The sequence below is a fragment of the Pseudomonas graminis genome (genome assembly GCF_004364335.1).
GTDB classification, from domain to species: domain Bacteria; phylum Pseudomonadota; class Gammaproteobacteria; order Pseudomonadales; family Pseudomonadaceae; genus Aquipseudomonas; species Aquipseudomonas graminis_D.
In genome coordinates this window covers 210,620-268,290 of record NZ_SOCR01000006.1, presented here as the reverse complement: position 1 = coordinate 268,290, position 57,671 = coordinate 210,620, and the positions used below count along the sequence as shown (strand labels likewise).

Annotated in this window: 48 protein-coding genes, 2 tRNA genes and 1 riboswitch (2 of these 51 running past the window's edge); of the genes, 32 read left to right on the top strand and 18 right to left on the bottom strand. The window is 60.7% G+C overall.

The window, feature by feature from the left end; all coding sequences use genetic code 11:
- The 4 genes from EC919_RS13395 to EC919_RS13380 all read right to left on the bottom strand — a co-directional run.
- Positions 1–667, bottom strand: partial view of a metal ABC transporter ATPase gene (locus tag EC919_RS13395; protein WP_133774596.1) — the 5' portion only. The gene continues 299 nt to the left of window position 1, outside the view; only the first 667 of its 966 coding nucleotides appear in the window; its start codon is at positions 665–667; its stop codon lies beyond the left edge, outside the window.
- 36 nt (positions 668–703) lie between these two features.
- A complete protein-coding gene (locus EC919_RS13390) occupies positions 704–1,513 on the bottom strand; it encodes an aldo/keto reductase (protein ID WP_133774594.1) in 810 nt (269 codons plus the stop codon).
- Positions 1,510–2,685 carry an NAD(P)/FAD-dependent oxidoreductase gene (locus EC919_RS13385; RefSeq protein ID WP_133774592.1) on the bottom strand — a complete coding sequence of 392 codons (1,176 nt, stop codon included), beginning with the start codon at positions 2,683–2,685 and terminating at the stop codon, positions 1,510–1,512. Before EC919_RS13385 ends, EC919_RS13390 begins: the two co-directional genes overlap by 4 nt.
- A gap of 63 nt (positions 2,686–2,748) precedes the next feature.
- Positions 2,749–3,081: a DMT family transporter gene (locus EC919_RS13380; RefSeq protein WP_133774590.1), complete on the bottom strand. Its 333-nt coding sequence runs from the start codon at positions 3,079–3,081 to the stop codon at positions 2,749–2,751.
- 163 nt (positions 3,082–3,244) lie between these two features.
- Between EC919_RS13380 and waaA the strand changes: the two genes are divergently transcribed.
- On the top strand, positions 3,245–4,519 hold the full coding sequence (gene waaA, locus EC919_RS13375; protein WP_133774587.1) for a lipid IV(A) 3-deoxy-D-manno-octulosonic acid transferase: 1,275 nt from the start codon (positions 3,245–3,247) through the stop codon (positions 4,517–4,519).
- A gap of 452 nt (positions 4,520–4,971) precedes the next feature.
- Here the strand turns inward: waaA and EC919_RS13365 are convergent, their stop codons facing one another.
- Positions 4,972–6,411: a TolC family outer membrane protein gene (locus EC919_RS13365; protein WP_133774583.1), complete on the bottom strand. Its 1,440-nt coding sequence runs from the start codon at positions 6,409–6,411 to the stop codon at positions 4,972–4,974.
- A gap of 182 nt (positions 6,412–6,593) precedes the next feature.
- Positions 6,594–6,698: riboswitch (TPP riboswitch) on the top strand.
- A 170-nt stretch (positions 6,699–6,868) separates the two neighbouring features.
- Here EC919_RS13365 and thiC point away from each other — a divergent pair.
- Positions 6,869–8,785: a phosphomethylpyrimidine synthase ThiC gene (gene thiC, locus EC919_RS13360; RefSeq protein WP_133774582.1), complete on the top strand. Its 1,917-nt coding sequence runs from the start codon at positions 6,869–6,871 to the stop codon at positions 8,783–8,785.
- A gap of 114 nt (positions 8,786–8,899) precedes the next feature.
- Positions 8,900–10,192 (top strand): putative hydroxymethylpyrimidine transporter CytX, encoded by a 1,293-nt coding sequence (cytX, locus tag EC919_RS13355; protein ID WP_133774580.1) that lies wholly within the window; start codon positions 8,900–8,902, stop codon positions 10,190–10,192.
- Positions 10,193–10,245: 53 nt separating this feature from the next.
- Here cytX and EC919_RS13350 read toward each other — a convergent pair whose 3' ends face one another.
- The 4 genes from EC919_RS13350 to EC919_RS13335 form a co-directional block, all read right to left on the bottom strand.
- Positions 10,246–10,872 carry a GAD-like domain-containing protein gene (locus EC919_RS13350; RefSeq protein WP_133774578.1) on the bottom strand — a complete coding sequence of 209 codons (627 nt, stop codon included), beginning with the start codon at positions 10,870–10,872 and terminating at the stop codon, positions 10,246–10,248.
- 73 nt (positions 10,873–10,945) lie between these two features.
- Entirely contained in the window at positions 10,946–11,572 is a 627-nt protein-coding gene (locus EC919_RS13345; RefSeq protein WP_133774577.1) for a GAD-like domain-containing protein, read from the bottom strand.
- 8 nt (positions 11,573–11,580) lie between these two features.
- Positions 11,581–12,939: a DUF6861 domain-containing protein gene (locus EC919_RS13340; RefSeq protein ID WP_133774575.1), complete on the bottom strand. Its 1,359-nt coding sequence runs from the start codon at positions 12,937–12,939 to the stop codon at positions 11,581–11,583.
- A 249-nt stretch (positions 12,940–13,188) separates the two neighbouring features.
- Entirely contained in the window at positions 13,189–13,935 is a 747-nt protein-coding gene (locus tag EC919_RS13335) for an RsiV family protein (RefSeq protein WP_133774573.1), read from the bottom strand.
- A gap of 218 nt (positions 13,936–14,153) precedes the next feature.
- On the opposite strand from EC919_RS13335, the gene EC919_RS13330 reads away from it, so the two are divergent.
- The 9 genes from EC919_RS13330 (at position 14,154) to EC919_RS13290 (ending at position 23,575) form a co-directional block, all read left to right on the top strand.
- Entirely contained in the window at positions 14,154–14,771 is a 618-nt protein-coding gene (locus EC919_RS13330) for an NUDIX domain-containing protein (protein ID WP_133774571.1), read from the top strand.
- Positions 14,762–15,214, top strand: coding sequence for a DUF1249 domain-containing protein (locus EC919_RS13325; RefSeq protein WP_065987826.1), 453 nt, complete (start codon positions 14,762–14,764; stop codon positions 15,212–15,214). Before EC919_RS13330 ends, EC919_RS13325 begins: the two co-directional genes overlap by 10 nt.
- Positions 15,215–15,335: 121 nt before the next feature.
- Entirely contained in the window at positions 15,336–16,145 is an 810-nt protein-coding gene (cpdA, locus tag EC919_RS13320) for a 3',5'-cyclic-AMP phosphodiesterase (RefSeq protein ID WP_133774569.1), read from the top strand.
- Positions 16,146–16,288: 143 nt separating this feature from the next.
- The gene (locus EC919_RS13315) at positions 16,289–16,906 is read left to right on the top strand and encodes a YqiA/YcfP family alpha/beta fold hydrolase (RefSeq protein ID WP_133774568.1); all 618 of its coding nucleotides are present in this window, start codon (positions 16,289–16,291) and stop codon (positions 16,904–16,906) included.
- A gap of 103 nt (positions 16,907–17,009) precedes the next feature.
- Positions 17,010–18,914, top strand: coding sequence for a DNA topoisomerase IV subunit B (parE, locus tag EC919_RS13310; protein ID WP_122533837.1), 1,905 nt, complete (start codon positions 17,010–17,012; stop codon positions 18,912–18,914).
- A complete protein-coding gene (locus EC919_RS13305; protein ID WP_166650537.1) occupies positions 18,914–19,891 on the top strand; it encodes an esterase-like activity of phytase family protein in 978 nt (325 codons plus the stop codon). Before parE ends, EC919_RS13305 begins: the two co-directional genes overlap by 1 nt.
- A 35-nt stretch (positions 19,892–19,926) precedes the next feature.
- Complete coding sequence (locus EC919_RS13300; RefSeq protein WP_208294979.1) at positions 19,927–20,409, top strand: retropepsin-like aspartic protease family protein; 483 nt, start codon at positions 19,927–19,929, stop codon at positions 20,407–20,409.
- Positions 20,410–20,419: 10 nt separating this feature from the next.
- Positions 20,420–22,687 (top strand): DNA topoisomerase IV subunit A, encoded by a 2,268-nt coding sequence (gene parC, locus EC919_RS13295; protein WP_133774565.1) that lies wholly within the window; start codon positions 20,420–20,422, stop codon positions 22,685–22,687.
- Positions 22,688–22,867: 180 nt separating this feature from the next.
- Positions 22,868–23,575 (top strand): PqiC family protein, encoded by a 708-nt coding sequence (locus EC919_RS13290; RefSeq protein WP_166650536.1) that lies wholly within the window; start codon positions 22,868–22,870, stop codon positions 23,573–23,575.
- A gap of 54 nt (positions 23,576–23,629) precedes the next feature.
- On the opposite strand, the gene EC919_RS13285 is transcribed toward EC919_RS13290, so the two are convergent.
- Positions 23,630–25,159 (bottom strand): HAMP domain-containing protein, encoded by a 1,530-nt coding sequence (locus tag EC919_RS13285; RefSeq protein ID WP_133774564.1) that lies wholly within the window; start codon positions 25,157–25,159, stop codon positions 23,630–23,632.
- 130 nt (positions 25,160–25,289) lie between these two features.
- Between EC919_RS13285 and serB the strand changes: the two genes are divergently transcribed.
- Positions 25,290–26,507 (top strand): phosphoserine phosphatase SerB, encoded by a 1,218-nt coding sequence (gene serB, locus EC919_RS13280; RefSeq protein ID WP_133774563.1) that lies wholly within the window; start codon positions 25,290–25,292, stop codon positions 26,505–26,507.
- A gap of 43 nt (positions 26,508–26,550) precedes the next feature.
- On the opposite strand, the gene EC919_RS13275 is transcribed toward serB, so the two are convergent.
- The 4 genes from EC919_RS13275 to EC919_RS13260 form a co-directional block, all read right to left on the bottom strand.
- On the bottom strand, positions 26,551–28,335 hold the full coding sequence (locus tag EC919_RS13275) for a molecular chaperone (protein ID WP_133774562.1): 1,785 nt from the start codon (positions 28,333–28,335) through the stop codon (positions 26,551–26,553).
- Positions 28,336–28,619: 284 nt separating this feature from the next.
- Entirely contained in the window at positions 28,620–29,489 is an 870-nt protein-coding gene (gene asd, locus EC919_RS13270) for an archaetidylserine decarboxylase (protein WP_166650544.1), read from the bottom strand.
- A gap of 54 nt (positions 29,490–29,543) precedes the next feature.
- The gene (rhdA, locus tag EC919_RS13265) at positions 29,544–30,359 is read right to left on the bottom strand and encodes a thiosulfate sulfurtransferase (protein ID WP_133774559.1); all 816 of its coding nucleotides are present in this window, start codon (positions 30,357–30,359) and stop codon (positions 29,544–29,546) included.
- Positions 30,360–30,405: 46 nt separating this feature from the next.
- Positions 30,406–31,941: an HDOD domain-containing protein gene (locus EC919_RS13260; protein ID WP_133774557.1), complete on the bottom strand. Its 1,536-nt coding sequence runs from the start codon at positions 31,939–31,941 to the stop codon at positions 30,406–30,408.
- A 211-nt stretch (positions 31,942–32,152) separates the two neighbouring features.
- On the opposite strand from EC919_RS13260, the gene motA reads away from it, so the two are divergent.
- Both motA and motB read left to right on the top strand, forming a co-directional pair.
- Entirely contained in the window at positions 32,153–33,004 is an 852-nt protein-coding gene (gene motA, locus EC919_RS13255; RefSeq protein ID WP_037015764.1) for a flagellar motor stator protein MotA, read from the top strand.
- A 3-nt stretch (positions 33,005–33,007) separates the two neighbouring features.
- Entirely contained in the window at positions 33,008–34,063 is a 1,056-nt protein-coding gene (motB, locus tag EC919_RS13250; RefSeq protein WP_133774555.1) for a flagellar motor protein MotB, read from the top strand.
- Between the two features lie 214 nt (positions 34,064–34,277).
- Here the strand turns inward: motB and rsgA are convergent, their stop codons facing one another.
- A complete protein-coding gene (gene rsgA / locus EC919_RS13245; protein WP_065987812.1) occupies positions 34,278–35,309 on the bottom strand; it encodes a small ribosomal subunit biogenesis GTPase RsgA in 1,032 nt (343 codons plus the stop codon).
- Between the two features lie 113 nt (positions 35,310–35,422).
- Between rsgA and orn the strand changes: the two genes are divergently transcribed.
- Together orn and EC919_RS13235 are read left to right on the top strand one after the other, a co-directional pair.
- Complete coding sequence (gene orn, locus EC919_RS13240; RefSeq protein ID WP_133774553.1) at positions 35,423–35,959, top strand: oligoribonuclease; 537 nt, start codon at positions 35,423–35,425, stop codon at positions 35,957–35,959.
- 117 nt (positions 35,960–36,076) lie between these two features.
- Complete coding sequence (locus EC919_RS13235; protein WP_037015750.1) at positions 36,077–36,688, top strand: trimeric intracellular cation channel family protein; 612 nt, start codon at positions 36,077–36,079, stop codon at positions 36,686–36,688.
- A 99-nt stretch (positions 36,689–36,787) separates the two neighbouring features.
- Here EC919_RS13235 and queG read toward each other — a convergent pair whose 3' ends face one another.
- The gene (queG, locus tag EC919_RS13230) at positions 36,788–37,906 is read right to left on the bottom strand and encodes a tRNA epoxyqueuosine(34) reductase QueG (RefSeq protein ID WP_243842255.1); all 1,119 of its coding nucleotides are present in this window, start codon (positions 37,904–37,906) and stop codon (positions 36,788–36,790) included.
- Positions 37,907–37,968: 62 nt separating this feature from the next.
- On the opposite strand from queG, the gene EC919_RS13225 reads away from it, so the two are divergent.
- The 12 genes from EC919_RS13225 to EC919_RS13170 all read left to right on the top strand — a co-directional run bounded on the left by EC919_RS13225 (position 37,969) and on the right by EC919_RS13170 (position 53,064).
- A complete protein-coding gene (locus EC919_RS13225) occupies positions 37,969–39,465 on the top strand; it encodes an NAD(P)H-hydrate dehydratase (protein ID WP_133774551.1) in 1,497 nt (498 codons plus the stop codon).
- Entirely contained in the window at positions 39,453–39,923 is a 471-nt protein-coding gene (gene tsaE / locus EC919_RS13220; RefSeq protein ID WP_133774549.1) for a tRNA (adenosine(37)-N6)-threonylcarbamoyltransferase complex ATPase subunit type 1 TsaE, read from the top strand. The genes EC919_RS13225 and tsaE overlap by 13 nt, the downstream gene beginning before the upstream one ends.
- A gap of 13 nt (positions 39,924–39,936) precedes the next feature.
- A complete protein-coding gene (locus EC919_RS13215) occupies positions 39,937–41,376 on the top strand; it encodes an N-acetylmuramoyl-L-alanine amidase (protein WP_208294976.1) in 1,440 nt (479 codons plus the stop codon).
- A 26-nt stretch (positions 41,377–41,402) separates the two neighbouring features.
- Positions 41,403–43,358, top strand: a complete 1,956-nt coding sequence (gene mutL, locus EC919_RS13210; RefSeq protein WP_166650543.1) for a DNA mismatch repair endonuclease MutL — start codon at positions 41,403–41,405, stop codon at positions 43,356–43,358.
- Complete coding sequence (miaA, locus tag EC919_RS13205; RefSeq protein WP_133774545.1) at positions 43,358–44,329, top strand: tRNA (adenosine(37)-N6)-dimethylallyltransferase MiaA; 972 nt, start codon at positions 43,358–43,360, stop codon at positions 44,327–44,329. Before mutL ends, miaA begins: the two co-directional genes overlap by 1 nt.
- 104 nt (positions 44,330–44,433) lie before the next feature.
- Positions 44,434–44,694: an RNA chaperone Hfq gene (hfq, locus tag EC919_RS13200; protein ID WP_019691505.1), complete on the top strand. Its 261-nt coding sequence runs from the start codon at positions 44,434–44,436 to the stop codon at positions 44,692–44,694.
- Between the two features lie 12 nt (positions 44,695–44,706).
- On the top strand, positions 44,707–46,008 hold the full coding sequence (gene hflX / locus EC919_RS13195; protein ID WP_133774543.1) for a ribosome rescue GTPase HflX: 1,302 nt from the start codon (positions 44,707–44,709) through the stop codon (positions 46,006–46,008).
- A 96-nt stretch (positions 46,009–46,104) separates the two neighbouring features.
- Positions 46,105–47,286, top strand: coding sequence for an FtsH protease activity modulator HflK (gene hflK, locus EC919_RS13190; RefSeq protein ID WP_133774541.1), 1,182 nt, complete (start codon positions 46,105–46,107; stop codon positions 47,284–47,286).
- The gene (hflC, locus tag EC919_RS13185) at positions 47,286–48,155 is read left to right on the top strand and encodes a protease modulator HflC (RefSeq protein ID WP_122533818.1); all 870 of its coding nucleotides are present in this window, start codon (positions 47,286–47,288) and stop codon (positions 48,153–48,155) included. Before hflK ends, hflC begins: the two co-directional genes overlap by 1 nt.
- A 289-nt stretch (positions 48,156–48,444) precedes the next feature.
- Positions 48,445–49,632 carry an ATP phosphoribosyltransferase regulatory subunit gene (locus tag EC919_RS13180; RefSeq protein WP_133774539.1) on the top strand — a complete coding sequence of 396 codons (1,188 nt, stop codon included), beginning with the start codon at positions 48,445–48,447 and terminating at the stop codon, positions 49,630–49,632.
- Positions 49,633–49,686: 54 nt separating this feature from the next.
- The gene (locus tag EC919_RS13175; RefSeq protein ID WP_133774537.1) at positions 49,687–50,979 is read left to right on the top strand and encodes an adenylosuccinate synthase; all 1,293 of its coding nucleotides are present in this window, start codon (positions 49,687–49,689) and stop codon (positions 50,977–50,979) included.
- Between the two features lie 150 nt (positions 50,980–51,129).
- Positions 51,130–53,064, top strand: coding sequence for a methyl-accepting chemotaxis protein (locus EC919_RS13170; protein ID WP_133774535.1), 1,935 nt, complete (start codon positions 51,130–51,132; stop codon positions 53,062–53,064).
- A 75-nt stretch (positions 53,065–53,139) separates the two neighbouring features.
- On the opposite strand, the gene EC919_RS13165 is transcribed toward EC919_RS13170, so the two are convergent.
- Positions 53,140–53,226: transfer RNA gene (locus EC919_RS13165), tRNA-Leu, on the bottom strand.
- A gap of 192 nt (positions 53,227–53,418) precedes the next feature.
- A tRNA-Leu gene (locus EC919_RS13160) sits at positions 53,419–53,505 on the bottom strand.
- 213 nt (positions 53,506–53,718) lie between these two features.
- Between EC919_RS13160 and rnr the strand changes: the two genes are divergently transcribed.
- The 3 genes from rnr to rpsF form a co-directional block, all read left to right on the top strand.
- Entirely contained in the window at positions 53,719–56,337 is a 2,619-nt protein-coding gene (gene rnr, locus EC919_RS13155) for a ribonuclease R (protein ID WP_133774533.1), read from the top strand.
- Positions 56,334–57,083, top strand: coding sequence for a 23S rRNA (guanosine(2251)-2'-O)-methyltransferase RlmB (gene rlmB / locus EC919_RS13150; protein WP_133774531.1), 750 nt, complete (start codon positions 56,334–56,336; stop codon positions 57,081–57,083). The genes rnr and rlmB overlap by 4 nt, the downstream gene beginning before the upstream one ends.
- Positions 57,084–57,338: 255 nt before the next feature.
- Positions 57,339–57,671: the 5' portion of a 30S ribosomal protein S6 gene (gene rpsF, locus EC919_RS13145; protein WP_065987796.1), read on the top strand. Its footprint extends 90 nt past the window's final position; only the first 333 of its 423 coding nucleotides appear in the window; it begins with the start codon at positions 57,339–57,341; its stop codon lies off the right edge, out of view.

Below are 57,671 nucleotides of genomic sequence, written 5' to 3'. Positions count from 1 at the left end.
GCGCCACCAGCTCGTTGTTCTCCAGGCTCTCATCGACGTGGAAAAGGCTCAGCGGACGAGCCTCTTTCGGCACTTCCAGGCGCATGTCGTAGATCAGTTGCAACGAGGCGGTCGGCAAGTGCACATAAGCGCGGGGTCGCTCGATCAGGGTCAGGCTGCCGCAGCGTACAGGGAGCGCCGCGCCGGAGAGAGGGGTAAGGCGGAAGGGCATTGCCTCTCGGTAATGCAGGGCTGCCGCATAGGGCGCTGGCAGCCAGGTGTCATTGAAGCGCCCACCGAGCCAGCCTTGTGGCGTCTCGATCAGGCATTCCTCGGCGACTTCCTGCACCGCCGTGTGCAACGGCAGGTTGAGCTCGTGGGCGGGAACGTAGCCGGAGATCAGCTTGAGCACCACGTCGCCACGGTCCTGACGTCGCTGGCGAACCAGCACCCAGTAATCGCGGTTCTGCCAGCGCAGGGTCAGGCGCACCGAGACGCCGAGGTTGGCCAGTTCGGTGGAAAACCGTTCGCTGTTTTCTACGTCGATCTTGCGGCGCCGCGCCAGGGTCTGGGTGAAATTCAGCGGCATCCCGATGCTCTGGTAGGTCAGGCTTTCCGGGGTGGCTTCAACAAATAACGGCAGGGTCTTGAAGTTGCTGGGGTTCTTTCGAATCAGGGTTCGCGGCATATCGGCTCCTTCTTGCGTTGGGGTCGGCCGTGCGTCTCAGGGCTGACGACGGATCACGGCAGCGGCGGTTGCCACGTTATGGGCCAGATGCAGCGGGTTGATGGTGCCGACGATAGCACCGGTGACGCCGGGATGTTCAAACAGCAATTCGAAACTGGCATGCACAGGATCGACACCGGGGCTCAGGCAAACGTGCCCGCTGGCCAGCGCTTTTTTGACCAACACCCCTTTGCCGTGTGCAGCAGCGTAGTCGAGGACCGGCTTTTCTCCCTGTTCGTTGAGGTTGTACGTGACCATCGCGACGTCGCCGCCCTGTAAGGCCAGCAACCCGCCCTCGACGGTCTTGCCCGAGAAGCCGAACCCGCGAATCTTGCCCTCGCGCTTGAGGTCCGCCAGCGTCTGGTAGACGCCGCATTCATTGAGCACGTGCAGGTCGTTGCCGTCGGAGTGGACCAGCACCAGATCGATGAAGTCGGTTTCCAGACGCTGCAGGCTGCGCTCCACCGACAGCCGCGTGTGTTCGGCGCTGAAATCGTGCCGTGACTGGCCGGCTTCAAATTCCTCGCCGACCTTGCTGACGATCACCCAGTCCTTGCGCTGCCCGCGCAGCAGCGGGCCGAGGCGTTCTTCGCTGCGACCGTATGCCGGGGCGGTGTCGATCAGGTTGATGCCCAGATCGCGCGCCAGCTTCAGCAGCATCCGCGCCTCGACGTCGTCGGGAATCGTGAAACCATTGGGGTACTTCACGTCCTGATCGCGGCCCAGCTTCACCGTGCCCAGGCCCAGGGGGGAAACATTGATGTCGAGGGTGCCGAGCGGCCGATGCAGATCGTGCAGGGTGTTCATGGCAGCAGTTGATCCCAGACAGGAATGGCGAGGGGCGGCTTGGGGAAGTCGGTGTGTGGCGGCTGCGGGGTCGGGTGAATGTCATCCCGGGACAACGAGGCCAGCACGCGATCGGCGAAGTCGGGGGCCAGCGCCAGCTTGGTGGGCCAGCCGACCAACAAGCGGCCCTGCACGTCGAGGAAGGCGTTGTCGGGTCGCACCAGACCGCTTTGCTGCGGCTCGGCGCGGTCTACGCGCAAGGTGGCGAACTGCGCCTGACTGAGGTCAACCCAGGGCAACAGATTCCCGAGTTCTTTCTTCGCGGCGGCGATCTGCTCGGAAGGGTTGCGGGCGACGCCTTCGGCTTCGGCAATGTCGCCACCCAGGTACCAGACCCACTGGCCGTCGGCCGCCGGATGGGTCGTGACAGTGATTCGTGGTTTCGGCCCCCCACCCAGGCAATGGGCGTATAGCGGTTTGAGCGTCGGGCCTTTGACCAGCACCATGTGCAGCGGCCGGCGTTGCATGGCCGGCTGGCTCACGTTCAGCGCCTTGAGCAGATCAGCCATGCCTTCGCCGGCACTGAGCACCACTCGCTGGGCGTAGATGTCGCGGCCGTCGACGCGCAGTCCGGCCAGTTCGCCGTCGTGGCGCAGTGGCTCGATGTTCTGGCCAGCAAGCAGGCTGTCGCCCGCCAGCTCCGCCAGTTTTTTTACCAGACTGGGAATGTCGATGACCAGCTCGGCCAGGCGATACACCTTGCCTTTGAAGCGCGGATCCTGAAGCGCGGGCGGCAGGTCGCTGCCCTTGACCTGATCAACGCGCCCGCGCACGGCCTTGCTGGCGAAAAAACTGGTGAGATTGCCGGCGATGGTGCCGGGCGACCACAGGTAGTGGGCTTCCGAAAGCAGGCGGACGCCCGACAGGTTCAGCTCGCCTTTACCGGCCAGAGCTTCGCGCCAGCGGCGGGGCATGTCGGCGATCGCTTCGGAGGCGCCGGACAGCGCGCCGTGCAGCGCGTATTTGGCGCCGCCGTGGATGATCCCCTGGGATTTGAGTGTCTGGCCGCCACCCAGGCTGGCTTTTTCCACCACCACCGTCGAAAAGCCCTGATGCCGCAACCGCGCGTTGAGCCAGAGACCGGCAACGCCCGCGCCGACAATCAGGACGTCAGTGGAAATAGCAGATGACATGGGCACCTCAAATGGCGAAACGAATGCCGGCATTATAGGGGAAGGCTGTTTTCCGTAACCCCCTTAATGACCCGCCGTCTTGGAGAACAGCTGGATGACCACGACGCCTGCGACGATCAGACCCATGCCGGCGATGGCAGGCAGATCCAGTTTCTGGCCGTAGATAAACAGTGCGGCGATGCTGACCATGACGATGCCCATGCCCGCCCATACGGCGTAGGCCACGCCAACCGGGATGGTGCGCACCACCAGCGTGAGCATCCAGAACGCAATGGCGTAGCCGACGATCACCAGCAGCAGCGGGATCGGCGTGCTCAGGCCTTTGACGGCTTTCATGGACACGGTGCCGATGACCTCGGCACAGATAGCGATGGCCAGCAGGTAGTACGCAGACATGGTGTCACTCCTTTTCGATGGCCGTCATTAAAGCGGCTTACCCGGTACTGAACAACCGGCGCCTTTCGGGCTGGCAGGGTGGGGGCCGGCGCAATGCGTCGGGCAAGATATGTGCGAAGCTCGATGGAAATCTGACAGCAATTGGCTGATAAACTCCGGGCCCATGAATAGAACCCTCTACAGCATCCTGTTCCACCTCGGCCTCCCATTGATCGCCCTGCGGTTGTGGCTGCGTTCACGCAAGGCGCCGGCCTACGCGCAACGGGTCGGCGAGCGCTTCGCTTTCGGCTTGCCCGCGATGCAGCGCGGGGGAATCTGGGTGCATGCCGTGTCGGTGGGCGAGAGCATCGCCGCCGCGCCGATGATTCGTGCGTTGCTGGCCCGCTATCCGCAACTGCCGATCACCATCACCTGCATGACGCCAACCGGCTCGGAGCGCATTCAGTCGCTGTTCGCCCATGAGCCGCGCGTCCAGCATTGCTATCTGCCCTACGACTTTCCGTGGGCGGCCGGGCGTTTTCTCGATCATATCCAGCCAAAGATCGGCGTGATCATGGAAACCGAGCTGTGGCCCAATCACATTCATCAGTGTGCGAAACGCGGCATTGCAACGGTGCTGGCGAATGCGCGGTTGTCAGAGCGTTCCGCCCGTGGCTACGGACGCTTTGCCCGCCTGACTCGGCCGATGCTCGCCGAGATGAGCCTGATTGCCGTGCAGACCGAAACCGAGGCCCAGCGCTTCCGTGACCTGGGTGCTCGGCCCGAGTGCGTCACCGTGACGGGCTCGATCAAGTTCGACCTGACCATTGATCCGCAATTGCTGGAGCGGGCCGCTCAGCAGCGTGCCCAATGGCAGACCTTGCAGCGTCCGGTCTGGATTGCCGCCAGTACCCATGCGGGCGAAGACGAGGTGGTGCTGGCGTCCCATAGGACGCTGATGCAAGCCCATCCCGACGCGCTGTTGATTCTCGTGCCCCGTCACCCCGAGCGGTTCAACAGCGTGTTTGAGCTGAGCCAGCAGAAGGGATTCGCCAGCGTCCGGCGGTCGACGGCCGAACCTGTGACGCCGGAAACTTCGGTTCTGGTGGGCGACACCATGGGCGAGTTGCTCTTTCTGTACGCACTGGCTGACATCGCCTTTGTCGGCGGCAGCCTGGTGCCCAACGGCGGTCACAACCTGCTGGAGCCTGCGGCGCTCGATAAGCCCGTTCTCAGCGGCCCGCACCTGTTCAACTTCCTCGAAATCGCCGCGATGCTGCGCAGTGCCGGCGCCTTGGAGGAGGTAAGCGATTCGGCTGCATTGGCTGCAACGGTACGTGATTTAATCGACCAGCCCGAGAGAGCCAAGGCGATGGCCAATGCCGGATTGGCCGTGATGAGGGCGAATCAGGGGGCATTGCAGAAGTTGCTGGATGGGATTGGAAGGTTGTTGGGCTGATTGCTTGCCCGCATTCGACGAACCAGCACGATTTTTGGGACGTTGCATGCACTGGCGGCTGGCCTGCATTCGATGAACCAACGCGAATCTGTAGGAGCCGGCTTGCTGGCGAACGCTACGTGTCAGCCACTGACGATGTCGAATGTGCCGACTTCTTCGCCAGCAAGCCGGCTCCTACAGGTCTTGCGCAGGACGCCATTTCCCCTACGGCGCCAGATCTTGTGCATGGTGCCAATCATGCGTTTGAAGCGACCCATTCATTGTAGGAGCGCGCTTGCCCGCGAATGCGATGTTTGGGACGACGCTGCATGCACTGGCGGCTGGCCCTCATTCGACGAACCAACGCTAACCTGTAGGAGCCGGCTTGCTGGCGAACGCGGTGTGCCAGCCTTCCAACCTGCTGAATCTGGCGACGTATTCGTGGGCAAGCGCGCTCCTGCACGTTCTCCCTGTTACCGCACCGTCGGCCGCTCAAAGTTCTTCGCCGCTTCTTTCGCCAGATCCGGGGGCAGGAAGTCTTTGTCGGGGTTGTAATCGGCTTTCAGGAAGCGCGACAGATCCTGCAGATCACCCGGGCTCAGCGTGCCGGCGGCTTGTTTCAGGCGCAGGTTGTCGAGGATGTAGTCGTAGCGGGTGTTGTTGTAATCGCGCACCGATGCATACAGCTGGCGCTGTGCATCGAGCACGTCGACGATGTTGCGCGTGCCGACCTGATAGCCGATTTCCGTGGCTTCCAGCGCGCTCTGGTTGGAGATGATTGACTGTTTGCGCGCCTGCACCTGCTCGACATCGGTGTTTACCGCGCGGTGCAGGTTGCGGGTGTTTTCCACCACCTGGCGGCGCATGCCTTCACGTTGTTGTTCGCTCTGACCAAGCCGGGCATAAGCCTCGCGGACCTGCGAACTGGTCAGCCCGCCGCTGTAGATCGGGATGTTCACTTGCAGGCCGATGGTGCGTTGCTCGACGCTGCCGTGAAAACTCTGGCCGGTGTAGTTGGGGTTGGTGAAGCCCAGCGGATCGTTGTCGCCTTTCTCGTACTGCGCCACCGCATCGACGGTCGGCGCGTGGCCCGCCTTGCGCTGACGCAACGTCTCTTCGGCAGCGCTGACGGCGTAGTTGCTGGCCAGCAGATTCAGGTTCTGTTGCGTCGCGGTGTCGACCCAGGCTTTCGCGTCGTTGGGCGTTGGCGCAAGCACCGGCAGGCTGTGCACGATGCCTTCGATAGAGTTGTAATCACGGTTGGTCAGGGTTGTCAGCGCCTGAAACGCATCGTCCACCTGACGCTTGGCGACGATCCGCGCCGCGCGGGCAGTGTCGTGACTGGCTTGTGCCTGAAGCACATCGGTCTTGTCCGACAGGCCGACATCGAAGCGCTCATTGGCCTGGTCGAGCTGGCGTTTGAACGCCGCTTCCTCTGCCTTGGTCGAGGCCAGATTGTCCTGTGCGCGGAGCACGGCAAAATAGTCTTCGGCGCTTTGCAGAATCAGGTTCTGCTCGGTGGCCGAGAGCTGCAGGATCGCTTGCTCGTTGACGTCCTTTGCGGCCTTGAGCTGGAACCAGCGATCAGCACGGAAAATCGGCTGACTCAAGGTCGCTCGATAGACCGTGCCGCTGCGGCTGATGACGGCGGAGGGTTGGTCAATCGACGTGCGAGTGTCATTGATGTCGGCGCCGCCGGAGATGTTCGGCAGCAGGCCGGCGCGTGCCTGAGGCACGATTTCCTTCTGCGCGTCGTAGCTGGCGCGGGCTGCCGCAAGGTCGGCGTTATTATTGACCGCTTCCTGATACACGCTGACCAACCCGGTCCTGGTTGGCAGCGGCATGTCTGCTGCCCCGGCCATCGCACTCGAAGCACACGACACGGCAATGGCCAGTGAAAGTTTGCGCAGCATAGACATTCCCTAGTAATTCAAGCGGTATGAAGACGGTGACGTTGCGTCCGATCCAGATGGCTTTGGCGACGCGTAGCGAGTGTAGTTCCAGCGCGTAGGGACAACAATCGGGCAAATCAGCCATTTAACGCGCGTTTGAATTCCGCGCTTGGCGTTTGGCCTGCGCCGCGACTAGACTGACGCCGTTCTTGTCGGGGTGCCTTGATATGAGGCTGAGATCGGATAATCCGGATCCCGTTGAACCTGATCAGGTTAGCGCCTGCGTAGGGAACAAGATTTCTCGTCTCCCGGCGAGTCCTCTTGAGTGTCGTCCGGGGTCGTCTTTGTTCATTTTCTGAACAGTCCGCGCCTTTCGATTCTCAGCATCCATGCCGTCCCAGGGTGCATCCGTCCGTGTCCATCAGGCTCAAGCTCCGACAATTCATTCCGCTGCTGGATGATGTCTGGAGAGCCCGTGATGAGTACAACACTAAAAAACGCCAATCTGAGTGAATCCGCCCAAGTCGATTCGGGGTCGGTTCAGCCGTTCACCCGCTCGCAGAAAATCTATGTTCAGGGATTACGTCCGGACATCCGTGTGCCCATGCGCGAGATCAGCCTGGACGTCACGCCGACCGCCTTCTTTGAAACCAAGAGCTCAGGGACAAACGGCGGCGGCGAGATCAATGCGCCGGTCTGCGTGTACGACACATCCGGCCCCTACACCGACCCCAACGTCATCATCGACGTGCGCAAAGGCCTGGCCGACGTGCGTTCGCCGTGGATCGAGTCCCGCGCCGACACCGAACGCCTTTCAGGTCTGACATCGAATTTCGGCCAGCAACGCCTGGCCGATGCCGAGCTGACCCGGCTGCGATTCGCCCACGTGCGCAATCCGCGCAGGGCGAAGGCGGGGGCCAACGTCAGCCAGATGCACTACGCGCGTCAGGGCATCATCACCGCCGAGATGGAATACGTCGCCATCCGCGAGAACATGAAGCTGCAGGAGGCCCGCGCCGCCGGCCTGCTCACCCAGCAGCATCCCGGCCATAGCTTCGGTGCGAGCATTCCGAAAGAGATCACCCCCGAGTTCGTGCGCGAAGAAATCGCCCGCGGTCGCGCGATCATTCCCGCCAACATCAACCACGTTGAGCTCGAACCGATGATCATCGGTCGCAACTTCCTGGTGAAGATCAACGGCAACATCGGCAACAGCGCACTCGGTTCGTCCATCGAAGAGGAAGTGGCGAAACTGACCTGGGGCATTCGCTGGGGCTCGGACACGGTCATGGACCTGTCCACCGGTAAACACATTCATGAAACCCGCGAGTGGATCATCCGCAATTCGCCGGTGCCCATCGGCACCGTGCCGATTTATCAAGCGCTGGAAAAGGTCGGTGGCGCGGCTGAAGACCTGACCTGGGAGCTGTTCCGCGACACGCTGATCGAACAGGCGGAGCAGGGCGTCGACTACTTCACCATCCACGCCGGTGTGTTGCTGCGTTACGTTCCGCTGACCGCCAAGCGCGTGACCGGGATCGTCAGCCGTGGCGGTTCGATCATGGCCAAGTGGTGCCTGGCCCATCACCAGGAAAACTTCCTCTACACCCACTTCGACGACATCTGCGAAATCATGAAGGCCTATGACGTCAGCTTTTCCCTGGGCGACGGCCTACGCCCCGGTTCGATTGCCGATGCCAACGACGAAGCGCAGTTCGGTGAGCTCGAAACCCTCGGCGAGCTGACCAAGATCGCCTGGAAACACGACGTGCAATGCATGATCGAAGGCCCGGGCCACGTGCCGATGCAGTTGATCAAGGAGAACATGGACAAGCAGCTTGAGTGCTGCGACGAGGCGCCGTTCTACACCCTTGGCCCACTGACTACCGACATCGCACCGGGTTATGACCACATCACGTCGGGCATTGGCGCCGCCATGATCGGCTGGTTCGGCTGCGCGATGCTCTGCTACGTCACGCCCAAGGAACACTTGGGATTGCCGAACAAGGACGACGTGAAGACCGGGATCATTACCTACAAGATCGCCGCCCACGCAGCGGACCTCGCGAAAGGACATCCCGGTGCGCAGATTCGTGACAACGCCCTGAGCAAGGCACGGTTTGAATTTCGGTGGGAAGATCAGTTCAACCTCGGGCTGGACCCGGACACCGCCCGCGCCTACCACGACGAGACGCTGCCGAAAGACTCTGCCAAGGTTGCGCATTTTTGCTCCATGTGCGGGCCGAAATTCTGCTCGATGAAAATCACCCAGGAAGTGCGCGAGTACGCCGCCAACCAGAAGATCAGCGCGGTGGACGTGTCGGTGGAGGAGGGCATGCGCGAGCAGGCCGAGCGGTTCAGGAAGGAAGGCAGTCAGCTTTATAAAAAGGTCTAAGCGGCAAGCGGCAAGTCACAAGCTGCAAGGAAAGCAGGCCTGCGTTTGATCTTCTCTTGCGGCTTGCAGCTTGCAGCTTGCAGCTCATAACGGCTCCTCAGCGAGATAACAAAAGTGAACACTCCCGGCACCTACTCACCCGACGCCCCCGTACCCGCTGCCAAGCGGGTGTTTGGTGGGCGCGATCTGTTCTCTCTGTGGTTTTCCCTCGGCATCGGCCTCATGGTCCTGCAGACCGGCGCCTTGCTGGCGCCGGGGCTGGGCATGTCTGGCTCGATGCTGGCGATCCTGCTCGGCACATTGGTCGGCGTATTGCTGCTCGCCGCCGTTGGCGTCATTGGCAGCGACACCGGGCTATCGTCGATGGCGGCGCTCAAGCTCAGCTTGGGCAGCAAAGGCGCGGGCGTTCCGGCGATTCTCAATCTGCTGCAACTGGTGGGCTGGGGCTCGTTCGAAATCATCGTCATGCGCGACGCCGCCAGCCTGCTGGGTGCGGGCGCTTTCTCCGAAGGCAGCCTTTGGGCCAGTCCCATGCTCTGGACAATCGTCTTCGGTGCCCTCGCGACCCTGCTGGCGGTGAGTGGCCCTTTGGCCTTCGTCCGACAAATCCTGCGCAAATGGGGCATCTGGCTGCTCTTGGCGGCGTGCGCCTGGCTGACGTTTAACTTGTTCAGCAAGGCTGATTTGACGGCCTTATGGTCACGAGCGGCAGATGGTTCGATGCCATTTGCCGTCGGCTTCGACATTGCCATCGCCATGCCACTGTCGTGGCTGCCGCTAATTGCTGACTACTCACGGTTTGGCAAGCGTGCCGCCGGCGTGTTCGGCGGCACGGCGCTGGGCTTCTTTATCGGCAATTTCTGGCTGATGAGCCTCGGTGTCGCCTACACGCTGGCCTTTGCCCCGAGTGGTGAGGCCAACGCACTGCTTCTGGCGCTGGCTGGCGCGGGGATGGGTATTCCGCTGCTGCTCATCCTGCTGGACGAATCGGAAAACGCGTTCGCTGACATTCACAGTGCAGCCGTGTCGAGCGGCCTTCTGCTGAAGGCCAAAGTCGAACACCTTTCGCTGGCCATTGGCGTGATCTGCACGCTGATCGCCTGCTTCGCGCCGCTGGCGCAGTACCAGAACTTCCTGCTGATGATCGCTTCCGTGTTCGCGCCGCTGTTCGGCGTCGTGCTGGTGGATCACTTCATCCTGCGCCGCCGTCGTCACGGCGTCGCGATGACGGGCCTGCGCTGGATGACGCTACTGGCGTGGATCGGCGGGATCTTCACCTACCATCTGCTGGCGAACCTGTATCCGGACATCGGCGCGACGCTGCCAGCGCTGGTTGTGGCGGGTGTGTTGCAGTGGGTATTGGCCCGCGGACAGGCACCTGCATTCGAGGCCGATGTACGGCATTAACTCAGCGGGCTGAGCCTGAAGCAAAACAATCAGGCTCAATGCCGGCGGGCGACTCAAAGCGAATCGAGGTCCGGGAATCCCCAGTCTGTCAGCGGTGCGAGTTGGGACAGAAAAGTGAGGTGCTCGATTGTTTTGACCTTCTGCAGATGCTTCAGATCGGCCGGGCCGCCGAGTGCGAGAGCAGGGACGAAACCGTACATTTCATCGGGTTGTAGCGGCCCTAATTTTTTCAGCGCTTGCTGAAAAAGGTCGTCAAGATCATTGGCTTCTCGACTCTGTGCCGCAAAAAATACCTCGATCACTGTATCAAATTCATATTTTCCAACGTTTGGCTTGGTCCTATGGAAGCGTGCGTATGGGATCGTTAAGTTCAGCCAATTCCCCTCTTTCTCATGCCAAAGATAAAGATCGCCGAAAGCACTTCTGGCGATCGTGTGATAGCAGCCGGAATCGGGTATTCCCGAATCATCCAGCCATTCAGCAACCAGTTCCTGGTACTCCGCTGGATTAACGGTCCAGAAAAGTCCTTCGGCGTAGCCACTCCAGCCGTGCGCGCGCCACTGATTCAGGAGTTGCTGAGGAAGTTTCTCAGCGTACTTGTCCAGTGTAGATAAAGGCACCTCTCTTCTGCCCAGCGCAGGGCCCATCTCTTCAAGGAAATATGCGTAGTACTCTTCCATTCGATCTCTCTTTTGTTACTCGTCCGCACCTGCTCGGATTTCTGTCTCACCAAGTAATGCTTCCTGAGGTTAGTCAGAGCGAGTCGAGGTCCGGGAATCCCCAGTCTGTCAGCGGTGCGAGCTGGGACAGGAAAGTGAGGTGCTCGATGGTTTTGACCTTTTGCAGATGCTTCAGATCGGCTGGCCCGCCGAGCGCGAGGGCAGGGACGAAGCCATACATTTCATCGGGTTGTAGCGGGCCTAATGTTTTCAGCGCTCCGTGGAAGAGCCCTTCTAAATCATTATTCTCTGGCTTTTTCGAGGCGAAGAAAGACTGCACGCTTATGTCCGGATTGATAGGAGACGAACTGGTTTTTCGAAGCGAGTAACGTGCATATACGGAGCAGATCGTTAAACGACTGCCCGTTTTTTCTTGCCATAAGTACAGATCGCCAAAGGCGCTTTTTGCGATAACGTGAAATTGATCATGCTGATTTATACCGGAGTCAGCTAGCCAATCCAAAATGAAAACATCGTATTCAGCAGGATTGACTGTCCAGAATATTCCGTCCCCATAACCACTCCAGCCGTATTTTTCCCAATGAGAAATCAACAGGGGCGGAAGTTTGTCTTTGTACTTGTCACACGTAGAGACGGGAACCTCTCTTCTGTGAATAGATGGCCCCATTCTTTTTAAAAAATAAGCAAAGTATTCTTCCATTTGACCTCTTATTTGCATCGCTCTAGCTTTGCGTTGATTTTTATCGTGTATCGATCCGCTGCGTTAACTCTCATCACTGCTTGGTCCAAGCTATCTACTCGCCAACGCCACTGAGACCCGATGCTTGAGTTCACTCCCCGGTCTCCAAAATCCGAGATGACATCCTTTCCCCCTACAAACAAATCCGGATTGTAAAGAGCGGCTAACGTGCGCATCTTGTCGTTGGCTAACCTCTCGGCTTCACTACTGGCTTTGTCAAAGGGCATTCCTTGCGTCAGCAGCTCGTTGAGTAGATCGTCTTCTAGCCTGTCGTTCAGTTGCATCCGTGCCTGCTTCGCCACCCCCGGATCCCTAACCTTCTCCCCAGCCTTGAACGCCTCCCGCCCCCGCAAATACTCATCCACGGTCAAATCATTCAGCCCTCTTTCCTGTCCCACCAGTTGCCTGTCGAACTCGGGAATCTTGCTGTGGTGCAGGTTGCTCGCGTTAAAGCATGGCACCTTGTATTCCGGCATGCCCAGCGGTTTCTTTCCGCCCGGTCGATCGGTTTCACGATGGCTGTCGGACCTAGGCTCCGGTGTGGTCGAGCCACCTGCCCGAGCCCCAGGCGGCTGTAAGTCAGGCCGCGCCTTAAGACCCTCTTCATGCTTGACCATCCACTGCGCCAGCCGCGCGCCTTTTCTGCTGGCGCGCATTTGGCCAGCCAGTAGCGCGATGTCGCCGCGGCCTCGGGTCAGGTACTCAACCACCGCGCCGAGCAGCAGGATTACCACTTCCGTGTGCCCGCGGGCGATGTGGTGTGCCGCTTGATCGACAACCCACGGGTCGTCCTGTGAAATCGGGTTTAGCCCATCGTTGCCTCGGGTCCCGTCCCAAGCGACCTGGATACCGCGCACGTAGTGTTCCAGCAGCGCAGGCAGGCCTTTTACGAAAAACTCCGCGACCGACGCCAGCCCAAGCACCCCGAGAATCCAGCTGCTGGCTTGCAACCCCGCCGCCATGCCAGCAATCGCGCCGGGCCCCGCGCCTACGCCACCTGCCAGAGCGCCCACCCCCGCACCCATCGCGGCGCCGGCCAGGACGCTGCCGACAATGATCATGGCCATGTCGCCGACGACGCCCATCAGATCAAACAGCACTTCGGATATGTCGAGGTCTGCGAATCGCTGTCGCAGTAATGCGCTGGCTTCAAATTCGGCGCGGTAAAAAGCAGTTCTGATGTTGTCGACACGACGCAATACAAGTTCGACCGAAAGCGCGTGTTCATTCAGATAACTTCTGAAGTGACCTTGGCCTCTACTGTTGATTTCATCTCTTAGCCGGTCTTCAATCTCAAACCATGACGGCAGGATATTCCATAAGCGCATCCCGTCTCCCTGACAGTTCCAAAAAGTTCAGTGCGGAACTTAATGATTACGTCGGGATAGCGTCAATAAACAAGAGGTTTAATAACGGCGAGGTCGGAAAATGTATCTGTTTAAAGTATTAGTTTGCGGGTGGGAAAGTGTATGTAGGAAGTGGCGAAGTATAAGAGTTATTTAAATGAGGCGTTTGCAAGAAGGGGCGTTACAAGATAAAGCCGGCGCCTTTTCGAGCGCCGGCCCAGGTTCTACCGATCAGCTCCGGCCAGGAAACAGCTCAGGCTTGACGATGCCGTTCAGCTGCGGGTACGGGATCTTCAGCTCGATGTGGCCCATGGCGTAGGGGGCGATGGTTGTCACCGGGTACTTGAGGATCACCGCACCGTACGTCAGAGCAATGTTGGAAGTTTGCTTGAAAGGCCACATGTTCTGGAACTCGGTGTCCTTGTCCAGCTTGCTGCTGATCAGCCAGGCCTGATGAGCCAGGCGGGCCTTGTCCCAGAATGCAGCTTCCTGCCCCGGGATCAGCATGTCGGCCAGCGTCAGAACACGCTGCTGCTGGCGGGAATAATTGATGAACGCGCGACCCGGATTACCCTGGCCGCTGCCGGAATCAACGTAGCTGGACAGCTCAACGACCACGATTCCGTCATGCTGCTCACGTACTTTGGCCTGCAGGTAGCTGCTGTTGCGAGCCGGGGCGCGGCTCAGGTATTGCTCCTGATAGGCCTTCAGCGTTGGCGGCACCGGACCATCGCTGTCGCTGCGGGTCAGTTGCAGCAGCGTGCGCTGAACGATCTCGTCAAGTTTCGGCGCATCGGGGAAATGCACGGTGTCGATGTTTACCAGCGGGCAATCATCGGTGGTGCAGCCGGGCTTGATCAGCTCGGAGGCGTCGCGCTGAACGGTCAGCGGACTGCGCAGATTGGGTTGGAACAGGCTTTGGCAGGCGCCCAAAATCAGGGCCACGCAGGCCAGTGAAATGATCTTCAGAAAAGACATGTTGATCCTTGGCATCGGCATAAGGGGGCGTCACGTGGAGGCAACGGCAACGTCCTTCGACTGTGGGTGGCGCAATCAGTTCGCCATCGGGCGGATTAGAGTGCTTTCCCCGGCGGTCGTCTACCCCGGTGACCGGTTTTGCGAATTCAAAGGGCTGCATCCCGCACCACAGCGCGTTAGGATGGGCCCGGACACAGTGCTCAAGCAGTGAGAAATCTATGACGGATAGCAACAGATCGACGCCGACGAATTACGAAATCAAACACCGTGAGACCTGCTTCAAAGGGTTTTACCAGCTCGACCGTCTTCAGTTGCGCCACGAATTGTTCGCGGGTGGCATGGGCCCGGAAATCAAGCGTGAGCTGTTCGTTCGCCACGACGCAGTGTGCGTGCTGCCCTACGACGCCAAGCGCGATGAAGTTGTGCTCATCGAGCAGTTCCGCGTCGGCGTTATCGGCAAGCATGAAAACCCCTGGCTGATTGAAATGGTCGCCGGCCTGATCGATAAAAAAGAGGAGCCCGAGGAGGTTGCTCACCGCGAGGCACAAGAGGAAGCTGGGCTGACGTTCAACGCCCTTTGGCCGATCACCAAATACTTTCCATCGCCGGGCGGCAGCAACGAATTCGTGCATCTGTACCTGGGCAAGTGCGACAGCGAGGGGGCAGGTGGGCTGCACGGGCTGGTCGAAGAGGCCGAAGACATCCGGGTGTCGGTCTGGTCATTCGACGACGCGATGCAAGCCGTCAAGGACGGGCGCATCGTCAACGCCGCAACTATTATTGCAATGCAATGGCTGGCGCTCAATCGCGCCGAAGTAAGGGGGCTATGGTCGTGAATCTTCTGCGCGAGCGCTATCGTGTCGACCTCGCCGGGCTGCAAGCCGCCTGCGAGGCGAACTACGCGCGCTTGATGCGTTTGCTGCCCGATATGCGCAATCAACAACGCTCACGCCGTGTCGCCGTAACCCAGGGCGACCAGATGCTGGGCGTGCTGGCGGTCGAGGTCATCCTCGATTGCCCTTACACCACCACGCTGCAAGTCCGTCAGGAACACAGCCTGCCGTGGCTGCCGGTGCCCGTGCTGGAAGTGCAGGTCTACCACGACGCGCGCATGGCCGAAGTCATCGGCGCCGAACATGCACGCCGCTTCCAGGGTATCTATCCCTATCCCAATGCCGACATGCACCAACCCGACGAAAAGGCCCAGCTCAACGTATTTCTGGGCGAATGGCTGAGCCATTGCCTGGCGTGCGGGCATGAGTTTGAGGCAGTGCGCTGAGACGGCGCGACTTATCGGCTGGATTTTCTGCACGCAGATGAGAACCAGCCCCTCTTTCCAGGTTTGCCGCCGCACCAATCTCACACCATAATCCGGCCACATCCGCCCAAGGAGATGGCCATTGTCGAGCGCATCCTCTCATCCCTCATCCGTGTTGGTCGTTCAACTGACCGACAGTCATCTGTTCGCCGAGGCGGACGGCGCGCTCTTGGGCATGCCCACGCGCGCCAGTCTCGATGCGGTGGTCGAACTTGTGCTCGGCGAGCAGCCGGCGATTGATGTGGTGCTGGCCACGGGCGACTTGTCTCAGGACGGCACGGTTGAGTCGTATCAGGCGTTTCGCGACGCGAGCAATCGCCTGAATGCGCCCGCGCGCTGGATTCCGGGGAATCACGACGAGTTGAGGGAGATGGCGATTGCCGCGCAAAACAGCGACTTTCTTGAGCCGGTCGTCGACGTCGGCAACTGGCGGATCACGATGCTTGATTCTGCCGTTTCCGGATCTGTCCCCGGTTATCTGCAAGACGGCCAGCTTCAGTTGCTCGCCCAGGCCTTGAGCGAAGCGCCGGAGCGGCATCATCTGGTGTGTCTGCATCATCACCCGGTGCCCATCGGAGCGGCGTGGATGGAACCCATTGGTTTGCGCAATCCCGAAGCGTTGTTCGCCGTGCTGGAGCGTTTTCCCCAAGTGCGCGCGCTGCTCTGGGGGCATGTGCATCAAGCGTTCGATCAATCCCTGAACGGCGTGCGCCTGATGGCTTCGCCCTCAACCTGCATCCAGTTCGCCCCGAACAGCGTGGACTTCGGCCTCGATGACATTGCGCCCGGCTATCGCTGGCTGCGTCTGCACGATGAAGGCCGGATCGAAACCGGTGTTTCGCGCATCGATCCCGGCCTGTTCGACGTCGACATCAACGGCGCGGGCTATTGAAGGAAACTTCCTCAATGTGCAGCGATTCATCAACAGGCAAGTCTTTGCGCAGTTGACCCTGTAAACTGCGTGGCTTTGCCCGGATGAGTGCCGACAGGCCCGCCCGTCCGGGGTGTATCGATTGCCGTTTGGGAGGCAACTGAGTGAACCAGGATCAATCGACGCTTCTTTATATTCACGGCCTGAACAGCTCGGCCAGGTCGCAGAAAGCCACGCAGCTGACGACGCTGATGGCGCGTCTGGGGTTGAGCGAATATCTGCGCGTGCCCGAACTGCATCATCATCCGCGAAAGGCGCTGGCGCAGTTGGAAGGCGCGATCGAGGAGCTCGGCCGGCCGCTGCTGGTCGGCAGCTCGCTCGGCGGCTACTATGCGACTCACCTGGCTGAGCGCCACGGCCTCAAGGCTGTGCTGATCAACCCGGCGGTCAATCCGCACCAGCTCTTCGATGGTTTTCTCGGCACCCAACAAAACCTTTATACCGGCGAGAGCTGGGAGCTGACGCACGACCACGTGACGGCGCTGGCCGAGCTGGAAGTGCCCGCTCCACAGGATCCGCAGCGGATTCAGGTGTGGCTGCAAACGGGCGACGAGACGCTGGATTACCGCCGTGCCCAGAGCTTTTATCGGGCCTGTGCATTGCGCATCGAAGCGGGCGGCGATCACGGGTTTCAGGGTTTTGCTGCAAAGATGCCAGCGCTGTTGAGCTTTGCCGGGTTCGCACCTGCATTGCTCCAGGGCGTCGATCTGACCGGGCTCTGACCTGAGCCATTGCTGCAATACATATGTAGAACATTCTTGTAAAACATTTTTGTAAGAACAGTAGCACTCCGAAATTTCATGAACGACTTGATGACGAGACCCCATGGCCAATCCCAGCGCTAGCTCTTATAACGCAGACGCCATCGAAGTCCTCTCGGGCCTCGACCCGGTCCGCAAACGGCCGGGCATGTACACCGACACCTCACGCCCCAACCACCTGGCGCAGGAAGTCATCGACAACAGCGTCGATGAAGCGCTGGCAGGCCACGCCCGATCTGTGCAGGTCATTCTGCACGCCGACAACTCGCTGGAAGTGTCGGACGACGGTCGCGGCATGCCCGTGGACATTCATCCGGAAGAGGGCGTGTCGGGCGTCGAGTTGATCCTCACCAAGCTTCACGCCGGCGGCAAATTCTCCAACAAGAACTACCAGTTCTCCGGCGGCCTGCACGGCGTCGGGATCTCCGTGGTCAACGCGCTCTCGACCCAGGTACGGGTGCGGGTCAAGCGCGATGGCAACGAATACGAAATGACCTTTGCCGATGGCTACAAAGCCAGCGAACTGGCCGTGATTGGCACCGTCGGCAAGCGCAATACCGGCACCAGCGTGTACTTCGCGCCGGACCCCAAATACTTCGACACCCCGAAATTCTCCGTCAGCCGCCTCAAGCACGTGCTCAAGGCCAAGGCGGTTCTGTGCCCGGGCCTTTTGGTCAGTTTCGAGGACAAAGGCACCGGCGAGAAGGTCGAGTGGCATTACGAGGACGGTCTGCGCTCGTACCTGCAGGACTCAGTGTCTGACTTTCTGCGTCTGCCGGACGAGCCGTTCTGCGGCGTTTTCGCAGGCAACAAAGAAGCCGTCGACTGGGCACTGTTGTGGTTGCCCGAGGGCGGGGACAGCGTTCAGGAAAGTTACGTCAACCTGATTCCGACCGCCCAGGGCGGCACCCACGTCAATGGGCTCCGTCAGGGCCTGCTGGACGCGATGCGTGACTTCTGCGAATTCCGCAATCTGCTTCCCCGCGGCGTGAAACTGGCACCTGAAGACGTCTGGGAGCGCATCGCTTTCGTGCTGTCGATGAAGATGCAGGAGCCACAATTCTCCGGCCAGACCAAAGAGCGGCTGTCGTCCCGTGAGGCAGCAGCGTTCGTCTCCGGTGTGGTCAAGGATGCTTTCAGTCTGTGGCTCAATGCGCACCCGGAGATGGGCATGCAACTGGCCGAGCTGGCGATCAGCAACGCCGGTCGTCGTCTCAAGGCGAGTAAAAAGGTCGAGCGCAAACGCATCACGTCAGGCCCGGCGCTGCCGGGTAAGCTGGCGGATTGCGCGGGTCAGGACCCGATGCGCTCCGAGCTGTTTCTGGTCGAGGGTGACTCTGCGGGCGGCTCCGCCAAACAGGCCCGGGACAAGGAATTTCAAGCCATCCTGCCGTTGCGCGGGAAGATCCTGAATACCTGGGAAGTCGACGGTGGCGAAGTGCTCGCCAGCCAGGAGGTGCACAACATTGCGGTGGCGATCGGGGTTGATCCGGGCGCTGCGGACATGAGCCAGCTGCGTTACGGCAAAATCTGCATCCTCGCCGACGCCGACTCCGACGGTCTGCACATTGCCACCTTGCTGTGCGCGTTGTTCGTCCAGCATTTCCGCCCGCTGGTGGATGCGGGTCACGTCTATGTCGCCATGCCGCCGCTGTACCGCATCGACCTGGGCAAGGACATTTATTACGCCCTGGACGAAGCCGAACGCGACGGCATTCTCGACCGGCTCGTGGCCGAGAAGAAGCGCGGTAAGCCGCAGGTCACCCGATTTAAAGGTCTGGGTGAGATGAACCCGCCGCAGTTGCGCGAAACCACCATGGACCCGAACACCCGCCGACTGGTGCAGTTGACCCTGGATGACTTCGCAGCCACGTCGGAAATGATGGACATGCTGCTGGCCAAGAAGCGCGCAGGCGACCGCAAGAGCTGGCTCGAATCCAAAGGCAATCTGGCCGAGGTGCTGGTCTGATGCGGGGCTGGTTTGCAGCGCTGTTATTGATCGCCGCGCCCGTTTTCGCCGCGCCGTTGCCCGAGCTCAAGCTGCTGTCGGAGCATCCGGTCGACGACATGATCGGCGGCAACCTGTCCGGGCTCGCGTCCTGCAACGGCGTGCTGTGGACCGTTTCGGATCGGGACGACACCCTGCTTTATAGCCTCGATACCTCGGCAACGGTCTGGAAAGCCAAGGCCCAGACGCTGGACATCCCGCCGATTCCGGACAGCGGTCTTTCTGCGACCCTGCGCGGTATGGCCAAGGCCTCGGCGCTGATTCGTGGCGGTGACCTGGACTTCGAAGGCGTGAGCTGCGACGCGGCGGGCAACCGTTACCTCGTCAGCGAAGCCTATGCTGCCGTACTCAAAGTGCCGGTTGACGGTGCGGCGGTCTGGCTGGAGCTGCCTAAGAAGATCGTCGAGGAAGCGCAGTCGGCCGGGATGCTGCAGCATTTCAACGCCATCTTCGAAGGCATCGCGGTCAATCCGGCAGGCGATCAACTCTGGCTCGCCGCCGAGCGCGACAAGCGCGGCCTGCTGACGGCAAAGCTCGGCAAGGATGGCTGGGCCTGTGACGCCAGCTGCATTCTGCGAGTCGAGTCAGGCAATGATATTTTGCCGCCCGAGCTGGGTGGCAAGCCGGTCTCCAAGGACTTTTCCGACATCTCCCTGTACAAGGGCAAGCTGTTCACCCTTGAGCGCGCGGCGTACCGAATCTGCCGCCGGACGCTGGCGACAGGTCAGCTGGAAACCTGCTGGTCGTTCGCCAAAGAGGCGCTTCAGCCGAACCGGCTGTATGACCAGAAATACGGCCTGACCGAGGCCCTGATCATCGACGAAAAAGGCGCTTGGGTCGGCACGGACAACAATTTCGGTGTCCGCGCCGATGGCGAAAAACGTCCCGTCGTCTGGCGCTTTGCCGCGCCCGAGGGTGGCTGGAGCGGCAAGCCTTGACCCAGGCACCTCCCGGCAGACGCGCCGGGCGGCTGATGATGATCATCGCCTGGGCGGCGGCGCTGTTTCTGGCGACGCGGTTTTTTGGCGAGTGGGAGCAACGTCAGGAAAATCCGAATACCATCGTCGCCTCCGAACATCGAGACGGCTATGTCGAGGTGACACTGGCGAGCAATCGTGACGGGCATTTCGTCATGACCGGGCAGATAAATACCCGTCCCGTACAGTTCATGCTCGACACCGGCGCGACCAATGTCGCCGTGCCGGAGAGCGTTGCGCAGGCCCTACGCCTTGAGCGTGGCGAGCGCGTTCAGGTGAGCACGGCCAACGGACGCACCGACGCGTTCCGGACCACGCTGCAACGGTTGCAGATTGGCGACATCGTCCTGAACAACGTGCGCGCCCTGGTGGTGCCCGGTCTGGATGGTGAACAGGTGCTGCTGGGCATGAGCGCCGTGAAACAACTCGAATTCACACAGCGCGGCGGCACATTGCTGCTGCGCCAGACGACAAAATGATGAGGCCCGCATGAGCGACTCCCTTGACCTCAGCCTGGATGGCGTAGAACGCCGATCGCTGGCTGACTTCACCGAACAGGCCTATCTCAACTATTCCATGTACGTGATCATGGACCGGGCGTTGCCGCACATCGGCGACGGCCTGAAGCCTGTGCAGCGCCGCATCGTCTACGCGATGAGCGAGCTGGGCCTGGACGCCGACGCCAAGCACAAGAAATCGGCGCGTACCGTCGGTGACGTGCTCGGCAAGTTTCACCCCCACGGCGACTCGGCCTGCTACGAAGCCATGGTGCTGATGGCGCAACCCTTCAGCTATCGCTACACACTGGTCGACGGCCAGGGCAACTGGGGTGCACCGGACGATCCCAAGTCATTCGCCGCCATGCGCTACACCGAAGCGCGCCTGTCGCGTTACTCCGAAGTGCTGCTTTCCGAACTGGGGCAGGGCACCGCGGACTGGGTGCCGAACTTCGACGGCACCCTGGACGAGCCCGCAGTTTTGCCGGCGCGCCTGCCGAATATCCTGCTCAACGGTACCACCGGCATCGCCGTGGGCATGGCCACCGACGTACCGCCGCACAACCTGCGCGAAGTCGCGACAGCCTGTGTGCGTTTGCTCGATGAGCCCAAAGCAACGGTCGAACAGCTCTGTGAGCACATCCAGGGCCCGGACTATCCAACCGAAGCGGAAATCATCACGCCCCGCGCCGACCTGCTGAAAATGTACGAAACCGGCAAAGGCTCGGTGCGTATGCGCGCCGTGTACCACATCGAAGACGGCGACATCATCGTCACCGCGCTGCCGCATCAGGTGTCCGGTGCCAAGGTGCTGGAGCAGATCGCGGCGATGATGCAGGCCAAGCCGTCCAAGGCTCCTCAGATCGCTGACCTGCGTGACGAATCCGACCACGAGAACCCGTGCCGGATCGTGATCATCCCGGGCGCCCGCAAGAATTTCGACCACGATGCGCTGATGCAGCATCTATTCGCCAGCACTGAGCTGGAGTCGAGCTACAGGGTCAACATCAACATCATTGGCCTGGACGGCAAGCCGCAGCTGAAAAACCTGCGCGCATTGCTGGTCGAGTGGTTGGAGTTCCGGGTACAGACCGTGCGTCGTCGCCTGCAATTCCGCCTCGACAAGGTCGAGCGTCGCTTGCACCTGTTGGATGGTTTGTTGATCGCTTACCTCAACCTGGATGAAGTGATTCACATCATCCGCACCGAGGAGCACCCGAAAGCCGCGCTGATCGCGCGTTTCGCCCTGAGCGAAATCCAGGCTGACTACATTCTCGACACCCGTTTGCGTCAGTTGGCGCGACTGGAAGAAATGAAGTTGCGTGCCGAACAGGATGAATTGCTCAAGGAACAAGCCAAGCTGCAAGCCCTGTTGAGCAGCGAGGCCAAGCTGAAGAAACTGGTACGTACCGAGCTGATCAAGGATGCCGAAACGTATGGCGACGACCGTCGTTCGCCTATCGTCGAGCGTACCGAAGCCAAAGCCCTGACCGAACACGATCTGCTGCCGAACGAGAAAGTGACGGTCGTCCTGTCGGAAAAAGGCTGGGTTCGCTCCGCCAAAGGTCATGAAATCGACGCCACCGGGCTCTCTTATAAGGCCGGGGATGGCTTCAAGGCCCTGGCGCCGGGTCGTTCCAACCAGTTTGCGGTGTTTATCGACTCCACCGGTCGCAGTTATTCGGTGCCGTCGCACACCTTGCCATCGGCCCGTGGCCAAGGCGAACCGCTGACCGGTCGTCTGACGCCGCCGCCCGGTGCGACTTTCGAATGTGTGCTGATGCCGGAAGACGATTCGCTGTACGTGGTCGCCTCCGACGCCGGCTACGGTTTCGTGGTCAAGGGTGAAGACCTGCAGGCCAAGAACAAGGCGGGCAAGGCGCTGCTGAGCTTGCCGGCCGGGGCCAAGGTGATCCTGCCGCGCCCGGTACCGGATCGTGAGCACAACTGGCTCGCCGCCGTCACCACCGAAGGCCGTTTGCTGGTGTTTAAAATCAGCGATCTGCCGCAGCTGGGCAAGGGCAAAGGCAACAAGATCATTGGCATCCCGGGCGAGCGCGTTGCCAGCCGGGAAGAGTACGTGACCGATCTGGCCGTCGTCCCTGATGGCGCCACGCTGGTGCTGCAGGCGGGCAAGCGCAATCTTTCGCTCAAGCCCGACGATCTGGAACACTACAAAGGTGAACGCGGAAGACGGGGCAACAAACTGCCGCGTGGATTCCAGCGCGTCGATGCACTATTGGTGGAAACCGCTGGCTAAAGCGGTGGGTTCGGCAGTCGCTCTTCGTTTCGTCACGAGAGCGACGCAGAATCGCTGGAGTCAATGCGCATATTCACGGATGATATGACGTCCTCTGGCGCCGCCATGGCGGAATGCCTTCATGTTTTCAAAGTATTTAACAGCGTGGACGCATTACACGGCGTTCACTTGGACGGGATGATGAATTTTCTACGTGTTCCCTGTGTTCTGTTGTTGACCGGCGTTCTGGGTTTGGCCGGTTGCAGCGTTCATCAGCCCACCTCGCTCTATCAGCTGGACAGCGGCGATCCTGGGCAACCGAAGCACACCGGCGGGGTCGCAGTTCTGCTGGGCCCTGTGGCGATTGCTGACTACCTGCAACGTGAAACATTATTGCAGCGTCAGCCGGACGGCAGCCTCAAGGCATCCACTGACGGTCGCTGGGCCGGCAGCCTGTCTGCCGATATCGATCAACTGCTTCTGCGCCAACTGGCCTGGAAGCTCGACAGTCAACGCGTGGTCATGGCGCCTGCCGCGGCGAGCTTCACGCCGGATGTCCAGGTGGTCCTGTCCATCACCCGCCTGGATTCAGGCGAGAAGCAGCCTGCGGTGCTCGATGCCCAATGGCGCTTGCTCGACCGTCGCGGCACTGTACGCGACAGCAAGCTGATTCACCTGGAAGAACCGCACGCAGGCTCTTCAGCTGCGCAGGTCAAGGCTCAAGGGATTCTGTTGCAGCGTCTGGCGGACAAGCTGAGCGTCGCGGTCAAACCCATCGCCAGCCAGCCGTACGTGGCAGACGCGCCCAAGAAGGCCGTAGCGCCGGCGAAAACCCGCACGGATCAGGACAAGCCAAAGATCCCTATGGCATCACCGATTCGCACCGATCTGGAAGTGTTCCGCTTCTAGCATCAGCGCCCACAAAAAAGCCCGCAGCGATGCGGGCTTTTTTGTGGGTGGCGCTTAGACCTTGCGCGCCTCGTGCATGCGCGCCAACTGGCGCTCCAGCATCGACGGGTACGGCTCCATCAGACGCTCCACGCAACTGGCACCTTCAGGGCTCGCTATCGGGCGAATGCGCGCGCGCTGGCGGATGGTCGTATCTTCGCTGATCTTGCGCTCAACCAGCAGGAGGTTGCGGCTGTGTTGGGAAAGGGCCAGAGCGTCCTGAGCAGTTTCGGTCAGCAGCAGATCGATCTGGTTCATGCCATGCAAGCCTTCGCCCAGTGTCAGGCCCAGCTGCAGCTGCAGGGTGATACCGCTGTCGGCGACTTCGATCTGCAACGCATGGCTCAATGCACGCAGCAACTCGCCGCAGCAGATCGCGTTGGTCAGGTAGTCATCGCCGCTGTCCTGGGTACTGAACACCATGAGTGAGCTGCCGTCGTTCAGGGTGTGCAGCTCGCTGTCGTAGAGCGAAGCAGCCTGATCGATGCAGTCACGGTAGCGCTCGAGCAACTCGGTCAGGCGCGTGCGCGGCAGCCGACGCAGTTGCTCCTGCGAACCCAGCTGTACCGCCAGCACGGCGCTGTATTGCGGTTGCGATGGCACGACAGGAAGGATCGGACGCGGGACGGCTTTTGGCGCGGCGGCAGAATGATCGCGAAGGTCCGCAAACGGATCCTCCTCGTCTTCTTCATCTTCCTCGGCAGCGATGCGTCGTGCCGGAATCACCGTCGCACGCGGCTTGGGCGCGTCGTCGAAGTCAGGGTCGCTCAGATCGCTGCTGTCGAACTCCGGCGAAGCGTCGTCCTCGTCCTCGACCTGGGCAGGCTCGGGAATGGGAGCCGGTTCCGGCTCTGGCGGCGCGTAGGAAGTCTTCAGCTGACGCGCCAGATCGCCGATCTCGTCCTGACGATCAGTGGCCGGCGTGTACGGATCGATGTAGCGCAGCCACATGCGCAGTTGCAGCATCGGCGTGGAAATATGGCGCCCCAGGCGAAGGCTCAAGGCTAGCGCCAGTGCCAGCAGGATACCGGCCAGAATCGCCATGCTCTGCAGGCTGATGGTCAGCGGCTGCTGGAACTGGGCCATGTCCAGGCTGATCCGCAACGTGCCGGCGACTACATCCTGAAACGTGATCTTGATCTCGTACAGACCTTCAGCCTCGCCCAGCAAGCCGTTTTTCGGACGCTGACCGGCTTCGGCCAGAATGCGGTTGTCGGGGCTATAGATAGCGGCGTGGGCCACCAGCGGGTTTTTCACCAGATTGCCCAGCAGCACGTTGAGGCTGAGGATGTCGTTGGACACCAATAGCTCGGTGGCGGACGTGGCGGTCTGCGTGGTCAGGGCTTGCCCCAGTGCGTCAGCCTGTTCATGCATGGCTTGCTTGAATTGCAAACCCATGACGCAGGCGTAGATCACCAGAGCCAGCGCGACGAGGATCACGTTGTGGCTGGCGATGCGCAAAGCAATCGGTACACGTCGATGACGCAATGCCCGGAAGATCAGCAAGAAGAAATTATCGGTTTTTACTGGCGTGGGCCGGTTCACTGAGCACGGCTCTCTTGGTGAAGTTGGGGCGCAGTATAGCGAGCGACCCTGTGGCGGCAAAGCGCTGGCTGTGCCCGGCGGTCACTGAAAGTGCGTAGAATGCGGTTTTTTTCAACTGCGGGGGTGCGCCTTGCGCGAAATCGTCCTGATAAACATCACCGGTGTAGACCGTCCGGGTCTCACTGCGGCCATCACCGGTGTGCTGGCCCAAGGCGGCGTGAACATTCTCGACATCGGTCAGGCGGTGATTCACGACGCGCTGTCGTTCGGCCTTCTGGTCGAGATCCCCGACACCGAGGCAGGCGCGGCAGTGCGCCGGAACGTGCAAGCGACAGTCGACCAATTGGGCCAGCAAGTGCGCTTTACCCACGTGTCCGAAGCTGATTATCAGCATTGGGTAGACGGTCAGGGCAAGGCGCGGCACATCGTGACGCTGCTGACGCGCAAGGTCACCGCCGAGCAGCTGCAAACGGTCAGCGCGATCACTGCCAAATATGGCTTGAACATCGACCGCATCGATCGCCTTTCCGGACGCATGCCGCTGGACATGCCCACCGAGAAGAGCAAGGGCTGCATCGAGTTTTCCGTGCGCGGCGAGCCGGTCGATCCTCAGCAGATGCAGGCCGAGTTCCTCCACGTTGCCCAGGAGCTGAACGTCGATATCGCGTTTCAGCAGGATTCACTGTTCCGCCGCAACCGTCGTCTGGCGGTGTTCGACATGGATTCGACGCTGATCGAAGCCGAGGTTATCGACGAACTGGCCAAGGCCCACGGCGTCGGTGAGCGCGTGTCGGAGATCACCGAGCGCGCCATGCGGGGCGAACTGGACTTCCGCGCCAGTTTCAAAGAGCGACTGGCGCTGCTTAAAGGCCTGGATGTGAAGGTGCTGGATGAGATCGGCGCTTCGTTGCGTTTGACGGAAGGCGCTGAAACCCTGTTCGCCGAACTCAAGCGGCTGGGTTACAAGACCGCGATCCTGTCGGGGGGCTTCACCTACTTCGCTCGCCAGCTGCAGGCCAAACTGGGTATTGACTACATCTTCGCCAATGAGCTGGAAGTGGTGGACGGCAAGTGCACCGGCAACGCGATCGAGCCGATCGTCGACGCCCAGCGCAAGGCCGATCTGCTGCGCGAACTCGCCAGCAAGGAAGGGTTGAGTCTGGAGCAGACCATCGCAGTGGGCGATGGCGCCAATGACCTGCCGATGCTCGCGATCGCCGGCCTGGGTGTGGCGTTCCGCGCCAAGCCGCTGGTCAGGCAGTCGGCGAAACAGGCCATCTCGACGCTGGGTCTGGACGGCGTGCTGTATTTGCTGGGATTCCGCGATCGGGAAGGGCGCAGCGCTTAACTAGCGTGGGCATTGAGGCATCTGCAACGGATGCCTCGATGGCTCAGAGCACCGTCCACAGCGAATCGAATTCCTGCTCCGGGCCGCCGGCATCTGGCTGCGCCGCCTTTTTCGGGCCTTCAATAATCTGATATTCAAACTGGTTGTAGCTGCCCGTCGTCGCCCGACGGTTGCTCAAGCTCGCGCTTCGCTGTTCGCCACTGGTGTTGATCAGCACCTTGGAGCCGTCCTCGAACGGCAGGCGCGGGGCAATGACCGTCGCGGGGACGTCGATGGCGCGAACCTCCGGCAGCAGCAGGGCGCGGAGGAACTGACTGCTCTGTTCGGCGCGTGTCAGCTGCATGCCGCAGGCCTGGGCGAAGGGCGCAATCAGTTCAACGCCCATCTGCATCCCACCGCCGCGCACTTGCCGCACCCAGCGCACTACCGCAATGCTCCAGCCGTGGCCATGGTCCTGAATGCCGATCATCTCACCGGCCTGCAACTGGTCCGGTACTTCTTTGGGCCAGGCCAGGCAGTAGCCCCCCGGGCTGTGATTGACGATATGCAGGGCGTACGTCGGAAAGCTCTTTTGCCCGTCGGACGCCGCGCTGGCTTCGGCATCGTCGCGCTTGTACTCGATTTCCTCGAACGGCAGCATGCTGTTCGATGTGCCGTTACGTTGCGCGTCCGCCGTCTCCGCCCACGGATCAAGCTTCACCGGCTTCAAGGGCTGCAGCGAGTATTCGGCCACTCTGGACAGGGTCGACATCTGCAGTAGATCGCTGAAGGACTGCTGGCCGCCGACGTAATAATGCAGCGCGCTCATGCCCACGCAGACGGTCAGCGTTCCTTGCCCCGGCGTGCGTTGAAACGCACGCTCCGACACATCACCCCAAGCGGCGGCAAGGTGTTGGAGGACATCGATGGATAACCCCGGCGGCACTTTCAGGGCGGACTTCGAACGTTCTTCAACGGGCGTTTCGGTATAGCGTTCCAGTGCCGCCGACAGAGGGCGGGGGTTGATGCCAAGCAGGTTCGGCCGCTGATCGTCGTCATACAGTGCGGCATAGCGCGGCGCCGTGTCCGTACCTGGCGACACCGCGTACAGGCTGTCGCTGTCCAGCGGCTGCTGCAACGTGACCATCGCGCTCCACGCATCCAGCGCCTCGGCCAGTTTGCCGATATTGTGCTGGCGCATTTGATTGCAGCGCGAACAGCCCATCAGCAGCGCAACGATATACGTTTGTTCAACGCTCATCGCCTGAGTGTTGTGGGCGAGACTGTCGGCAACAGGTACGTTCTGCAATTGATGCTGGCGGGCGATCTGATAGATCTGGTGCAGCTCCAGCCACAGGCCGTCCTGCACCGGGCAGTAAAGTTGATTGGCGCGGATCAGCGGCCCGTTCAGGCAGCTGAGCGCGCGCTGAAGAGCGGTGGTCAGCAGGCCGATACGGTCTTTGCCGAGCTTGACCGCGACCCGCGCGATGATCTGTTTGTAGCCAATGGCAAGGTGGTTCTGCAGGGCCTGGCACAGGTTGGCGACCTTGCGCGGACGCTCTTCGAGAACGACCGACTGGTTCAGGAAGTGACGCTCCAGGTGCTTGCACACGAAAAAGACTTCCGGGCGAAGCAGTTCGAGGAGCTGCATGCGGTTGTCGCTGGGGGTAAGCAACTGGTTCAGCTCGCCAAGCCCTTGATAGAGCTGACGGGCCATTTCACCGAGATTGGCCTTGGGCAGCGTGGCGATCCAGCGCTTCATGTCTTTGGGCGTCGCGTCACAGAACGACAGGCTCGACTGCGTCGGCACAGGTGCGCGCAACAACAGTGGGAGGCTTAAATTACTCATGTGACAGGCAAACTCCAACAACTACAGGCCTGAACGGCGGCGTCGAGCTCCGGGGCCATCACCCTCGCCGAGCGAAAAGAGCACATTTACGTCCACAGAAAGCGAAGTTTCCTACAGCGCTGACCACTGGACTCTAGCAGCATCCTGCAACCGTCGCAGCTTGGGCACATTGTCCTGCACCCAGCCCCGCAATCCCTGATGAAGCGTCATGCTGCGCGACGGCTCAAAGCAGTTCGCGCCAGAAAAACAGCATCACGCCCCATAGGTATTAGTTAAGGCAAGAATCAGGCCTGCATCGGCAGCGCGAGGCCCTGACCCATCTGAACGGGCGAACCGGCCGCCAGCAGCTCGGACCACTTCACCTGATTCGGGCCGAACAGCACGATGGCCGTGGAGCCCAGTTTGAAGCGACCCAGCTCAGCCCCCTTTTCCAGATGAATAGGCGCGCGCGCTGCTTCGTCGTAGCGGAAAGTCTTGAGCTCGCGCTTGGGCGGCGTGACCAGACCTGCCCACACGGTTTCAATCGAGGCAACGATCATGGCGCCGACCAGCACGACGGCCATCGGACCGCGTTCGGTGTCGAACAGGCACACCACGCGCTCGTTACGGGCGAACAGCTCCGGCACGTTTTCCGCGGTGGTCTGGTTTACCGAGAACAGCCGGCCTGGCACGTAGACCATCTCGCGCAGGGTGCCGGCGAGCGGCATGTGAACGCGGTGATAATCCTTCGGTGACAGATAAACGGTTGCGAATTCGCCACCCATGAACGGCGCGGACAGGCGCGCGTCGCCGCCCAGCAGTTCCAGTACGCTGTAGCTGTGGCCTTTGGCCTGAAAAATCCGGCCGTGTTCGATGGGGCCCAGTTGGCTGACCGCACCGTCGGCAGGGGAAAGGATCGCGCCCGGCGTTGGGTCCAATGGGCGCGCGCCAGGCTTTAGAGCGCGGGTGAAGAAATCATTGAAGTGCTGATAACCGGTGATGTCCTCGACCTGAGCCTGGGACATGTCGACCTGATAGCGGCGCGCAAACCACTGCGTGAAAGCGTTCTTGAACCAGCGCACGCGGCATTCGGCCACGCAGCCGGCCAGTTGCGACAGCAGATGATGGGGAAGCAGATACTGGAAAAGGATAAACAGACGCTGTTTCATCAAGATTCCTAAAACGTTCGAAAAGGGGAATACGGAGCTGCGCCATGTCGGGCGCCGGTTTTATTTCTCGACCGGAGTGTCAGGATGGTTGCCCCACTCGCCCCAGGAGCCGGCGTAGCCCTTGACCCTCGGGTAGCCCAGCGCCTTGGCCACCAGATAGGTGAAGCCCGAGCGGTGATGGGTCTGGCAGTGAGTAATGATTTCTTTCTCCGGGGTGATGCCCAGGTCTTTGAGGATCTGCGGCATGTCCTTGCGGATGCGCAGGTGGCGTGCCTGGTCCATGCCGGCGGTCCACTCGAAATTCACGGCGCCGGGAATGTGGCCTCCCTTGGCGGCGACGACTTTTTCGCCGGAATATTCAGTTGGTGCGCGAGCGTCCCAAATCGCCAGGTCAGCGGCGCCGAGGCGGCTTTGCAGGTATTCGCGGGTGGCCGTGGGCTCGTCGTGCAAGGTCAGCGAAACCGGACCGCCGACTGCTTTTGGCACCTCTGTCGACAGTGGCAGGCCTTCGGCTTGCCAGGCGAGCAGGCCACCGTCGATATAGTGATACTTTTTGTGTCCGATGACGTCGAGCAGCCAGATGAACCGACCGGCCCAGCCACCGCCTTCGTCGTCATAAACCACGTACACCGCGTCAGGGTTGTGGCCCAGTTCGCCGAACAGCGCTTCCAGATGTGCGTGCGAGGGCAGCAGCCCCGGCGCAGGTGGCAGGCCCAGTTGCGTGCGTTTCGGATCGACGAATCGGGCACCCGGGATGTGCCCGGCCTCGTAGCGGGCCGGGCTGGTCAGGTCGACCAGAATAAGCTCTGGCGCGCTGAGGCGTGCTTGCAGGTCTGCGGGCTCGATGACCAGCGGCAAGCTTGAAAAGGCAGACATCTAGCGTCTCCGGATCGCGAAAAGGTTGCGAATTGTAGCTCAGCCGTCAGCCATTGCGATGGCTAAAGGTGGTGAGGGCTTTCTCGATGCACTGACCGGTTCTTCCGAAAGCCTGTACAGAGACTTCGGGAAACGGCACGCCGCCCTGGTCGGCCACCACCATCATCACCACACGGCCATTACTGGCCAGTGAGCGAATCAGCAGGTGTTCCCCGCTGAACAGATTGCGCAGTTGCGCTGGCAGCAGCGCCGAAAACTGAGCGTTGTTGGCCGGCGTCAGGCGCAATTGTGTGGGTTGGGCGAGCAGGCGTTGCAGCACGGTGCTGTCTTTGTAAGGGACCAGCAACGCAGCGGCCGACTTGTCCACTCCCGCGATCTGATGCACGCGCAGGCTGTCGGTCTTGCGATCGGTCATCAGCAAAACCACCCGCTGCATCCCCGCTGCCACCAGGGCATCCCGGGCGCAGGTGGTCAGGTGTATCGCGTTGATGAAAATGCCGGGCTCTTTCAGCAGATCCGCGCAGTGCTTGCGCCACAGCTGCAAGGCGTCGGGCGAGGGTGGTGGGGCGGGTAGCAAGCCGTTGTGCACTCGTCGTGCATTCCACGGCCAGAGCAAAGCCTGCGCCGGGTGCCAGACGTCCGGGCCGCCATGCTGACGCGCGCTGGCCGCTGCGTTCTGGTGAACCTGCTGTTGCAGATCATCCAGTGACTGTTGCAGATACAGGCTGGTCAGCAGCTGCCAGCGCAGGTTGTGCGGTGTGTCCCAGGCCTGGTGCGCCGACAGCGCGAGACCGTTGGCCAGCAGAATCGTATTGGCGGGCTGATTGAGCCAGCGTCGCAGCGGCAGGTCAGCGTCGAGTTGCTGTTGCTGTTTGAGCGGGTCGCTGTTGCTGTGGGCGATACGCAGCACTCTCACCAGATTGCGTTGCTGGGAGGTCAGCAGATCGTAGCCCTGGGTCACCCAGATCGGCAGGCGCCAGTGCCGCGCCAGCGCCTGACACAAATGCACCAGCCGCACGCCAAACAGCGCGTTTTCCACAGTCTTCGCGCACTCGCCCTTGTGGATAACCCGCAATTCCCACTCTTCCAGCAGTTTGGGATGCGCCAGTGCCATCGGCCACAGCGGCGAGAGGAACAACAGGCTGCCCAAATGGATGTCCTGCCACAGCCGGGCCAGTTGATTGGCGAACAGGCCGTAAGCCTGTTGCATGGCGTGCTGACTGATCATCTGGATCTGACGCAACGCCACCGGGATATCCCGTGCATCGACACTGGGCAGGCGCGCCAACAGCGCTTCGGTGCGCGCCAGCCCCAATCGGTTGATGGCGACTTCAAGACTCTCCGCAGGCTGGGCTGTGGCGGGGCTGTTCAGGTTGGCTTCGCGCAAAACGTTGAGCACCAGCGCAGGGCTGTCCTGCATGAGATCGGCAATATCGCGCAGCGAGCGTCGACTGTCGGTCAATGCCGCCTGTACGCGCTGATACGCCACCGCAGGCACGGGCAAGGCGATGCCGTCGAGCTGTTTGATCCAGTGATCCAGGGTGCGCGGGACAGGTAGCGAAGAAGCTTTATCTGATTGCATTCACAACACCCGTACGGCTGGGAGGTTAGATCGATGTTAGATACTGGCTTCATGCTGGCCTTGGTGGCGCAACGTCCGGCGCGACACCTCGGTCAGCATTTTCCTGTGATCTGACTATAGTCTGGCGCATTCATGCCGATAAGCAGGACAAGAGTTTCAAGCGCTTCTCGCACAATGACCATGAACCCGACTCAGTAAGTATTTTCTACCTATGGCAAAAATTATCGGCATCATCGTCGTTTTCGCGAGCGTTCTCGGCGGATACGTACTGTCCCACGGTCAGATCGCTGCGTTGATCCAGCCTTTCGAGGTCATGATCATCGGCGGTGCGGCGCTGGGTGCATTCCTGCAAGCCAACCCGGGCTATATGACCATGCTGGTCATCAAGAAGTCCTTGAAGATGTTCAGCACCCGGTTCACCCACGGCTATTACCTCGAAGTGCTGGGCCTGGTCTACGAGATCCTCAACAAGAGTCGTCGCGAAGGCATGATGGCCATCGAAGGCGACATCGAAGAGCCTGAGAACAGCCCGATTTTCGCCAAATACCCTGGCGTGCTCAAAGACACCCGCATGATCGCCTTCATCTGCGATTACCTGCGCATCATGTCCTCCGGCAACATGGCGCCCCACGAGCTGGAAGGCTTGTTCGACATGGAACTGCTGAGCATGAAAGAAGAGCTCGAGCATCCTTCCCACGCAGTGACCGGTGTTGCCGATGCCATGCCAGGCTTCGGTATCGTTGCTGCGGTACTGGGTATCGTGGTGACCATGGCCTCCCTGGGTTCCGGCGACAAAGCGGCGATCGGCATGCACGTCGGTGCGGCCCTGGTCGGTACGTTCTTCGGTATTCTCGCGGCGTACGGTTTCTTCGGCCCGTTGGCCACTTCCCTGGCCCACGATGCCAAGGAAGAAATGAACGTCTATGAATCGATCAAGGCGTCGCTCGTAGCGTCAGCGTCCGGCGTACCGCCTTCGCTGGCCGTGGAGTTCGGTCGCAAGGTTCTGTATCCGGCCCATCGCCCCAGCTTCAGCGAGCTGGAACAAGCTGTTCGCGGTCGTTGATCCATGGAAAATAATCAGCCGATCATCATAAAGCGCGTCAAGCGCTACGGCGGAGGGCATCACGGCGGCGCCTGGAAAATCGCATTTGCCGACTTCGCGACGGCGATGATGGCGTTCTTCCTGGTGCTGTGGCTGATGTCTTCGGCCACGCCCGAACAACTGCTCGCCATCGCCGGTTACTTCAAGGACCCGGTCGGGTTTTCCGACAGCGGCTCGCCTTACGTGATTGACCTGGGCGGTTCGCCCGAAATGTCCCCTAACCAGACGCTCAACCCGGAGGTGCAATCCACTCCGGCCCCGGATCGCGTGCCGGTCGATGCGGACCAGCAGGACGCCGCCGCCGAGCAGGTCGAGCAGGACCGTCTGGAGATGCTGATGCAAGAGCTGCAGACCAAGATCAACGAAAATCCGCAACTGGCGAAGTTCAAGGACCAGATCCTGTTCGAGATCACCCAGGACGGCTTGCGCATCCAGATCACGGATGCCGAAAACCGCCCGATGTTTGACATCGGCAGTGCGAAGCTCAAACCGTATTTCGAAGACATTTTGTTGGCCATGGCCGACACCATCAAAGCGGTGCCGAACAAAGTCAGCATCAGTGGTCACACCGACGCGACGCCTTTTGTCGGCAACAATGGCTTCGGCAACTGGGAGCTGTCGTCCGGTCGAGCGAACGCTGCTCGCCGTGCGCTGCTCGCGGGAGGTTATCCGGATCAGCAGGTGGCGCGCGTAGTGGGTTATGCGTCTTCGGCACTGTATGACAAGGAGCACCCGCAAAATCCGATCAACCGTCGCATCGACATTGTGGTGATGACCAAGAAAGCGCAGCAGCGTATTGAAGGCGCGCAGAATTCTGGTGAAGCACCGCAAACGCCGGATGCCCCAGGCGCCGCTGCGCCACTGCCGGCACCTGGCGCTACCGCACCGGCCAATCAGCCGGGGGCGTCGATTTCCACACCGGCAGTTGATCCGCAGGCTTACGCCCAGCCCCACGAGATTCGGCAGAAGCTGAACATCTTCGATCAGGGCCAGCTGAAGATCGACGAAACCAAGAACTGATACCTGGGTTGCAGACACAAAAACGCCGCGATGATCGCGGCGTTTTTGTTTGCGCTCTTAAACCCTTTCATCCGGAACGGTGAAGTCCGTAGGAGCCGGCTTGCTGGCGAACGCGTCAGGTCAGGCACGGCAGCTTAACGGATCCACCGCATTCGCCAGCAAGCCGGCTCCCACAATTGATCTCGGACACCAGCGCCGCACTGGGCGGCGCCCGTCAGTAACTGCTTTCCGGCAGGCTTGCGATGATCGAGCGATAGCTGTTCATGCGCTGCTGCTGCACGCGGCCGTCTGCAAGCCCCTGCAACAACGCACAACCGGGTTCACGGTCGTGTTTGCAGTCGCGGAAGCGGCATCGGCCGAGCAGGTCGTTGAACTCGATGAAGCCTGCTTCGACGTCTGCACGGCTGACGTGGCCCAGGCCGAATTCACGAATACCCGGTGAGTCGATCAGGTCGCCGCCGCGCGGGAAATGGAACAGGCGCGCGGTGGTCGTGGTGTGCGTGCCCTGGCCCGAATACTCCGACAACGGCCCGACGCGCGTGCCGACTTCCGGCAGCAGGCTGTTGACCAGCGAGGATTTGCCGACGCCGGACTGACCGACGAACACACTGATGTGGCCATCCAGCTGGTCCTGTAACTGCTGCATGCCATCGCCGTGGTGGGCCGACACTTCCAGCACCGGATAACCCAACGTGCGGTACACCGCCAGCAGCGCATTGAGCGCAGGCGCATTCTGATCGTCGATCAAGTCGAATTTGTTCAGCAGCAACAACGGGCGAATCCCCGCATGCTCAGCGGCCACCAGGTAGCGGTCGATCAGATTGGCGTGGGGTTCGGGCATCGGCGCAAAGACGATGACGATCAGGTCAACGTTGGCAGCGACCGGCTTGAGTTGGCCCCGGCTGTCCGGGCGGCTCAATTCTGTATCGCGGGGCAACTGCGCAACGATGACGCCGATGCCCTGATTGCCAGCGCGCCAGACGACTCGGTCGCCGGTCACCAATGCGGGCAGGTTGGCACGCAAGTGGCAGCGGAAAACCTGACCCTGCAGCTCGCCGTCCTGCGCTTCGACTTCTACCTGCACGCCAAAGTGCGCGATGACCAGGCCCGTTTGCTCGGGACCGAGATCGCCGCCTTCCAGCGTTTCGAGAGCGGTTGATTCACGTTTGGCGGCACGCGCTGCGCGCTCGCCCTGAATCTTTTCGATGCGCCAGTTCTGGCGGCGATTGAGTTGGCGTTTGGCCATGGGTGTTCAGTGTTCCGTTTGAAGACGCATAAAGGTGCTGATTTGATAAAGCGCGGGCGAGTCTAGCACGCCCGGGTGGGCTAAACTGCGCGCCAACGCTGAGGAGCCGACATATGCAGAACAAACAGAACCTGATCTGGATCGACCTGGAAATGACCGGTCTGGACCCTGATAACGACGTCATCATCGAGATGGCAACCATCATCACCGACAGCGAACTTAACACCCTCGCCGAGGGCCCGGTCATCGCGGTTCACCAGAGCGACGAGCTTCTGAACGGCATGGACGAATGGAACACTCGCCAGCACGGCGGTTCCGGCCTGACCCAGCGCGTGCGCGACAGCAAAATCTCCAACGACGAAGCCGAGGCCATGACGCTTGAGTTCATCAAGCAATGGGTCCCCGAGCGCAGTTCGCCTATCTGCGGCAACAGCATCTGCCAGGACCGTCGCTTCCTGTACAAGCGCATGCCAACGCTGGAAAACTACTTTCACTACCGCAACCTCGACGTTTCGACCCTCAAGGAACTGGCCGCACGCTGGTCGCCTGACCTCAAGTTCAAGAAGGGCAGCACCCACCTGGCGCTGGACGATATCCGTGAGTCGATCGCCGAGCTGCGCTTCTACCGCGAGCACTTCATCAAGTCCTGATGACAGGGCTCTGGCGGCCAATCGTGGTCGCCGGGAGAGCGCGTAACGCTAACGCTCTCTTTTGGTGCCTTGGTCGAGTGGTTAGACTGCGCCCCCTTTCTCGCAGGGACTGCCGCCATGTTGTTGATGCTCTACCTGATCGCCATTACGGCCGAAGCCATGACCGGCGCGCTGTCCGCAGGCCGTCGCGGAATGGACTGGTTCGGCGTGGTGCTGATCGCGTGCATCACGGCGTTGGGCGGCGGTTCGGTTCGCGACGTGCTGCTGGGGCATTACCCGCTGACGTGGGTCAAGCACCCGGAATACCTGATCCTCACCAGCATTGCGGCGCTGGTGACCATTTTCATCGCACCGTTGATGCGCCATCTGCGCTCGCTGTTTCTGGTGCTCGATGCGCTGGGATTGGTGGCGTTTACACTGATCGGTTGCATGACCGCGCTGGACATGGGCTTGAGCATGACCGTCGCCGCCGTGAGCGGGGTGATCACCGGTGTGTTTGGCGGGATCCTGCGGGACATTTTCTGCAACGACATCCCCCTCATCTTCCGCCGCGAGCTGTATGCCAGCGTATCGTTCGCCGCCGCGTGGTGCTTTTTACTGTGTCAGTACGCCGGGTTGCCGGTGGAACAGGGCACGCTGATCACGCTGTTTGGCGGGCTGTTGCTGCGGCTGCTGGCGATCCGGTTTCGCTGGGAAATGCCCAAGTTTGTCTACAAGGACGGGCATTGAGCAGGGAGTAATGCTTCCATGGTCGCATTGGGCTGCGATTGCAGTGCGCCAGACATTGCGATGATGAATGTTCTAGCGTCTTCGCGGGCAAGCGCGCTCCTACAGGATGCGCGCTGCTGTCCTGCCTTCATGCTGCCGCAACGCCCACTGCACATGCTCGCGCACCATCTCTGACGGATGCTCCCGCCGCGCTTTAAGCGCTTCGATCACAGAGATGGTGGACGGCGCGTTGCCCAGTCCCACCGCCAGATTTCTCAGCCAGCGTTCATACCCGGCGCGCCGCAACGGTGAACCTTCGGTGTTGCTCAGGAAGGTCGTTTCATCCCACAAAAACAGCGTCGTCAATTCAGCGTTATCAAGACCGTGGCGAGGTTTGAAGTCCGTCTGATCGGTCGGCCGGGCGAAGCGATTCCACGGGCAGACGATCTGGCAGTCATCACAGCCGAACACCCGATTGCCGATCAGCGCACGCAAGTCCTCGGGGATCGACGTCTTCAGCTCGATGGTCAGATAGGAAATGCACTTTCGCGCATCCAGTACATAAGGTCCGACGAAAGCGTTGGTCGGGCATACGTCCAGGCACGCCGTGCAGCGCCCGCAATGCTCGGTGACGTGTGGCGCGTCTACCGGCAGCGGCAGGTCGACGAACAGCTCGCTGAGGAAGAAATAACTGCCGGCCTTGCGATTGAGCACCAGGGTGTTCTTGCCGATCCAGCCCAGCCCGGCCTGTTCGGCGATGGCCTTCTCCAGCACCGGTGCGCTGTCAACGAACGCGCGAAACCCGAATGGCCCAATGGCCTGTTGAATGCGCTCCGCCAGTTGCTGCACGCGCTTGCGGATCAGCTTGTGGTAATCACGGCCCAGCGCGTAACGGGAAACATAGGCTTTCTCGGGCTGCCCCAGCAACTGAGCCATCTGCGTGTCACCGGGCAGATAGTCCATGCGCAACGACACCACGCGCAGCGTTCCCGGCACCAACTCGTCCGGATGCGAACGTTTGCTGCCGTGCGCTGCCATATAGTCCATCTCGCCGTGGTAACCCGCTTCGAGCCAGCGTTCGAGATGCTGCTCGTGCTCAGCCAGGTCCAGCCCCGAGATGCCGACTTGCTGAAAGCCGAGCTCGCGCCCCCACGCCTTGATCGATTGGGCAAGGTCAGTCAGCCCGTCTGCCGTTAGGGGCGTTGAGGCTGTGGATGGATCTACAGTTATCGCGGACATGCAAGGAGGACACCGGGGCGCAGGTGCGTATAATTCTGCCAGACATCGGAGTCCAAAGACGCATGTTGCACAGCAAACCCCCATTTCCCGACGCACTGTACAGCGCCGCTCAGGTCCGCGACCTCGACGCGCGCCTGATTGCTGCCGGCACGCCCGGCTTCGAACTGATGCAGCGCGCCGCCCATGCCGCATGGCGGGCAATACGCCGCCGCTGGCCCGAAGGCAGGCAACTGACGGTGATGGCTGGCCGCGGCAACAACGCAGGCGACGGCTATCTCATCGCTGCGCTGGCCCGGCGTGTCGGCTGGCAAGTCAGCGTACTGGCCGTGGGTGATAGCGCCGCACTGACCGGCGACGCCCGATCTGGCTATGAAGAAGCGGTCGCCGCCCATGTCGATATTCAGCCGTGGCAGCACCAGGCGCTGGCCGGCATCGTTGTCGACGCGCTGCTGGGCACCGGACTGACGGGCGAGGTGCGCGCGCCTTATGCTGCGGCCATTCAAGTCATTAACGACAGTTCCCTGCCCATCGTGGCCGTCGATCTCCCTTCGGGACTGTGTGCGGACACGGGGCGAACCCTCGGCTGTGCAGTCCGGGCGGATCTGACCGTCACCTTCATCGGCCTCAAGATTGGGCTGTTCACCGGCGATGCGCCGGAGCTGGTGGGCGAACTGGTGTTCGATGACTTGCAGGCGGACGCAGAGATCATCCGGCAAACCCCCATCAGCGTCAGGCGGCTGGACACCTTCAATCTGCCAACCCTGGCCCCTCGATCACGCATTGCGCACAAAGGCATGTTCGGCCGTGTCCTGGTGGTCGGCGGCGACCGGGGTTTCGGCGGCGCAGCATTGCTCGCCACCGAAAGCACGCTGCGCACCGGCGCCGGCATGGTCACGCTGGCCACGCGGCCGGAGCATGTCAGCGCTGCGCTCACGCGATTCCCTGAAGTCATGAGCGCCGGCATCAGCTCGGCCAACCAGCTTCGCGCCTTGATCGAGCCCGCGTCGGTGCTGGTGGTTGGTCCGGGCCTTGGCCAGCACAGCTGGGGGAAAAGCCTGTTGTCCGCCGCTGCCAATGCGCCGTTGCCGCAGGTCTGGGATGCCGACGCACTGAATGAACTGGCGACCGGCGCGGTGCAACTGCCCGAGGGCTGCGTGATCACCCCGCATCCTGGCGAAGCCGCGCGCCTGCTGGGCACCGACACCAAACAGATTCAGGCCGATCGTCCGGCTGCGGCGCGGGCGCTGGCTAAAAAATTCAATGCCGTGTGTGTTTTGAAAGGCAGCGGCAGCCTGATTGCCAACCCGGCGGGTGACCTCGCACTGGCCGACCATGGTCACCCGGCGATGGCGACCGGTGGACTGGGCGATGTGTTGTCCGGTGTCATTGGCGCGTTGATGGCGCAAAAGATGAGCGCCTATGACGCCGCTTGTCTTGGCGTCTGGCTGCACGCTCTCGCAGGTGAGCAATGCGGCGCCAGTGGGCGAGGGCTGGCTGCCGCTGATCTGATTCCTGTTATTCGCCAGCTTCTGGAGGAGCACCAACCGTGTCTGAGCTAACCCTGGACCTCATCGGTGAAGAGGCCATGACCAATTTCGGCGCACGCATTGCCCAAGTGACTGAAAGCAATGGGATTATTTTTCTGGAGGGCGACCTGGGAGCGGGCAAGACCACGCTGTCCCGAGGGATCATTCGCGGCCTTGGCCATACCGGCGCGGTAAAAAGTCCGACGTTTACGCTGGTAGAACCTTACGAAATTGGGAGAAACCGCGCGTATCACTTTGATCTCTACCGACTTGTTGATCCAGAAGAGCTAGAATTCCTCGGCATCCGGGACTATTTCGAAGGTGATGCCCTTTGTCTCATCGAATGGCCCAATCTGGGTGCAGGCTTTTTGCCAAAGCCTGACCTGATCATTACCATAAGGCCGCTCGACGAAGGTCGGGCGTTGACGCTGAGCCCCAAAAGCTCCCGTGGCGAGATGTGGTGCGCCGCCTTGGCGCCGTCGTTCAAATAGACATTCAATAGATATGGGGTTTGGTATGCGCATGCGCGCGCTGGTTACTGTGATTGGACTGCTGCTGGCGACACTGGCTGTCGACGCGTTGGCCGCTTCACAGGTACGAAGTGTCCGCTTATGGCGTGCTCCGGATAACACTCGGCTGGTCTTCGACCTGTCTGGTCCGGTTCAGCACAGTGTCTTCACGCTACAGTCCCCTGATCGTCTGGTCATCGACATCAACGGCGCCACCTTGGGTGGTCCGTTGAACGTGCCGACGGCCAACACGCCGATCACCAGCATGCGCTCGGCGCAACGCACGCCTGACGACCTGCGTGTGGTGATTGACCTGAAAAAGGCGGTGACGCCAAAGAGCTTCACCCTCGCGCCGAACCAGCAATACGGCAACCGTCTGGTGGTCGATCTGTACGACAACGCCGCCGATGCCAATCCACCGCCGTCGGTTGCCGATACTCCGGCCACCGCTGCCCCGGCGACGCCTGCGGTGCCGGTCAGTCCATCCAAGCCTGAAATCAAACTCACCCCTGTACCGAATGGCAAGCGCGACATCGTCGTGGTCATCGATGCCGGCCACGGCGGTGAAGACCCGGGCGCATCGGGCGGCCGAGGTGAGAAAGAAAAGAACGTCGTGCTCGCAATTGCCAAAGAGCTGCAGCGCCAGATCAACGGCGAAAAGGGCTACCGCGCCGAACTGACCCGCACCGGCGACTACTTCATCCCGCTGCGTAAGCGCACGGAAATCGCTCGCGCCAAAGGTGCTGACCTGTTCGTGTCCATTCACGCCGACGCGGCGCCTTCCTCGGCGGCCTTCGGCGCTTCGGTATTTGCTTTGTCCGAACGCGGTGCGACCTCCGAGACAGCACGCTGGCTGGCGGACAGTGAAAACCGTTCCGACTTGATCGGTGGCGCCGGGGCCGTGAGCCTCGATGACAAAGACCGCATGCTTGCTGGCGTACTGCTCGATTTGTCGATGACCGCATCGCTGACTTCAAGCCTGAACGTCGGCCAGAAGGTTTTGACCAACATCGGCCGCGTGACCTCGCTGCACAAGTCCCGCGTCGAGCAGGCCGGTTTCATGGTGCTGAAGTCACCGGACATTCCGTCGATTCTGGTCGAGACCGGCTTCATCTCCAACTCGGCCGAAGCGAACAAACTGCAAGGCGCAAGCCATCAGCAGGCGTTGGCGCGCTCCATCACGGCGGGTGTGAAACAGTTCTTCCAGCAGAATCCACCCCAAGGCACCTATATCGCCTGGCTGCGTGATAGCGGCAAGCTGGCCATGGGCGCGCGTGAGCACACAGTGCGCCCAGGCGAATCGCTGAGCATGATCGCGGCGCGCTACGACATGACCACGCCAATGCTTCGCACCGCCAATCATCTGAGTTCTGACGAATTAAAAGCCGGTCAGCAACTTAGAATCCCCAGCGCAGAACTGGCAGGTGAGCCGTGACTGACCTGTTGCTCGGTGATCAGGAATTGGATGTCAGCGTAACTCCCGATCTACCTACGGCAGAAGCCGCGCGTATCCAGCTGCTCAGCCCACGGCTTGCCAACCAGATTGCTGCGGGCGAGGTCGTCGAACGACCGGCTTCGGTGATCAAGGAACTGCTCGAAAACAGCCTCGATTCCGGCGCACGGCGCATCGATGTTGACGTTGAGCAGGCCGGCATCAAGCTGCTCCGGGTTCGCGACGACGGCGGCGGCATCTCCTCGGATGACCTGCCCCTGGCGCTGGCCCGACATGCCACCAGCAAGATCCGCGACCTGGAGGACCTTGAGCGAGTCATGAGCCTTGGTTTCCGGGGCGAGGCGTTGGCGTCGATCAGTTCCGTGGCCCGTCTGACCCTTACGTCGCGCACCCGCGATGCCGATCAGGCCTGGCAGGTCGAGACCGAAGGCCGCGACATGGCTTCGCGCGTCCAGCCCGCTGCGCACCCTGTCGGCACCTCCGTGGAAGTGCGCGACCTGTTCTTCAACACGCCTGCGCGGCGCAAGTTTCTCAAGGCTGAGAAGACCGAGTTCGATCATCTCCAGGAAGTGATCAAGCGCATGGCGCTGGCGCGGTTTGACGTGGCCTTTCATTTGCGCCACAACGGCAAGACGGTCCTGAGCCTGCACGAAGCGCGGGATGACGTATCGCGAGCGCGACGGGTGTCTGCAATTTGCGGCCCCGGGTTTCTGGAGCAGGCGCTGCCGATCGAGGTCGAGCGCAACGGTCTGAGATTGTGGGGTTGGGTGGGGCTGCCGACGTTCTCGCGCAGCCAGGCCGATCTGCAATACTTTTTCGTCAATGGCCGTGCAGTGCGCGACAAACTGGTTGCCCACGCGGTGCGTCAGGCTTATCGCGACGTGCTGTTCAACGGCCGGCATCCGACCTTCGTGCTGTTTTTCGAAGTGGATCCGGCGGTCGTCGACGTCAACGTCCATCCGACCAAGCACGAAGTGCGGTTCCGCGACGGGCGCATGGTTCACGATTTCCTCTACGGCACGCTGCATCGGGCGCTCGGTGACGTGCGGCCTGAAGATCAACTGGCTGGCACCACCTCGGTCACCGCGCTGGTGCGACCCACTGGGCCGGATGCCGGCGAGTTCGGGCCCCAGGGTGAAATGCGCCTGGCCAATAACGTGCTTGAGACGCCACAAGGTCAGGCCTGGAATCCGCCGGCCGGATCCGCGCCCGGCTCTGGCAGCGGCGCGGGTTACCAATATCAATACACGCCGCGGCCGTCGTCGGTGCTTCCGGCTGAAGAGGCGCGTGCCGCTTACAGCGAATTCTTTGCCCCGTTGCCCGGCGCGCAGTCTTCGGCGGGCGCAGGCATGGTTTCGTTGCCTGAATCCCAAGGCGACGTGCCGCCGCTGGGTTATGCCCTTGCTCAGCTCAAGGGCATTTATATCCTCGCGGAAAATGCCCACGGCCTGGTTCTGGTGGACATGCACGCGGCCCATGAGCGGATCATGTACGAGCGCCTGAAGATCGCCATGGCCAGCGAAGGCCTGAGCGGTCAGCCGCTGCTGGTGCCGGAGTCCATTGCGGTCAGCCAGCGTGAGGCCGACTGCGCCGAAGAGCACATGACGACCTTCCAGCAACTGGGCTTCGAATTACAACGCCTCGGCCCCGAGACCCTCGCGATTCGGCAAATCCCTGCACTGCTCAAACAGGCTGAGGCGAATCGACTGGTGCACGACGTGCTAGGGGATCTGATGGAGTACGGCACCAGCGATCGTGTTCAGGCGCGCATGAACGAACTGCTCGGCACCATGGCGTGCCACGGCGCGATTCGCGCCAATCGCCGGCTGGCCATTCCGGAAATGAACGGTCTGCTGCGTGACATGGAAAACACCGAGCGCAGCGGTCAATGCAACCACGGACGGCCCACCTGGACCCAGTTGGGCCTGGATGATCTGGACAAACTATTCCTGCGCGGTCGCTGATGAGTGCTCTTCCCCCGGCCATCTTTCTGATGGGGCCGACCGCCGCCGGGAAAACCGATCTGGCCATCGAACTGACCAAAGTGCTGCCATGTGAGCTGATCAGCGTGGATTCCGCGCTGGTGTATCGCGGCATGGACATCGGCACTGCCAAGCCATCAAAGGCGCTGCTGGACGCGTATCCCCACCGGCTCATCGATATCCTCGACCCTGGCCAGAGCTACTCTGCAGCGGATTTTCGAACCGATGCCTTGCAGGCCATGGCGGAAATTACCGCCCGGGGAAAAATTCCCCTGCTGGTGGGCGGCACGATGTTGTATTTCAAGGCTCTACTGGAAGGCCTGGCCGATATGCCTGCGGCGGATGCCGAGGTTCGTGCGCAAATTGAGGCGCAAGCGGCCAGTCAAGGCTGGCAGGCGTTGCATGATGAGCTGGCGACCATCGATCCGGTGTCGGCAGCGAGAATTCACCCCAACGATCCCCAGCGGCTGGTTCGCGCGCTGGAAGTCTTTCGGGTCAGCGGCATGAGCATGACCGCGCACCGTGAACAACAAAGTGCGCAAAGTGCTCAAGCGAGCGCTTCGGGGCGTCATCAATTGCCCTATACTGTCGCAAATCTCGCGATCGCACCGACGGATCGCAAGGTGCTCCACGACCGAATTGCTGTGCGTTTCAGGCAAATGCTTGAGGAAGGATTCGTTGAAGAAGTCGTAGCGCTACGTTCGAGGGGTGATCTGCACTCGGATTTACCGTCTATAAGAGCTGTAGGGTATCGCCAGGTCTGGGATCATCTGGACGGCAAGCTGAATCGGGACGAGATGCAGGAGCGCGGCATCATTGCCACGCGCCAGTTGGCCAAGAGGCAGTTCACCTGGTTACGCAGCTGGCAGGATTTGCACTGGTTGGACAGCCTGGCTTGCGACAATCTGCCACGCGCCTTGAAATACCTGGGGTCGGTCTCCATATTGAGCTGAGTCCTTGCAATAGCCGTCTATCCTTGGGGGATAGCCTTCGGGAGGTAGCGGCCCAAGCCAATGTTTTCGAATTTATTCTATTGATCCTTAAAGGAGTGCGGCACATGTCAAAAGGGCATTCGCTACAAGACCCTTACCTGAACACTTTGCGTAAAGAAAAGGTTGGGGTTTCGATCTACCTGGTAAACGGTATCAAGCTGCAAGGCACTATCGAATCTTTTGACCAGTTCGTTATTTTGCTGAAGAACACTGTCAGCCAAATGGTCTACAAACACGCCATCTCGACTGTCGTTCCCGTCCGCCCGATTCGTCTGCCCAGCGCTACCGAATCCGAGCAGGCTGACGCCGAGCCAGGTAACGCCTGATAGGAGTCTGCTTTGTTCTTTGAGCGCCACAGTGGTGGTGAGCGGGCGATCCTCGTTCACTTGGATGGTCAGGACCCTGAGGCGCGCGAAGATCCGCAGGAGTTCAGGGAACTGGCGCTGTCGGCCGGCGCCGATATTGTCTCGTTCGTCAACGTGCCAAGGCATCGGCCTACGGCCAAGTATCTGGTAGGCAGCGGCAAGGTCGAGGAATTACGCGACCTGGTCAAAACCGAAAAGTCAGATATCGTCATCTTCAATCACGTCCTTACACCCAGTCAGGAACGTAACCTCGAACGTGTTTTCGAGTGTCGCGTGCTTGACCGTACGGGCCTGATTCTCGACATCTTCGCCCAGCGGGCGCGCACCCATGAGGGCAAGCTGCAGGTCGAACTGGCCCAGCTTGAGCACATGAGTACGCGGCTGGTTCGTGGCTGGACTCACCTGGAGCGGCAGGGCGGCGGTATCGGTCTGCGCGGTCCGGGTGAAACCCAGCTCGAAACGGACCGGCGTCTGTTGCGTGTGCGCCTGCGTCAGATCAAGGGCCGGCTTGAAAAAGTCCGCAGTCAGCGTGATCAGGCCCGTCGTGGCCGCACCCGCGCCGACATCCCTACGGTTTCGATCGTCGGCTACACCAACGCCGGCAAGTCAACGCTGTTCAATGCGGTGACCGACTCCGATGTCTACGCGGCCGATCAACTGTTCGCGACCCTTGACCCGACCCTGCGCCGCCTTGAACTCAAAGACCTCGGGCCAATTGTGCTGGCCGATACGGTAGGTTTCATCCGCCATTTGCCGCACAAGCTGGTCGAGGCCTTTCGGGCTACGCTTGAAGAATCAAGCAACTCCGATCTGCTGTTGCATGTGATCGACGCTCACGAGCCCGACCGTCTGGAACAGATCGAGCAGGTCATGGTGGTGCTGGGCGAGATTGGGGCGCAGGACTTGCCGATGCTTGAGGTCTATAACAAACTCGATCTGCTCGAAGGGGTTGAGCCGCAGATTCAACGCGATGCCGATGGCAAGCCGCAGCGGGTCTGGGTTTCTGCCCGTGACGGGCGTGGTCTGGATTTGCTCAAGCAAGCCATCGCCGAAGTGTTGGGCAATGACCTCTTTGTGGGGACGCTGCGCCTGACGCAGGAGTTCGCCCGGTTGCGTGCCCAGTTTTTCAACCTGGGTGCGGTGCAGAGCGAAGAGCACGACGAAGAAGGCCAGAGTCTTTTGGCTGTTCGGTTACCCCGAGTTGAATTCAATCGCCTGGTGAGTCGCGAAGGACTGCAGCCGCTGGAATTCATCGAGCAACACACTTTGCAATAAAAGCCTGACAAAGCGGTTGTACCGCTTTGACGGGCATTCTGTAGCATTGGTCGGCGCGCCGCGGGCGCGTCTTTGCTTTATCAGATGGAGAGCGCTATGGCTTGGAATGAGCCGGGTGGCAACTCGAATAATCAGGATCCTTGGGGTGGTAAGCGCAAGGGCGGCGACCGCAAGGGGCCACCGGATCTCGACGAGGCCTTCCGTAAGCTGCAGGAAAGCCTGAATGGGTTGTTCGGTGGTGGCAAGAAACGCAGTGGCGATGGCGGCGGCAGCGGCGGTGGATCGAGCAAGGGCGGTGGCCTCGGCCTGCTCGGCATCGGTCTGGTCGTGCTGCTCGCCATCTGGCTGTACAACGCAATTTATGTCGTTGACGAGCAGGAGCAGGCCGTTGTGCTTCGCTTCGGCAAGTACTACGAAACCGTTGGGCCGGGTCTGAACATCTATTTCCCGCCGTTCGATCGCAAGTACCTCGAAAACGTGACCCGTGAACGTGCGTACAGCAAACAGGGCCAGATGCTCACCGAAGACGAAAACATCGTCGAAGTGCCACTGACCGTGCAGTACAAGATCACCAACCTGCAGGATTTCGTGCTGAACGTTGATCAGCCTGAAGTGAGCCTGCAGCATGCGACCGAAAGTGCCCTGCGTCATGTGGTCGGTTCGACCGCCATGGATCAGGTACTGACTGAAGGTCGTGAGTTGATGGCCAGCGAAATCAAGGAGCGGTTGCAGCGCTTCCTCGATACCTATCGCACCGGCATCACCGTGACTCAGGTCAACGTGCAGAGCGCTGCGGCGCCGCGCGAAGTCCAGGAAGCGTTCGATGACGTGATCCGTGCCCGTGAAGACGAGCAGCGCTCACGTAACCAGGCTGAAACCTACGCCAACGGTGTGATCCCGGAAGCGCGTGGTCAGGCTCAGCGTATCGTCGAAGACGCCAACGGTTATCGCGATGAAGTGGTTTCTCGGGCCAAGGGTGAGGCGGATCGCTTTACCAAGCTGGTGGCCGAGTACCGTAAAGCGCCGGAAGTCACGCGTGAGCGTCTGTACCTGGACACCATGCAGGAAGTCTTCAGCAACACCAGCAAGGTACTCGTGACCGGTGACAAAGGTCAGAACAACCTGCTTTACCTGCCGTTGGACAAAATGATCGATAGCAGCCGTAACGGTTCCAACCCGTCTACCGCCGGCGGCGCTGCTGCTGCACCGGCAGATCCGGGCTCACGGGCAGCGGACATGCAACAGCAACGCGACACGCGCACTAGGGAGACTCGCTGATGAGCAATAAATCTCTGGTTGCCCTGATTGTCTGCGTCGTGTTGGCCGTGGTCGCATGGAACAGCTTCTACATCGTCGCTCAGACCGAGCGGGCGGTGCTGCTGCAATTCGGTCGCGTGGTTCAGGCGGATGTCTCGCCAGGCCTGCACGTGAAGATTCCTTACGTGAATCAGGTGCGCAAATTCGATGGTCGCTTGATGACCCTCGATGCGCCGACTCAGCGTTTCCTGACGCTGGAAAAGAAAGCCGTAATGGTCGATGCCTACGCTAAATGGCGCGTGAAGGACGCTGAGCGTTTCTACACTGCGACATCCGGCCTGAAGCAGATTGCCGATGAGCGTCTCTCTCGTCGTCTCGAGTCCGGTCTGCGTGACCAGTTCGGTAAGCGCACCCTGCACGAGGTGGTTTCGGGTGAGCGTGATGCGTTGATGGCTGACATCACTGCGTCGCTCAACACCATGGCTGGCAAAGAGCTGGGCATTGAAGTCGTCGATGTTCGGGTCAAGGCCATCGACCTGCCGAAGGAAGTGAACCGCAGCGTGTTTGAACGTATGAGTACCGAGCGTGAGCGTGAAGCGCGCGAGCATCGCGCCAAGGGTAACGAGCTGGCTGAAGGCATCCGTGCCGACGCCGATCGTCAGCGCCGCGTTCTGTTGGCTGAAGCGTATCGTGAGTCTGAAGAGGCGCGCGGTGACGGTGATGCCCAAGCGTCCGCGATCTACTCCAAGGCCTACGGTCAGGATCAGGAGTTCTACGCGTTCTACCGTAGCCTGCGCGCTTACCGTGAAAGCTTCGCGAACAAAAGCGACGTGATGGTGCTGGACCCAGGCAGCGAGTTCTTCCGCTACCTGCAAAAATCCAAGCCGTAATCCCATCAGCACCTGATCACTCCGCCGGGCGGCAAAACTGCCCGTCGGGGTGATCGCACGACAAAACGTGTGTATGATGCGGCAGCCGGGAAATTCCCGGCTTTTTTGCGTCTGCACGATTGATTGGCCGTGGCGTGTTCCGTGCGCGGCAGTTTTTTCGAGGACGGTGTTCACGATAGTGCGGCGCATCAGGCGGGGACATTTCCTTGCCCTGCGTCCGCAGAATGCTGTCTGCTTCACTCAAGGCTTGCCCAAGGGCCGGCCGCCCGGATCATAGGGGAAAGGCGTAATGGCAACGGTTGACCGCTGGCTGCTGCCGGATGGCATCGAAGAAGTACTGCCGCCGGAAGCTGCGCGCATTGAAGTCGCGCGTCGTCAGGTGCTGGATCTGTTTCAGAGCTGGGGCTACGAGTTTGTAGTGACCCCACACATCGAATACCTCGAATCACTGCTCACCGGTGCGGGCCAGGATCTGGATCTGCGCACCTTCAAAGTGGTCGACCCGCAATCAGGTCGGCAGATGGGTTTCCGCGCGGACATCACGCCGCAGGTTGCACGCATCGACGCGCACACCTTGCGTCGCGAAGGCCCAAGCCGCCTCTGCTACGCTGGCAGTGTGCTGCATGCCCAGCCGCGTGCGTTGTCCTCCTCGCGCAGCCCGATCCAACTGGGCGCCGAGCTGTACGGCGACGCGAGCCCGAGCAGTGATGTCGAAGTCATCAGCCTGATGCTGGCGATGCTGCAACTGGCTGATGTGCCGGACGTCCATATGGACCTGGGCCACGTCGGGATTTACCGTGGTCTTGCCCGCGCTGCCGGGTTGTCCGGCGAAGTCGAACAACAGCTGTTTGATGCGCTGCAGCGCAAAGCCATCGACGAGGTCATCGCGTTGACTGAAGGTCTGCCGGCCGATCTGGCCAGCATGCTGCGCGCGCTGGTGGATCTGTGTGGCGACCGTACGGTGTTGGCGCAGGCGCGGGACCGTCTGGCGAATGCGCCGGCGCCGGTCATTGAAGCGCTGGATGATCTGCAGGAAATCGCCGAACGACTGTCGGCCCGGTTTCCTGAGCTACCGTTGTATTTCGACCTCGGCGAATTGCGCGGCTACCACTACCACACCGGCGTGGTGTTTGCGGTGTTCGTCCCGGGCGTTGGCCAGTCGATCGCCCAGGGTGGTCGCTACGATGACATCGGCGCCGACTTCGGTCGTGCGCGCCCGGCAACGGGTTTTTCCACCGATTTGAAAACCCTGGTGACACGCGGCCAGGCTCAGATCGAGCTACCGTCTGGCGGTATCTGGATGCCTGACAGCACTGACTCGGCGTTGTGGCACAAGGTCTGTCAACTGCGGGCTGAAGGTCAACGTGTGGTTCAAGCGTTGCCAGGCCAACCGGTTTCGGCGGCGCAAGACGCCGACTGTGATCGGCAATTGATTCAGCAGGGCGAGCGTTGGCAGGTAATGCCGCTGGCCTCTTGAGTTTCCCCGCCGGCCGCTGCCGGCACCAAGTTTGCGCGAATGAGGACAAGTGTTATGGGTAAGAATGTCGTAGTCCTGGGCACCCAATGGGGTGATGAGGGCAAAGGCAAGATCGTTGATCTGCTGACCGAACATGCAACCGCGGTAGTGCGCTATCAAGGCGGCCACAACGCTGGCCACACGCTGGTGATCGACGGCGAAAAAACCGTCCTGCACCTGATTCCGTCCGGCGTCCTGCGCGAAGGCGTGCAGTGCCTGATCGGCAACGGCGTAGTTGTTGCGCCTGATGCGCTCATGCGCGAAATCACCAAGCTGGAAGAGAAGGGCATTCCGGTGCGCGAGCGTCTGCGCATCAGCCCGTCCTGCCCGCTGATCCTGTCCTACCACGTGGCCCTTGATCAGGCCCGCGAGAAGGCCCGTGGCGAACACAAGATCGGCACGACCGGTCGCGGCATCGGCCCGGCTTACGAAGACAAGGTTGCGCGTCGTGGTCTGCGCATCGGTGATCTGTTCCACCGCGAGCGCTTCGCCGCCAAACTGGGCGAGCTGCTGGATTACCACAACTTCGTTCTGGTCAATTACTACAAAGAGCCGGCGATCGACTTCCAGAAAACACTCGATGAGTGCATGGAATACGCCGAGCTGCTCAAGCCGATGATGCTCGACGTCACCGCAACGCTGCACGAAATGCGTCGCGCCGGCAAAGACATCATGTTTGAAGGTGCCCAGGGCTCCTTGCTGGACATCGACCACGGTACCTACCCGTACGTCACCAGTTCGAATACCACTGCGGGCGGCATCGCCACTGGTTCGGGCATGGGTCCGATGTACCTGGATTACATCCTGGGCATCACCAAGGCCTACACCACTCGCGTGGGTTCGGGTCCGTTCCCGACTGAGCTGTTCGACGACGTTGGTGCGTTCCTGGCCAAGCGCGGCCACGAGTTCGGTGCAACCACCGGCCGTGCGCGTCGCTGTGGCTGGTTCGACGCCGTTATCCTGCGTCGCGCCATCGACGTCAACAGCATCTCGGGCATCTGCCTGACCAAGCTGGACGTGCTTGACGGTCTCGAGACCATCAACATCTGCGTGGGCTACAAGAACGAGAACGGTGCAGTGATCGAAGCGCCGACCGACGCTGACAGCTACATCGGCCTGGAGCCAGTGTACGAAGAAGTGCCGGGCTGGTCCGAGTCGACCTTGGGTGCCAAGACCCTGGAAGAGCTGCCTGCCAACGCTCGCGCTTACATCAAGCGCCTCGAAGAGTTGGTCGGTGCACCGATCGACATTATTTCGACGGGCCCTGACCGCAACGAAACGATCGTTCTGCGTCATCCGTTCGATTGATAAGTCGTTGAAACAAAAACAAAGGGTTGCTTCGGCAGCCCTTTATTTTGCCCGTTGAAAACTACCGGCCACTGCGGCACGACGCTTGCTGTGATTCCACTTATAAGACAATGCCAGCATTTTGCTGTCGTGTGTGGTGAGGGATCTCCTGTGTCGGCCGTTACTTCTCTTCTGCGCAGTCGCTTGCTGCGACCGGTGTTCATTGCTCTTGGTATCGCCCTTCTGGTGCAGGTGCTGGTTGCCGTCGCCCTCACTCGGAGCACCGTTACTGCGCTTGAAGCTGAGTTGGCAGCGCGGCTGAGTGTAGATTCGCAACACTTGACCGGCGAACTGGAACAGGCGAGCCGCGACGTAACATCCAGCCTGGACAGGCTTTCGCAAAATACACGTCAGCGCCTGAGCGCCGGCCTGTCGACGCGTCTCAAAGATGAACAGAAGCAACTGCGTGCGACGCTGGAGAAAGACCTTCAGGATTCAGCGACGGACATGGCCGAGCTATTGGCTGCTGTCGCGCCACGGGCGATGTGGGACGGGGATACGCCGACGCTGTCGGAGTTCGCGCGCCGTGCGCAACGCAATCCGAACGTACTGTTCGTGGTCTACGACGATGCTCAGGGCGAACACCTGACGCGTTACCTGAATCGGGAGAACGAATCGGTCAAGGCGCTGCTGGCGAAAGGCGAAGGCGAGCGCGCCATGGACAAGGTCCTGAGCGCGGCGCGCAAAGACCCTTCGGTGTATTACGTCGAAGCATCGATCAGCCCCAACGGCGTCGAGATCGGCAAAGTCCGCATGGGCGTCTCTACCGCGTCGGTGGAAGAGAATCTGGCTGCGCTGGACAAGCGCTTCGTTGCGTTGATCGGCAGCGGTGATCAACTGGTCTCGGAAAGCCTTGGCGGTGCTGCGGCGGAGAGCTCTGCCGCGTTGCGCTCGCGTCTGCAAACGGCGCAATCGTCAGCCACTGCGATGGCGACCAATACCAGCTCCGCTGTGCAGGAGGCTGCGACCACGCTGCGCTGGAGAATCGGCGTCGGGCTGTCTCTGGTGGGGCTCGGTGTGCTGGTGGTGTTGGCCATCGTGCTGGGGCGCCGCGTCGTGCTGCGCCTGCAGTTGCTCAACCGTGCGCTGGATGACCTGGCGGCAGGCGAAGGCGATCTGACCAAGCGCGTCAAACTCAACAGCAACGATGAGATTGGTGACATGGCTGCAGCCGTGAACCGCTTTGTCGACAAGCTGCAGCCGATCGTTCGAGAGGCGGGGGATGTAGCGCAGCAGACGGGCGTCGAAATTGGCGCCATGAGCAAGCGCAATGCGGGCGCGGGCGCCGCGGCGGAGTTGCAGCGCGATGAGGTGGCTGCCAGCCTTCAAGCGCTGGCGCAAATGGCTGACGAAGCGCAGGCCGAGAGCCAGGCCATGCAGGCCGCATTGCGACAGGTGGTGGATATTCGCCAGGCAACCGATGAAAACACACGCACTTCCAATCAGGTGGGCAGTTTGATCGAAGCGCTGGCCGGGCAGGTAGAGACCGGCGCCCAGGTCATCGAACGGCTGGCGCAGCAAAGCCAGCAGATTGAGGTGGTGCTGGAGGTGATCCATGGCATCGCCGAGCAAACCAACCTGCTTGCCCTCAACGCGGCCATTGAAGCGGCACGCGCGGGCGAAACCGGTCGAGGCTTCGCCGTTGTTGCCGATGAAGTGCGCGCGTTGGCGAGCAAAACGCAAAGCTCAACGGGCGATATCCAGGAGCACATTGCCAAGCTGCAATCCGGGGCGCGCGAAGCAGTGGCAACGATTGGGCTCGCCGGGCGTCAGGCTAAGGAAGGGCTCGCGGTACTGAAGGACAGCGCTCGGCTGCAGCAATCGGTGCAGGTGTCTGTCGAGCAGGTTCATGCGGCGATCGGCCTGGCGACTCGTGCGGCAGAGCATCAGGCTCAAGGCGCGCAAGCGGTGCGGGGGCGTGTAGAGGTTATTCATGCCCAAGCCGAGAAAGCGGCGCAAGCCGTGGTGGAAACGACCGCCAGCGGCAAGACGCTGGACAGACTTGCTGCCCAGCTCAAGGCCAGTCTGGGGCAGTTCCGGGCGTAGTTTTGCGCACTGCTGGGGGTAATTGCATAGCCCCAGAAAGCACAAAACCGAGCACTTGGCTCGGTTTTGTTTGTTTGGTGCCCAGAAGAAGACTCGAACTTCCACGACCTTGCGGTCACCAGCACCTGAAGCTGGCGTGTCTACCAATTTCACCATCTGGGCATGGCGCTGATTTAATTAGATTTTTCGCAGGAGTGCAACTGAATTTTTGAATTTGTTGGAGAAGCGGAGCGGCGATTCATTTGCGGGGAGGACAGGGCAGGGGAGGTGATCTACGCTGAGGTTGTTTTGCGACGCTTGACTTTTCAAACCGCAAAATGCACAAAACCGAGCCTAGGCTCGGTTTCGTTGAATTGGTGCCCAGAAGAAGACTCGAACTTCCACGACCTTGCGGTCACCAGCACCTGAAGCTGGCGTGTCTACCAATTTCACCATCTGGGCAGTTCGTTGATTTCATTCGATATTTCGTTTGATTTCAACTACAACTTGGCAGTGCCGTCGTTGTGGGGCGCATCTTACGGAGGAGATTGAAGGCTGTAAAGCCCCCGTGCAAAAATAATTTGAAATAGCGAAAAGTCCCAGCAAACGCTGTCTTCGCGTTTCAATCTGGTATATGCCAAACTAATTACATACAGATAAGGTGAACTCATTCTAATGGCCGATTGGCAGTCCCTCGATCCCGAGGCCGCTCGTGAAGCGGAAAAATACGAAAACCCCATCCCTAGCCGTGAGCTGATTCTGGCGCACCTCTCCGAGCGCGGTTCGCCCGCTGCCCGCGAGCAGTTGGTGGAAGAATTTGGCCTGACGACTGAAGATCAGATCGAGGCCCTGCGACGTCGGCTCCGTGCCATGGAGCGCGACGCGCAACTGATTTACACCCGGCGCGGCACGTACGCGCCAGTCGACAAGCTGGACCTCATTCTGGGTCGCATCAGCGGTCACCGTGACGGCTTCGGCTTCCTGGTCCCGGATGACGGCTCTGACGACCTGTTCATGAGCCCTGCGCAAATGCGTCTGGTGTTCGACGGTGACCGTGCACTGGCGCGCGTCTCGGGTCTGGACCGTCGCGGTCGCCGCGAAGGTGTGATCGTCGAGGTCATCTCCCGCGCGCACGAAACCGTGGTGGGTCGCTACTTCGAAGAAAGCGGCATCGGTTTCGTCCAGCCGGACAACCCAAAAATCCAGCAAGAGGTGTTAATCACCCCGGGCCGTAACAACGGTGCCAAGGTTGGTCAGTTCGTCGAGGTGAAAATCACTCACTGGCCGACCCCGCGCTTTCAGCCTCAAGGCGACGTGGTTGAAGTGGTGGGTAATTACATGGCGCCCGGCATGGAGATCGATGTCGCGCTGCGTACCTACGACATCCCTCACGTCTGGCCCGAGGCTGTGCTGAAGGAAGCCGCCAAGCTCAAGCCGGAAGTCGAAGAGAAGGACAAGGAAAACCGCGTCGATCTGCGTCATCTGCCATTTGTCACCATCGACGGTGAAGATGCTCGCGACTTCGACGATGCTGTTTTCTGCGAAGCCAAGCCCGGCAAGCTGCGCCTGTTCTCCGGCGGCTGGAAGCTCTACGTGGCCATCGCCGACGTATCAAGCTACGTGAAACTCGGTTCGGCGCTGGACGCTGAGTCTCAGGTGCGCGGCAACTCGGTGTATTTCCCCGAGCGCGTGATCCCGATGCTGCCTGAGCAACTGTCCAACGGCCTGTGCTCGCTGAATCCGCTGGTTGATCGTCTGGCGATGGTCTGCGAGATGACGATTTCCAAAACCGGCGAGATGACCGACTACGTTTTCTACGAAGCCGTGATTCACTCCCATGCGCGTCTGACCTACAACAAAGTCAGCTCGATGCTGGAGCATCCGAAAGCCGCCGAAGCCAAGCAGCTGCGCGAGCAGTATGGCGACGTCGTGCCGCACCTGAAGCAGCTTTATGCGCTGTACAAAGTCCTGCTGGGTGCCCGGCATGTTCGCGGTGCCATCGATTTTGAAACCCAGGAAACCCGGATCATTTTCGGGACCGAGCGCAAGATCGCCGAGATCCGCCCGACCACTCGAAACGATGCGCACAAGCTGATCGAAGAATGCATGCTTGCGGCGAACGTGGCGACTGCGGCGTTCCTCAAGAAGCACGAGATCCCTGCGCTGTACCGCGTCCACGACGGTCCGCCGCCTGAGCGTCTGGAAAAGCTGCGTGCGTTCCTCGGCGAGTTGGGTCTTTCCCTGCACAAGGGCAAAGACGGTCCAACGCCGAAGGATTATCAGGCGCTGCTCGAAACCATCAAGGACCGCCCGGATTACCACCTGATCCAGACTGTGATGCTGCGTTCGTTGAGCCAGGCGGTGTACAGCTCCGATAACCATGGCCACTTCGGCCTGAATTACGAAGCCTATACCCACTTCACCTCGCCGATTCGTCGCTACCCGGACTTGCTGACTCACCGTGCGATCCGCAGTGTGATCCGCTCCAAACAGGAAACTCCGCACGTTCGTCGTGCCGGTGCTCCCGTCATTCCGAAGGCGCGTATTTACCCGTACGACGAAGCGATGCTCGAGCAATTGGGCGAGCAGTGCTCGATGAGCGAGCGCCGTGCCGATGAGGCGACCCGCGATGTCACGAACTGGCTGAAATGCGAGTTCATGAAAGACCGTGTAGGGGAGTCGTTCCCGGGCGTGATCACAGCTGTTACCGGCTTTGGTCTGTTCGTCGAGTTGACCGATATCTACGTCGAAGGCCTGGTTCACGTCACCGCATTGCCGGGTGACTACTACCACTTCGATCCGGTCCACCATCGTCTGGCCGGCGAGCGCACAGGTCGTAGCTTCCGTCTGGGCGACACCGTTGAAGTGCGCGTCATGCGTGTTGATCTTGACGAGCGCAAGATCGATTTCGAAATGTCCGAGAAGACCACCAGCGCGCCGATCGGCCGCAAGCGTCGGACGTCCGAGCCTGCCGCGACAGAGAAGGGCAAGGATTCCAGGGAATCGTCGTCTGCTTCCAAGTCTGGGCGCCGCACTGCGAAAGAGCCTGTTGCCGAGGCCTACCGGCCAAGCGATGCGGCTGCCAAGAATGCGGAAGTACGTAAAAGCCGTGAAATGAAAAAAGCGCTGCTGACTGAAGCCAAGGGTGGTAGCAAGGCATCGTCGGGAAAGTCGACGAGTGATTCTGCCGGCGCTTCCGGTAAGTCGAGCAAACACCGCAAGGGTTCGTCGAAATCGGGCTCGGCCCCTGCTGCAAGCAGCGGTAGCGTGCGCAAACCTAAGGCGAAGTCATGAGTCAGCTTGAAAAAATCTACGGTGTTCATGCCGTAGAGGCGCTGTTGCGTCATCACCCGAAGCGGGTCAAGCAGATCTGGCTGGCTGAAGGGCGCAGTGATCCTCGGGTTCAGGTACTGATCGAGCTTGCTGCGCAGAATCGCGTGTCGGTGGGGCAGGCCGAGCGCCGCGAAATGGATGCCTGGGTAGAAGGTGTTCATCAGGGCGTGGTGGCGGACGTCAGTCCGAGCCAGGTCTGGGGCGAAGCGATGCTTGACGAGCTGCTGGACCGCACCGAAGGTCCGCCGCTGATACTGGTTCTGGATGGCGTCACCGATCCGCACAATCTCGGCGCTTGCTTGCGGACCGCCGACGCAGCCGGTGCTCTGGCGGTGATCGTGCCCAAGGACAAGTCCGCGACATTGACGCCGACCGTTCGGAAAGTGGCGTGCGGCGCGGCGGAGGTCATTCCTCTCGTAGCCGTGACCAACCTGGCGCGCACGCTGGAAAAACTCCAGCAGCGCGGCCTGTGGGTTGTCGGCACCGCAGGTGAGGCCGAGCAGGAGTTGTACCAGCAGGATCTGACCGGCCCGACCATCCTGATCATGGGTGCCGAGGGCAAAGGCATGCGCCGCCTGACCCGTGAGCACTGTGACTATCTGGTGCGCCTGCCGATGGCTGGCAGCGTCAGCAGTCTCAACGTTTCGGTGGCGACGGGCGTCTGCCTGTTCGAAGCCCTGCGCCAGCGCGCCGCTGCGCGGAAGTAATCAGCTTCAAGCTGCAAGCCTCAAGATCGAGCGGTTCACGCTCCAGCTTGTAGCTTGTAGCTTGTAGCTTGTAGCGCATTACCATTGTTCAAATATTCACCAATCTCCTTGCGCCCCTCCCACCCCTTCTCTACAATTGCGCCCCTTGCTGTCATGGCAGGCGCTCATGTGCCTGTCCCTGTGCAAGATAAACCAGTGTTATTCACTCCTTGTCTGACCGCTTTGGCGGCAGGCTACAACCCGTAAGGAGCATTCATGCGTCATTACGAAATCATCTTTCTGGTTCACCCGGACCAGAGCGAGCAAGTCGGCGGCATGGTAGAGCGTTACACCAAGCTGATCGAAGAAGACGGCGGCAAGATCCACCGTCTGGAAGATTGGGGCCGTCGTCAACTGGCCTATGCAATCAACAATGTTCACAAGGCTCACTACGTGATGCTGAACGTTGAGTGCACTGGCAAGGCTCTGGCCGAGCTGGAAGACAACTTCCGTTACAACGATGCCGTGATCCGTAACCTTGTCATCCGTCGCGACGAAGCTGTTACTGGCCAGTCCGAAATGCTCAAGGCTGAAGAAAACCGCAGTGAG

Excerpts from the sequence above, each read along its gene's own strand:
- EC919_RS13390 (WP_133774594.1), bottom strand. The coding sequence starts at position 1,513 with ATGAACACCCTGCACGATCTGCATCGGCCGCTCGGCACCCTCGACATC.
- EC919_RS13385 (WP_133774592.1), bottom strand. The coding sequence starts at position 2,685 with ATGTCATCTGCTATTTCCACTGACGTCCTGATTGTCGGCGCGGGCGTT.
- EC919_RS13380 (WP_133774590.1), bottom strand. The coding sequence starts at position 3,081 with ATGTCTGCGTACTACCTGCTGGCCATCGCTATCTGTGCCGAGGTCATC.
- waaA (WP_133774587.1), top strand. The coding sequence starts at position 3,245 with ATGAATAGAACCCTCTACAGCATCCTGTTCCACCTCGGCCTCCCATTG.
- EC919_RS13365 (WP_133774583.1), bottom strand. The coding sequence starts at position 6,411 with ATGCTGCGCAAACTTTCACTGGCCATTGCCGTGTCGTGTGCTTCGAGT.
- thiC (WP_133774582.1), top strand. The coding sequence starts at position 6,869 with ATGAGTACAACACTAAAAAACGCCAATCTGAGTGAATCCGCCCAAGTC.
- EC919_RS13350 (WP_133774578.1), bottom strand. The coding sequence starts at position 10,872 with ATGGAAGAGTACTACGCATATTTCCTTGAAGAGATGGGCCCTGCGCTG.
- EC919_RS13345 (WP_133774577.1), bottom strand. The coding sequence starts at position 11,572 with ATGGAAGAATACTTTGCTTATTTTTTAAAAAGAATGGGGCCATCTATT.
- EC919_RS13340 (WP_133774575.1), bottom strand. The coding sequence starts at position 12,939 with ATGCGCTTATGGAATATCCTGCCGTCATGGTTTGAGATTGAAGACCGG.
- EC919_RS13335 (WP_133774573.1), bottom strand. The coding sequence starts at position 13,935 with ATGTCTTTTCTGAAGATCATTTCACTGGCCTGCGTGGCCCTGATTTTG.
- EC919_RS13330 (WP_133774571.1), top strand. The coding sequence starts at position 14,154 with ATGACGGATAGCAACAGATCGACGCCGACGAATTACGAAATCAAACAC.
- EC919_RS13325 (WP_065987826.1), top strand. The coding sequence starts at position 14,762 with ATGGTCGTGAATCTTCTGCGCGAGCGCTATCGTGTCGACCTCGCCGGG.
- parE (WP_122533837.1), top strand. The coding sequence starts at position 17,010 with ATGGCCAATCCCAGCGCTAGCTCTTATAACGCAGACGCCATCGAAGTC.
- EC919_RS13305 (WP_166650537.1), top strand. The coding sequence starts at position 18,914 with ATGCGGGGCTGGTTTGCAGCGCTGTTATTGATCGCCGCGCCCGTTTTC.
- EC919_RS13300 (WP_208294979.1), top strand. The coding sequence starts at position 19,927 with ATGATGATCATCGCCTGGGCGGCGGCGCTGTTTCTGGCGACGCGGTTT.
- parC (WP_133774565.1), top strand. The coding sequence starts at position 20,420 with ATGAGCGACTCCCTTGACCTCAGCCTGGATGGCGTAGAACGCCGATCG.
- EC919_RS13290 (WP_166650536.1), top strand. The coding sequence starts at position 22,868 with ATGAATTTTCTACGTGTTCCCTGTGTTCTGTTGTTGACCGGCGTTCTG.
- EC919_RS13275 (WP_133774562.1), bottom strand. The coding sequence starts at position 28,335 with ATGAGTAATTTAAGCCTCCCACTGTTGTTGCGCGCACCTGTGCCGACG.
- rhdA (WP_133774559.1), bottom strand. The coding sequence starts at position 30,359 with ATGTCTGCCTTTTCAAGCTTGCCGCTGGTCATCGAGCCCGCAGACCTG.
- EC919_RS13260 (WP_133774557.1), bottom strand. The coding sequence starts at position 31,941 with ATGCAATCAGATAAAGCTTCTTCGCTACCTGTCCCGCGCACCCTGGAT.
- motA (WP_037015764.1), top strand. The coding sequence starts at position 32,153 with ATGGCAAAAATTATCGGCATCATCGTCGTTTTCGCGAGCGTTCTCGGC.
- motB (WP_133774555.1), top strand. The coding sequence starts at position 33,008 with ATGGAAAATAATCAGCCGATCATCATAAAGCGCGTCAAGCGCTACGGC.
- rsgA (WP_065987812.1), bottom strand. The coding sequence starts at position 35,309 with ATGGCCAAACGCCAACTCAATCGCCGCCAGAACTGGCGCATCGAAAAG.
- orn (WP_133774553.1), top strand. The coding sequence starts at position 35,423 with ATGCAGAACAAACAGAACCTGATCTGGATCGACCTGGAAATGACCGGT.
- EC919_RS13235 (WP_037015750.1), top strand. The coding sequence starts at position 36,077 with ATGTTGTTGATGCTCTACCTGATCGCCATTACGGCCGAAGCCATGACC.
- queG (WP_243842255.1), bottom strand. The coding sequence starts at position 37,906 with ATGTCCGCGATAACTGTAGATCCATCCACAGCCTCAACGCCCCTAACG.
- EC919_RS13225 (WP_133774551.1), top strand. The coding sequence starts at position 37,969 with ATGTTGCACAGCAAACCCCCATTTCCCGACGCACTGTACAGCGCCGCT.
- EC919_RS13215 (WP_208294976.1), top strand. The coding sequence starts at position 39,937 with ATGGGGTTTGGTATGCGCATGCGCGCGCTGGTTACTGTGATTGGACTG.
- miaA (WP_133774545.1), top strand. The coding sequence starts at position 43,358 with ATGAGTGCTCTTCCCCCGGCCATCTTTCTGATGGGGCCGACCGCCGCC.
- hfq (WP_019691505.1), top strand. The coding sequence starts at position 44,434 with ATGTCAAAAGGGCATTCGCTACAAGACCCTTACCTGAACACTTTGCGT.
- hflK (WP_133774541.1), top strand. The coding sequence starts at position 46,105 with ATGGCTTGGAATGAGCCGGGTGGCAACTCGAATAATCAGGATCCTTGG.
- hflC (WP_122533818.1), top strand. The coding sequence starts at position 47,286 with ATGAGCAATAAATCTCTGGTTGCCCTGATTGTCTGCGTCGTGTTGGCC.
- EC919_RS13180 (WP_133774539.1), top strand. The coding sequence starts at position 48,445 with ATGGCAACGGTTGACCGCTGGCTGCTGCCGGATGGCATCGAAGAAGTA.
- EC919_RS13175 (WP_133774537.1), top strand. The coding sequence starts at position 49,687 with ATGGGTAAGAATGTCGTAGTCCTGGGCACCCAATGGGGTGATGAGGGC.
- rnr (WP_133774533.1), top strand. The coding sequence starts at position 53,719 with ATGGCCGATTGGCAGTCCCTCGATCCCGAGGCCGCTCGTGAAGCGGAA.
- rlmB (WP_133774531.1), top strand. The coding sequence starts at position 56,334 with ATGAGTCAGCTTGAAAAAATCTACGGTGTTCATGCCGTAGAGGCGCTG.